General features: G+C 60.1%; 48 protein-coding genes and 1 tRNA gene (1 of these 49 running past the window's edge). 24 read left to right on the plus strand and 25 right to left on the minus strand.

Translation table 11 applies throughout. The features are described from left to right. On the plus strand, positions 1–3,066 hold a 3,066-nt coding region (locus tag JQ609_RS24115; protein ID WP_212275180.1), incomplete at its 5' end, for a VCBS domain-containing protein. An 87-nt stretch (positions 3,067–3,153) separates the two neighbouring features. Here JQ609_RS24115 and JQ609_RS24120 read toward each other — a convergent pair. From JQ609_RS24120 to JQ609_RS24135, 4 genes are all read right to left on the minus strand, one after another. Then, positions 3,154–4,170: a transglutaminase-like cysteine peptidase gene (locus JQ609_RS24120; RefSeq protein ID WP_249128353.1), complete on the minus strand. Its 1,017-nt coding sequence runs from the start codon at positions 4,168–4,170 to the stop codon at positions 3,154–3,156. 226 nt (positions 4,171–4,396) lie between these two features. Next, positions 4,397–5,647 (minus strand): HlyD family type I secretion periplasmic adaptor subunit, encoded by a 1,251-nt coding sequence (locus tag JQ609_RS24125; RefSeq protein ID WP_212215106.1) that lies wholly within the window; start codon positions 5,645–5,647, stop codon positions 4,397–4,399. Beyond that, positions 5,634–7,790: a type I secretion system permease/ATPase gene (locus JQ609_RS24130; RefSeq protein WP_249128360.1), complete on the minus strand. Its 2,157-nt coding sequence runs from the start codon at positions 7,788–7,790 to the stop codon at positions 5,634–5,636. Before JQ609_RS24130 ends, JQ609_RS24125 begins: the two co-directional genes overlap by 14 nt. A gap of 307 nt (positions 7,791–8,097) precedes the next feature. Continuing rightward, complete coding sequence (locus tag JQ609_RS24135; protein ID WP_212275182.1) at positions 8,098–9,783, minus strand: TolC family outer membrane protein; 1,686 nt, start codon at positions 9,781–9,783, stop codon at positions 8,098–8,100. Positions 9,784–10,068: 285 nt separating this feature from the next. Here JQ609_RS24135 and JQ609_RS35660 point away from each other — a divergent pair, with 285 nt between their 5' ends. Both JQ609_RS35660 and JQ609_RS24140 read left to right on the plus strand, forming a co-directional pair. Continuing rightward, entirely contained in the window at positions 10,069–10,191 is a 123-nt protein-coding gene (locus JQ609_RS35660) for a hypothetical protein (protein WP_283813886.1), read from the plus strand. 333 nt (positions 10,192–10,524) lie between these two features. Continuing rightward, positions 10,525–11,580, plus strand: coding sequence for a hypothetical protein (locus JQ609_RS24140; RefSeq protein WP_212275183.1), 1,056 nt, complete (start codon positions 10,525–10,527; stop codon positions 11,578–11,580). Between the two features lie 114 nt (positions 11,581–11,694). On the opposite strand, the gene JQ609_RS24145 is transcribed toward JQ609_RS24140, so the two are convergent. After that, positions 11,695–12,927, minus strand: coding sequence for a hypothetical protein (locus tag JQ609_RS24145; protein WP_212275184.1), 1,233 nt, complete (start codon positions 12,925–12,927; stop codon positions 11,695–11,697). A gap of 692 nt (positions 12,928–13,619) precedes the next feature. Here JQ609_RS24145 and JQ609_RS24150 point away from each other — a divergent pair. Then, complete coding sequence (locus JQ609_RS24150) at positions 13,620–13,967, plus strand: hypothetical protein (RefSeq protein WP_212215112.1); 348 nt, start codon at positions 13,620–13,622, stop codon at positions 13,965–13,967. Between the two features lie 943 nt (positions 13,968–14,910). Here the strand turns inward: JQ609_RS24150 and JQ609_RS24155 are convergent. The 6 genes from JQ609_RS24155 to JQ609_RS24175 all read right to left on the minus strand — a co-directional run bounded on the left by JQ609_RS24155 (position 14,911) and on the right by JQ609_RS24175 (position 19,018). Then, entirely contained in the window at positions 14,911–16,113 is a 1,203-nt protein-coding gene (locus JQ609_RS24155) for a tyrosine-type recombinase/integrase (protein ID WP_212275185.1), read from the minus strand. Continuing rightward, on the minus strand, positions 16,113–16,358 hold the full coding sequence (locus tag JQ609_RS24160; RefSeq protein ID WP_212275186.1) for a hypothetical protein: 246 nt from the start codon (positions 16,356–16,358) through the stop codon (positions 16,113–16,115). Before JQ609_RS24160 ends, JQ609_RS24155 begins: the two co-directional genes overlap by 1 nt. Before the next feature lie 66 nt (positions 16,359–16,424). Then, positions 16,425–16,994, minus strand: a complete 570-nt coding sequence (locus JQ609_RS24165) for a hypothetical protein (RefSeq protein ID WP_212275187.1) — start codon at positions 16,992–16,994, stop codon at positions 16,425–16,427. Beyond that, the gene (locus tag JQ609_RS35665) at positions 16,991–17,245 is read right to left on the minus strand and encodes an HGGxSTG domain-containing protein (RefSeq protein ID WP_283813887.1); all 255 of its coding nucleotides are present in this window, start codon (positions 17,243–17,245) and stop codon (positions 16,991–16,993) included. Before JQ609_RS35665 ends, JQ609_RS24165 begins: the two co-directional genes overlap by 4 nt. Before the next feature lie 256 nt (positions 17,246–17,501). Next, positions 17,502–18,797, minus strand: coding sequence for an AAA family ATPase (locus JQ609_RS24170; protein WP_212275188.1), 1,296 nt, complete (start codon positions 18,795–18,797; stop codon positions 17,502–17,504). An 8-nt stretch (positions 18,798–18,805) separates the two neighbouring features. Beyond that, positions 18,806–19,018 carry an AlpA family transcriptional regulator gene (locus JQ609_RS24175; protein ID WP_212275189.1) on the minus strand — a complete coding sequence of 71 codons (213 nt, stop codon included), beginning with the start codon at positions 19,016–19,018 and terminating at the stop codon, positions 18,806–18,808. A 102-nt stretch (positions 19,019–19,120) separates the two neighbouring features. Here JQ609_RS24175 and JQ609_RS24180 point away from each other — a divergent pair, with 102 nt between their 5' ends. Further along, the gene (locus JQ609_RS24180) at positions 19,121–19,879 is read left to right on the plus strand and encodes a hypothetical protein (RefSeq protein WP_212275191.1); all 759 of its coding nucleotides are present in this window, start codon (positions 19,121–19,123) and stop codon (positions 19,877–19,879) included. Positions 19,880–20,360: 481 nt separating this feature from the next. Here JQ609_RS24180 and JQ609_RS24190 read toward each other — a convergent pair whose 3' ends face one another. Next, the gene (locus JQ609_RS24190) at positions 20,361–20,852 is read right to left on the minus strand and encodes a hypothetical protein (protein WP_212275193.1); all 492 of its coding nucleotides are present in this window, start codon (positions 20,850–20,852) and stop codon (positions 20,361–20,363) included. Between the two features lie 631 nt (positions 20,853–21,483). Here JQ609_RS24190 and JQ609_RS24195 point away from each other — a divergent pair. Next, positions 21,484–21,756, plus strand: a complete 273-nt coding sequence (locus JQ609_RS24195; protein WP_212275195.1) for a hypothetical protein — start codon at positions 21,484–21,486, stop codon at positions 21,754–21,756. 236 nt (positions 21,757–21,992) lie between these two features. On the opposite strand, the gene JQ609_RS24200 is transcribed toward JQ609_RS24195, so the two are convergent. Further along, on the minus strand, positions 21,993–22,283 hold the full coding sequence (locus JQ609_RS24200) for a hypothetical protein (RefSeq protein ID WP_212275197.1): 291 nt from the start codon (positions 22,281–22,283) through the stop codon (positions 21,993–21,995). A 335-nt stretch (positions 22,284–22,618) separates the two neighbouring features. Between JQ609_RS24200 and JQ609_RS24205 the strand changes: the two genes are divergently transcribed. Further along, entirely contained in the window at positions 22,619–22,792 is a 174-nt protein-coding gene (locus tag JQ609_RS24205; RefSeq protein ID WP_212275199.1) for a hypothetical protein, read from the plus strand. Between the two features lie 327 nt (positions 22,793–23,119). On the opposite strand, the gene JQ609_RS24210 is transcribed toward JQ609_RS24205, so the two are convergent. Further along, a complete protein-coding gene (locus JQ609_RS24210) occupies positions 23,120–24,097 on the minus strand; it encodes an ABC transporter substrate-binding protein (protein ID WP_212275201.1) in 978 nt (325 codons plus the stop codon). A 452-nt stretch (positions 24,098–24,549) separates the two neighbouring features. Between JQ609_RS24210 and JQ609_RS24215 the strand changes: the two genes are divergently transcribed. Further along, a complete protein-coding gene (locus tag JQ609_RS24215) occupies positions 24,550–25,020 on the plus strand; it encodes a phasin family protein (protein WP_212275203.1) in 471 nt (156 codons plus the stop codon). A gap of 382 nt (positions 25,021–25,402) precedes the next feature. Here the strand turns inward: JQ609_RS24215 and JQ609_RS24220 are convergent, their stop codons facing one another. Beyond that, entirely contained in the window at positions 25,403–25,597 is a 195-nt protein-coding gene (locus tag JQ609_RS24220; RefSeq protein WP_212275205.1) for a hypothetical protein, read from the minus strand. A gap of 401 nt (positions 25,598–25,998) precedes the next feature. Between JQ609_RS24220 and JQ609_RS24225 the strand changes: the two genes are divergently transcribed. Next, positions 25,999–26,619, plus strand: a complete 621-nt coding sequence (locus JQ609_RS24225; protein WP_212275207.1) for a recombinase family protein — start codon at positions 25,999–26,001, stop codon at positions 26,617–26,619. A 120-nt stretch (positions 26,620–26,739) separates the two neighbouring features. Here JQ609_RS24225 and JQ609_RS24230 read toward each other — a convergent pair whose 3' ends face one another. Then, positions 26,740–32,076, minus strand: coding sequence for a hypothetical protein (locus JQ609_RS24230; protein WP_212275209.1), 5,337 nt, complete (start codon positions 32,074–32,076; stop codon positions 26,740–26,742). A 273-nt stretch (positions 32,077–32,349) separates the two neighbouring features. Here JQ609_RS24230 and ligD point away from each other — a divergent pair, with 273 nt between their 5' ends. After that, positions 32,350–33,276: a non-homologous end-joining DNA ligase gene (gene ligD / locus JQ609_RS24235; RefSeq protein ID WP_212275211.1), complete on the plus strand. Its 927-nt coding sequence runs from the start codon at positions 32,350–32,352 to the stop codon at positions 33,274–33,276. Positions 33,277–33,553: 277 nt separating this feature from the next. On the opposite strand, the gene JQ609_RS24240 is transcribed toward ligD, so the two are convergent. The 6 genes from JQ609_RS24240 to JQ609_RS24265 all read right to left on the minus strand — a co-directional run bounded on the left by JQ609_RS24240 (position 33,554) and on the right by JQ609_RS24265 (position 36,720). Then, positions 33,554–34,624 carry a hypothetical protein gene (locus JQ609_RS24240; RefSeq protein ID WP_212275213.1) on the minus strand — a complete coding sequence of 357 codons (1,071 nt, stop codon included), beginning with the start codon at positions 34,622–34,624 and terminating at the stop codon, positions 33,554–33,556. Positions 34,625–34,674: 50 nt separating this feature from the next. Continuing rightward, the gene (locus tag JQ609_RS24245; RefSeq protein ID WP_212275215.1) at positions 34,675–34,938 is read right to left on the minus strand and encodes a hypothetical protein; all 264 of its coding nucleotides are present in this window, start codon (positions 34,936–34,938) and stop codon (positions 34,675–34,677) included. Positions 34,939–34,972: 34 nt separating this feature from the next. Then, positions 34,973–35,635, minus strand: a complete 663-nt coding sequence (locus JQ609_RS24250; protein ID WP_212275217.1) for an SOS response-associated peptidase — start codon at positions 35,633–35,635, stop codon at positions 34,973–34,975. After that, on the minus strand, positions 35,628–35,846 hold the full coding sequence (locus JQ609_RS24255) for a hypothetical protein (RefSeq protein ID WP_212275219.1): 219 nt from the start codon (positions 35,844–35,846) through the stop codon (positions 35,628–35,630). Before JQ609_RS24255 ends, JQ609_RS24250 begins: the two co-directional genes overlap by 8 nt. After that, positions 35,843–36,334 carry a hypothetical protein gene (locus JQ609_RS24260; protein ID WP_212275221.1) on the minus strand — a complete coding sequence of 164 codons (492 nt, stop codon included), beginning with the start codon at positions 36,332–36,334 and terminating at the stop codon, positions 35,843–35,845. Before JQ609_RS24260 ends, JQ609_RS24255 begins: the two co-directional genes overlap by 4 nt. A 311-nt stretch (positions 36,335–36,645) precedes the next feature. Beyond that, a tRNA-Asn gene (locus JQ609_RS24265) sits at positions 36,646–36,720 on the minus strand. Positions 36,721–36,990: 270 nt separating this feature from the next. Here JQ609_RS24265 and JQ609_RS24270 point away from each other — a divergent pair. From JQ609_RS24270 to JQ609_RS24295, 6 genes are all read left to right on the plus strand, one after another. Beyond that, the gene (locus tag JQ609_RS24270; RefSeq protein ID WP_212215114.1) at positions 36,991–37,170 is read left to right on the plus strand and encodes a hypothetical protein; all 180 of its coding nucleotides are present in this window, start codon (positions 36,991–36,993) and stop codon (positions 37,168–37,170) included. Positions 37,171–37,301: 131 nt separating this feature from the next. Continuing rightward, on the plus strand, positions 37,302–37,886 hold the full coding sequence (locus JQ609_RS24275; protein WP_212215116.1) for a protein-L-isoaspartate O-methyltransferase: 585 nt from the start codon (positions 37,302–37,304) through the stop codon (positions 37,884–37,886). Between the two features lie 280 nt (positions 37,887–38,166). After that, positions 38,167–39,573, plus strand: a complete 1,407-nt coding sequence (locus JQ609_RS24280) for a TolC family outer membrane protein (RefSeq protein WP_212215118.1) — start codon at positions 38,167–38,169, stop codon at positions 39,571–39,573. A gap of 409 nt (positions 39,574–39,982) precedes the next feature. Next, on the plus strand, positions 39,983–40,744 hold the full coding sequence (locus tag JQ609_RS24285; RefSeq protein WP_212275224.1) for a PopZ family protein: 762 nt from the start codon (positions 39,983–39,985) through the stop codon (positions 40,742–40,744). A gap of 236 nt (positions 40,745–40,980) precedes the next feature. After that, complete coding sequence (locus JQ609_RS24290) at positions 40,981–43,848, plus strand: valine--tRNA ligase (protein ID WP_212275226.1); 2,868 nt, start codon at positions 40,981–40,983, stop codon at positions 43,846–43,848. A 207-nt stretch (positions 43,849–44,055) separates the two neighbouring features. After that, positions 44,056–44,442: a VOC family protein gene (locus JQ609_RS24295; RefSeq protein ID WP_212215124.1), complete on the plus strand. Its 387-nt coding sequence runs from the start codon at positions 44,056–44,058 to the stop codon at positions 44,440–44,442. A gap of 635 nt (positions 44,443–45,077) precedes the next feature. On the opposite strand, the gene JQ609_RS24300 is transcribed toward JQ609_RS24295, so the two are convergent. Continuing rightward, a complete protein-coding gene (locus JQ609_RS24300) occupies positions 45,078–45,683 on the minus strand; it encodes a DNA-3-methyladenine glycosylase (RefSeq protein WP_212275228.1) in 606 nt (201 codons plus the stop codon). A gap of 166 nt (positions 45,684–45,849) precedes the next feature. Between JQ609_RS24300 and lipA the strand changes: the two genes are divergently transcribed. From lipA to JQ609_RS24320, 4 genes are read left to right on the plus strand one after another with little or no spacing between them, the layout of a single operon-like run. Continuing rightward, the gene (gene lipA, locus JQ609_RS24305) at positions 45,850–46,809 is read left to right on the plus strand and encodes a lipoyl synthase (RefSeq protein ID WP_212275230.1); all 960 of its coding nucleotides are present in this window, start codon (positions 45,850–45,852) and stop codon (positions 46,807–46,809) included. A gap of 8 nt (positions 46,810–46,817) precedes the next feature. Next, the gene (locus tag JQ609_RS24310; protein WP_212208742.1) at positions 46,818–47,276 is read left to right on the plus strand and encodes a type II toxin-antitoxin system RatA family toxin; all 459 of its coding nucleotides are present in this window, start codon (positions 46,818–46,820) and stop codon (positions 47,274–47,276) included. 1 nt (position 47,277) lies between these two features. Further along, positions 47,278–48,195, plus strand: coding sequence for an NAD(P)-dependent oxidoreductase (locus JQ609_RS24315; protein ID WP_212275232.1), 918 nt, complete (start codon positions 47,278–47,280; stop codon positions 48,193–48,195). Positions 48,196–48,230: 35 nt separating this feature from the next. Beyond that, positions 48,231–49,910 (plus strand): thiamine pyrophosphate-binding protein, encoded by a 1,680-nt coding sequence (locus tag JQ609_RS24320; RefSeq protein ID WP_212275233.1) that lies wholly within the window; start codon positions 48,231–48,233, stop codon positions 49,908–49,910. 12 nt (positions 49,911–49,922) lie between these two features. Here the strand turns inward: JQ609_RS24320 and JQ609_RS24325 are convergent, their stop codons facing one another. Both JQ609_RS24325 and JQ609_RS24330 read right to left on the minus strand, forming a co-directional pair. Continuing rightward, entirely contained in the window at positions 49,923–50,525 is a 603-nt protein-coding gene (locus JQ609_RS24325; RefSeq protein ID WP_212275235.1) for a CinA family protein, read from the minus strand. 1 nt (position 50,526) lies between these two features. Beyond that, positions 50,527–51,723, minus strand: coding sequence for a bifunctional 2-C-methyl-D-erythritol 4-phosphate cytidylyltransferase/2-C-methyl-D-erythritol 2,4-cyclodiphosphate synthase (locus JQ609_RS24330; RefSeq protein WP_212275237.1), 1,197 nt, complete (start codon positions 51,721–51,723; stop codon positions 50,527–50,529). 287 nt (positions 51,724–52,010) lie between these two features. Between JQ609_RS24330 and dusB the strand changes: the two genes are divergently transcribed. From dusB to JQ609_RS24350, 4 genes are all read left to right on the plus strand, one after another. Next, positions 52,011–53,012 carry a tRNA dihydrouridine synthase DusB gene (gene dusB, locus JQ609_RS24335; protein WP_212275300.1) on the plus strand — a complete coding sequence of 334 codons (1,002 nt, stop codon included), beginning with the start codon at positions 52,011–52,013 and terminating at the stop codon, positions 53,010–53,012. Further along, positions 53,009–54,184, plus strand: a complete 1,176-nt coding sequence (locus JQ609_RS24340) for a nitrogen regulation protein NR(II) (protein ID WP_212275240.1) — start codon at positions 53,009–53,011, stop codon at positions 54,182–54,184. The genes dusB and JQ609_RS24340 overlap by 4 nt, the downstream gene beginning before the upstream one ends. Before the next feature lie 9 nt (positions 54,185–54,193). Then, a complete protein-coding gene (ntrC, locus tag JQ609_RS24345) occupies positions 54,194–55,636 on the plus strand; it encodes a nitrogen regulation protein NR(I) (protein ID WP_212275242.1) in 1,443 nt (480 codons plus the stop codon). Between the two features lie 145 nt (positions 55,637–55,781). Next, a protein-coding gene (locus JQ609_RS24350) for a PAS domain-containing sensor histidine kinase (RefSeq protein ID WP_212275244.1) crosses the window boundary here: on the plus strand, positions 55,782–57,671 show its 5' portion. The gene runs 459 nt beyond the window's last position; only the first 1,890 of its 2,349 coding nucleotides appear in the window; it begins with the start codon at positions 55,782–55,784; its stop codon lies beyond the right edge, outside the window.

A 57,671-nucleotide genomic window follows, 5' to 3' on the forward strand; every position in this document is an offset into this window, starting at 1 on the left:
ACGATGCAGGATGCGGACGGCGACACCTCGCCGGCGACGCTGACGATCACGATCGCTGGCGCGGACGACAGCGCCTCGGTGGTGACGGCAGAGGCGACGGGAGCGGACGCGACGGTGTTCGAGGCCGGGCTGGACCCGGACGGTTCGAGTGCGGCAACCGCGGCCGAGACGACGGGCGGCAGCTTCACGATCTCGGCGACGGACGGGGTCCAGGACATCGTGATCGGCGGCGTGACGTTCACGCTGGCGCAGATCCAGGCGTTCGGCACCACCAACGGGGTGGTGAACACCGGCGAGGGCGTCCTGACGCTGACGGGCTACGCCGGCGACAGCTTCGGCGGCACGGTGACCTACAGCTACACGCTGTCGGCGACGATCGACAATGACAGCAAGGTTCCGGGCATCAACGAGGCCGTCAACGGCGCCGGCTTCGACGACAGCGTCGCGCTGACGGTGCACGGCATCGGCGGCACCACGGCGGGTGACAATCTGGTGATCCATGTCGTCGACGACGTTCCCTTGGCGGCCAATGACGGGCCATCCGGAGTGACCGAGGACGGCGTGGGCCTGGTGTCCGGGAACGTGCTGGCGAACGACGCCTCGGGCGCGGACGCGCCGAAGAGCTTCGTGTCGTGGGCGGCGCTCGCCGACGCGACGGCGATTGCGGGCCTCAACACCTATGGCGTGCTGACGCAGAACAACGACGGCACCTGGAGCTATGCGCTGGACAACAGCCGTGCGGCGACGCAGGCACTGACCTCGGTGAGCAGCCTGAGCTACACGCTGCACTACACGATGCAGGATGCGGACGGCGACACCTCGCCGGCGACGCTGACGATCACGATCGCTGGCGCGGACGACAGCGCCTCGGTGGTGACGGCAGAGGCGACGGGAGCGGACGCGACGGTGTTCGAGGCCGGGCTGGACCCGGACGGTTCGAGTGCGGCAACCGCGGCCGAGACGACGGGCGGCAGCTTCACGATCTCGGCGACGGACGGGGTCCAGGACATCGTGATCGGCGGCGTGACGTTCACGCTGGCGCAGATCCAGGCGTTCGGCACCACCAACGGGGTGGTGAACACCGGCGAGGGCGTCCTGACGCTGACGGGCTACGCCGGCGACAGCTTCGGCGGCACGGTGACCTACAGCTACACGCTGTCGGCGACGATCGACAATGACAGCAAGGTTCCGGGCATCAACGAGGCCGTCAACGGCGCCGGCTTCGACGACAGCGTCGCGCTGACGGTGCACGGCATCGGCGGCACCACGGCGGGCGACAATCTGGTGATCCGTGTCGTCGACGACGTTCCGACGGCAGTTGCGGACACGGACAGCGTTACGGAAGACGGCCCGACCGTGGCGACTGGCAATGTGATTGCTGGCGGAACCGACGCCGGCGACAGCAACACGACGGACGGCAACGCGGACACAAAGGGGGCTGACGGTGCAACGGTGTTTGCCGTGAGCAGCGTCAATTTGGCGACTTCAGGGACAGTTGGTTCCTTGTTCGCGGGCCAATACGGTACGCTGACACTGAACGCAAACGGTACCTATACCTACACATTGAACAATGGTCTGGCAGCGGTTCAGAATCTCAACAACGGCCAGACACTCGAGGACAAGTTCAGCTATACAATCCGGGACGGTGACACCGATCAATCGACCGCCCAACTGACCATTACGATCAATGGTGTGAACGACAATGCCGCGCCCATAGTTGTCGACACCCACAACTGGATGCCGAGTGATCCTGCGCAACAGTCCCCGAACTATACCGATGGCTATCCGCTGCTGGTGAATGTGCCAACAGATCCGAACGGCGATCCTTTAGTCGTTACGGCCAGTGGCACTGTTCCAACGGGTCTGTTCTACTATGATGGATCATACCACGCCGTTACTGCTGGGATGACGCTGTTCGACACTGTCTCGGGCGTCAATCTGCTTGATAACCTGGTGTATCGTCCGACGGCGACGGTAACGGATACTGTGAACGTCGCACTGACATTGGACGTATATGACGGCACCGTACATGCAACGGAGACGGTCAACATCCATGAGGTTGCGCCTACAAGCACTCCCGGTCCAACGGGCAATATCGCCGGCGACGCAAATAATCCGCTGACGTCCGGAAACGACGCTGATGCTACATTCACTTTGTCAGCAGCCTTCGCGGCGGCTGTCGACAACGATCCTTCCGCTGGGTCAATTACTCTACGGACGGATTTCCAGCATCGACCTGGTTATTCGGTTCCCATTCAGGCCGGTGACCAGAACGGCAATGATCTGGAGGCTCAGGTCGACGTCTATATTTATGTAGATGGGATCAAGTTCCAGGCCATCTCTCATTTGGACGGAAACGCAAATACATGGTTGTTCGACGGGCAGCTCATGAAGGCCGTTGTTGATTTTGACAGCATCATCAACACGACCAACCCAGGCCAAACACTCGCCCAGTATATTGCGTTGAATCCAGTTACGGCGGGCGAGACCTGGACGATTCAGTATGATGACAACACGCCCGGCAATGAACAGGCGCGGCAGTTGACCTTCGCCCTGGAGGTGTTCGATCCCGGCAATCCGGCAATAACCGTCAGTGGAAACACCACCTTGTCTGACCTGATCTATGGAGGATCAGGAAGCGACACGCTTTCCGGTAACGGAGGAGATGACACGATCATTGGGCGCGGTGGCAACGATATCATCAACGGAGGAGCAGGCTCTGACACGCTCACCGGCGGTACAGGGGCTGATCACTTCCGCTATGGCGCACCGTCCGAAGGGCTGGATCACATTCTCGACTTCAGCACCGCGGAGGGCGATACGGTCGACATATTGCTGTCGGGCTTCACGGGAGCGGGGTTGGCGCTAGGCTCACCCACGGCGGCCCAGTTCGGCAGTGATGCGTCCAACAACTTCGGCGCGGCGGAACGCTTCCACTTCAATACGGCGACGCATACGCTGCTGTATGACGCGGATGGCAGTGGTGCAGGTTCGGCGGCGATCGCTCTCGCCGTGCTTGAGAACGGTCTTTCCGTCGATGCGGCTCACATCAAGATAGTCGCCTAGTAAATTTAGGGTTGCCCAACAAGAAGCCCGCCGGAGCAATCCGGCGGGCTTTTTCGTGGCGTTGACGAACAGATCATTATCACGCTTTCACATCAGCAGCGGTAGCGTGCCCAGTTGGAATGCACCGTAACTGACATTGTCGGTGCCGGTCCATTCTCCGAGGCTGCGATTGTCGGCCGCCGCAGGTGACGCTTCAGTCTCGCTCGTAAGCAGCGGACGCCTGGCATAGGGGGCGGCGAACAGATGCACGCCATGCTGATTAATGGCGAACAGAGGCGTAAAGCTCGAGGCGTCGGAATCTTCAATCAATCTGGAATGCCGGTTGTCCAGGATCAGCCAACGGCCGTCGAGACGAGCGGCCAGTACAGCATGATCCTGACGGACGGCGCGGTCGCGAACCAGCACGAGCTGGAGGTCGTTCTGCGAAAATCCCGCCGCGGTCAGTGCGACGTACTTGGCAATCGCATAATCCTCGCAATCGCCTCTCGCGGTCGCAAACGTCGCAAGTGGAGTGCTCCAGCGATCAGCTTCGCCATGCTGGGAGTAATCGCTGACATAGCGGACCGCCGCGTTGACGCCACGATTGGCCTCTTCAAGTTTGTCACGTCCGGACTTTGAACTGACCACGCCGATCAACCGCAGGAATTGAGCGGCATTGGCAGGGCAGTTTCCGGCTTCGCTACGGCATTGATCCAGGACAGCCTGTTCCTTTGCCATGGCGGCTTCGACGCCCCGCCACTTGCGCCAGAGCAGGCCGTCAGGCGCGCGGAACGTGAACAGCCCGAATGGCTCCAGGCCGACGGTCGGCACTTCCTTGACCGCGGGCGGAGCATCGGTCGCGGTATTCGAAGGAGGGAGCGAGGCGAGGCGAATGGCATCGGGTCCGCGGCCGCGCTGACGATCGAGCTTCGCCAGAACGGCGTTGATGCTGAAGAAGGTTGCGGGCGGCCGCGCCGACGACCGGTCGGAGCCGGCGATGAAATCGGTGCTCGTGTCGACAACTAACGGTTCATCCGATGAGAGTGAAGGGGAGGCTGCGCAAACGATGGCCGCAACAGTAAGCGCAGCGATCAATGCAGACGAGCGAAGCTTCCGCAAATTCAAGCGCGGTATCATGACGTCCCCTGTCCGGAACGTCAGTCAACGTCTTTGCGTCGATCTTCCGCCCCAATCTGTTATCGGGACGGAGCCTGCGCCCTCGCTTCTTATGCGAAGTTAAATACGGGCGGCGCTTGGAGGTAATGTCGAAAAGCCGGTCAATCACCGGTTTGCGCGATCGTTCAAAATTAAATAATCGAAGGCAACGATTCGTTAAGCAAAACGCCGTCGCTCAACGCTCGCGCAGGGCGTCGTCGCGTAACGTGCGTGCCGGCTTGAGCAGATAATCCAGAACCGATTTCTCGCCGGTGAGAACTTCGACCGTCGCTATCATGCCGGGAATGATCGGCAGGGAATTCTTGGCAGTTCCGAGATGGTTCTTTTCGGTGCGGACCATCACGCGGTAAAATGTTTCCTGACGCTCCGATTTCTCGGCCTTGTCATCGACGATGGTGTCAGCGCTTATGCGCTCAACCTTGCCTTTGAGCGAGCCATAAACGGAGGAATCATAGGCAGAAATCTTGACCACCGCGTCCTGGTTGGGACGAATGAAGGCAATATCCTGCGGCCGAATCCGGCCTTCAACCAGCAAGGAATCGTCCAGCGGAATGATATCCATCACGTTGGCGCCGGGTTGCACCACCGCGCCAAGCGTGGTGACGTTCAATTTGTTAACGATGCCGTGCACCGGAGCCTTGAGGTCGGTACGCCGCACGCGGTCCTGTGCCGATTTGATGTTCTCATCAAGGACGGCCAAATCGCCCTTTGACTTGGCGAGATCCTCGTCGGCTTGTGATCGAAATGAGGTAACTGCAAAGGCGATCTTCGATTGTGACTCGGCAAGCTGACCCCGCATTTCAGTTGCCTGACGGTCAAGCCGCAGCATTTCGATCTCGGGCACAACCTTCTGTTCGTATAACCGGCGGGTGAGGGTGAGTTCCCGATCGAGCAATTTGAGGGAGCCGCTCAGACGAGTCACCTGCTGATTCAACACATCAACATCTTGCGCCAGCTTTTGCGCGCGCATTCTGAAGACGCTTGCCTCCGTCGCGACGGCAGCTGGCACTACTTGATCAAGCTGATCAGGGAACGTGACTTCGCTTCGTCCTCGTGCTTCCGCTTCGAGGCGCGCCACGCGAGCAGCCATGGCCGCGCGCCGCTCTCTGATTTCGCCGAACTCCGACGCGAATTTGGTGTCGTCGATACGCATCAGGGATTGTCCCTGTTGTACGATCGCCCCTTCCTGCACCAGGATATCGCCTACGATACCACCTTCGAGAGTCTGGACCACCTGAGTCTGGCGCGAGGGCACGACCCGGCCATTGCCGCGCTTGACCTCATCCAGAACGGCAAAATGGGCCCAGACCAGAAAGGTCGTCAGCAAGGCGAGAAAGGTGAACAGGAGCATGCGTGACGTCCGCGGCGTGCGCAGAGCAGCCGCGGCGCGGACGTCGTTGGCAAAGGCAAAGTCAGATGGAGGCATTGGGCTTTTGCACCAGGGTTGCCCTTTGAGTGGGCTGCGGGTTGCCGTCGCCTGCAGGCGCCGTCGGCTGACCTTTGAGGATGGCCAAAACCTTGTCGCGTGGCCCATCCGCCACCAGGCGGCCGTTATCGAACAACAACAAACGATCAACCATTCCGAGAAGTGAGAGGCGGTGAGTGGAGATGATGATGGTCATCTGCTCTCCGCGCATTGCTTTCAATCGCTCCAGGAATTCGGCCTCGCTCCTGATATCGAAATGCGCCGTTGGCTCGTCCAGGAACAGAACGCGCGGTTTTCGGATCAGTACGCGCGCTAGTCCGATAGCCTGCTTTTGTCCACCAGACAGACTACGACCACCTTCCGAAATGGGCATATCGTAACCCATCGGATGGCCGGCGATGAAACTTTCCACCCCCGACAGTCGCGCTGCCGCGAGGACTTCTTCATCGGTCGCCTCGGGCCTGCCCAATGCAATATTATCGCGCAGTTTTCCAAAGAACAGGTCGGTATCCTGCATCGCAAATCCGATGCCGGCGCGAAGATCCGACGGGTCATATTGACGGGAATCGACGCCGTCGACGAGAATTCGTCCCTCCTGAGCTTCATAGAAACCGAGCAAAAGGCGCCCGACTGTCGTTTTTCCCGATCCGACACGTCCAATAATGCCGATCCGTTCGCCGGCCTCGATCTTGAACGAGACTTTATCCAGCGCTTTGCCAGGGGCGTTTGGATAGGCGAAGGAGACGTTCTCGAAATTGATGCGACCTTCGCTGACTTTCCTGGCAACGTAGGCTCGCTGTGGAGACCGTTCGCGCTCCAGCGACATGATGCGGTCGATCGCCTTGAGCGCCGCGAAGGTTTGGGTCCCGCGCGTTATTACCGAGGCAATGCCGGCGATTGGGGCCAGGACGCGGCCGGCCAGCATATTAGCCGCGACGAGGGCGCCAACGGTCAGCTTGCCGTCGAGGATAAGAAAAACACCGACAACCACCAACAGAAGGCTGGTTATCTGCTGTGCAGCGTTTGCGCTCGTTAAGGTGAGCGATGCCCAGAAATGAACATCCTCGCCCGACCGTGCCGTGGCGGCGACCGACCGCTCCCAGGCTGTCTGCATCCGGGCTTCGGCACCGGTCGCGCGGACCGTTTCCAGGCCGGAAAGCGATTCGACGAGAACGCCGTGGCGCGCAGAGGATTCCGCCTGCAGTCGTTTCATTGCGCGGTCAAGCGGACGCTGCATCGTCAGGCCCAATGCGATCATGATCGGTAACATGATGAGCGGGATCCAGGCTAACGGTCCCGCGACGATGAACAGAACACCGATAAAGAGGAGTGCGAAAATCAAATCGGTTACAGATACCACGCTGCCCGAAGTGAAGAATTCGCGCACTGAGTCGAAGTCGCGGAGCTGATTGGCAACGATACCGACTGAGCCGGGACGTTGTGCCAGCTTGACGGCCATCACGTGTTCAAAAATATTCGCAGCGAGCACGACATCTACGGTCTTGCCCGTCACGTCGATCATGCGGCTTCGCACGGCACGTAGTACAAAGTCGAAAACGATCGCGAGGCTAAGCCCTATCGATAGCGCAATGAGCGAAGGGATCGCGCCGTTAGGGATGACCCGATCGTAGACGCTCATCGTGAACAATGGCGTGGCAAGCGCGAGCATGTTGACTAGAAAGGCGGCCAGCGCGATGTGGCCGTAACTGCGCCAGTACAGCTTGACGACTGACCAGAACCAATGGGTCCGCGGGAGGTCTCCCGCAGCGACTGCGCGTGCGTCAGCCTCAGCTGCCGCCCTGACAAGAAACGCATAGCCGGTGTAGTCTGCGATCAGCGAACTAACGCCCGCAATCCGAGGATTGCTCCGATCCAACGTCGGATCGAGAACCTTAACGCTTTGGTTTTTAGCATCGATCCCGAGGAGGATCAGCGCAGTCCCGTCTTTCATGATCAGGACGGCGGGAAGAACCATTGCAGGAATGTCGAGAATGGCCCGCTTGACCGCCTCGGTTTCCAGGCCGGCACGCCTGGCTGCCCGGTCATACAAGGCGACGGAAAGTCGGCCATCAAGTATTGGAAGCCCTCCGAGCAGCGCCTCACGGCTTACTGCGCGACCATGGTGGGCAGCCAGATAGGTCAGGGAGGCGGCGAGGGGATCGCTTCGGAGCGTGTCTGCGTTGGTCGAAGCAACAACCGTCGCTTCCGGCTCATCATTGGATGGCCAGCCTTTGGCCGACTTGGGCGTCCGAAACAACAAAATCTAAAGCCTCTGATCAAAAACGAACTAGACCAGCGAAATATCGAGCGCGGCCAGTGACTGTCACATTACAGCAGTCTGCGAACCGAATCATTCGCGAGGCGCGAATATCCTGACAAACAGTTAATCGGGCCCCATTAACTATGATGCATTGCCGTTATTGCGGCCCGCACTTGCAAGTCCGCAACGCTCACTTTTCGGGAGCGAAGGCTGTCAGCAACCAATGAGGCTTGCCCTTTTCGGCGCCGGCGTACGCCATGGCGTTGGGGCCATTCGGGTTCACGAAAGCAACCGACCCCTCCGGCTTTTGGCCTCGTTTTTCGGCGAACCATTCCATTGCGCCGATCATTCTAGCTGCAAGCGTCCCACGGGGCCAGCGATCCTTGAAGCCATCTTGGGGGTCGGCTGCTGCATAGGAGGTCACGCCAACCTGAGCACCGACAGGAGCATTAGATACGCGGAGGGGCTCCGATCCCGTCTGCGGCAGCGTTACTCGCAGCGTAGGAAATTTGTAGGGAACCAGTCCGCCCGGTCCGATGTCGAGCGGCGCGGCATCCACGGGAGGCGGCGCCTTGAGATACTCGAGAAGTGTTCCCATTGCCGCGAGCAGCTGGTAGTCGGCGAAAACGATAACGCCACGCGAGGAGGTGAGCGATACAGCCGCATTGAAATACTGGTTCTGTGCGTTCAAAAGATCAATCAGCGAGCGCTGTCCAAGCTCGTATTCCTTGTCAAACGCGGCAATCGTCTTCCGGTCAGCCTGCAGCTGCCGGACCAGGGCGGCGACCCTGGTTGCAGTAATCGTCCGTGCCGCCCATGCCTTGTCGATCGACTCGAGCGCGTCGCGCTGCAATCGCGCATGGCGCATCGTGGTCTCGGTGTGGCGCTCGGCCATTTCCGAGCGGCGCCAAACATCCTGGCCGCCTCGGAAGATGTCCCAGGACATCACTACTTTGCCGCTATAATTATCGTGGGTAACGCCCAAATAGGGATACGTATTGTCGTTGTGAGTTGCACGGCCTTCGAGGGAGAAATTTGGAACGAAAGCGCCATCCGTCACTCGGTACGCATGCTTTGCGGCGGTAACGTCCGCTTGCGCGGCCAGAATGGTCGGATTGAAACGGGTAGTCACCGCCAAGGCTTCATCCTTGGTGCTCGGCAATCCGGCGAGGGGGCCGGGGAATCTCAAATTGAAGGGCTCAAGCCCAACAACCTTGCGGTATTTTGCTCGCGCTTCGTCCAGACTCCTGCGAAGCTCAGCGAGAGTGGCACGCGCATTTTCGACACGCTCCCGGGCCTGCTCGAGGTCGCCTTCGCCGGCCCGCCCGCCCGAGAAGCGCGTATTCACGTTCGAGAATATCTTCTCGTGGCTGGCAACGTTCTGCTCGCCGAGGCCCACCAACCGCAGATACCGCACGACATCGACATATGCCTCGGCAGCGTCCAGAGCGATCAATTCTGTCCGCTCGCGTACGCGAAACGCTGCAGCGTTGACACGGGCAGATTGGCGCCAGATGTCGTGGATGGAAGCAAAGCCATCGAAAAGGACTTGCCGGACGACCACTGATTCCTGCGAGCCATTCCGCCATGCTCCATTTCCGGCGATCGGAACGGGCAATGCGCTTGAACTTACAACCGGATTGCTCTGGTCGAATTTCTCTGGGCCGTAGCGAGCTTCGATCCGCACTTGCGGAAGCAGGGTGCTTTGGGTCTGCCGAAGCTCTGATTCAGTTGCGCGCCGGTTTGCCGACGCTTCGCCCACGCCGGGATTGGTTTGGACGGCTTGTTTCAGCGCATCATTTATTGAATAGGGCTCGGCTGCCAGGGGGCCGCCGGCCAAAATGAGGCCCGCGATCGCCAAATATGCGGATTTCATTTGCCCCATCCCCGTTAGCCAAAACAATAAACTTACGTCTAAAATACAGTCGAAAAGCTTAAATTCTGATCTCAGCCTACCAAAGGGAGTGGTGGTCCCCTATGATATTTTTGCAACACTGGGCGAGAAGAATCGGAACCGGGGCGAGATGTGAGGCTCAATCCGGTGGCAATTGAACTTTGAGCAGCAGACCGTTGCACGGTCCGTTGCGATGGATGCCATCTTTCTTGCAAGTCCACGGAAGAGCGAACCACTTTCCCGCTTGTGTGCTCTGATATGTTCCCCATGGAAACCCCGTTTCCGGAAGGCCATGCCGCTGCCAAGGAAATCTTTGACCTTGTCAGTAGTTCTCCTGATGAAGATTCGGGAAAAACCGGCAATATTGCCCCGCGTTTTTCGAAACGCTAACCCCACTTGCCCCGCCGGGAATGGCGGGGCTTTTTCGTGAGTAACAGTTGATACGACGGCCACGACACTGGGTGGGGGAATCTCGGTCAGCCGAGCCGCGGTGCGGGCGTCACTGAGAATCCTCTATGACTTTCAAAGGCTCGAAAAGGCCCGCACTTTTCCATAATGTGTTGATTTTGTTCAGTTTTCCCCGTAGATTGCGAGGCTGTTACCGTCCGCATCGTAATTGATGCATTGCCGAAATTTGACAACAGGCGCCGCAAACGGGACGGTCTGCCTTGTCGCCTCGAGACTATCCGCCGCGTGGTCGAGTTGTGGCTGAGGGTCAAAAAAATGAGTACCGATAAACTTCAGGTGCTACACAATACTGTAGCGGAGATACTGCGCGAGCCTCCCTCGCCACCTACTTTCTTTGATGAGGAGCCCAACGACGCAGCGCGGGCCAGCGAACAGGTTGCGAAGGCTTCTGACAATCTTCGGCGGGGCATCGAAACGCCAATAGAGCATTTCGGAAAGGCATCGTCTCGCGAACCTGGGATTTCGATAAAGAAAATACACGACGCGCACGTCGCCCGTGACGCCAGGAATGAAATCCCCGGCATAGCTCGTGAAGCACTCGCTGAACAAATCCCCGGTGCCCCTCCATCGGATGCAGGAAATCAACTGGCTTCCAGGCTGTCGCACGAAGTCCCAAGCCCCCGGTCGGATCCGCAGACCAAGAGCTTCAACACGTTTCGCCCGGCTGTCTCGGACAACCGGATTTCGCTTGGCGGTTGGGCGTTACGTGGCATCGCCGGTGTCCTGCTGGCGGCGGGTATCGGTGCAGGCCTTGCCACCTGGTTGGGGTCGTCCGGCGATGCCGCGAAGATCGCTCCTTCACAACCCGCGCCGCTGGCCCAGGCCGCGCCGACCGCCGCTGCCCTGCCGCTCGAGTTGACGCCGCTGCTCCAGTCGATGGCGCGCGATCTTGCAAGCATGGGGAAGGAGATCGAGCAGCTCAAGGCCGGTCACGACCTAATGGTCCGCGACAACTCGAAGCTCAACGAGGAATTCAGGGCGAGCCATGAACAATTGACCCGCGCCGTTGCCCAGCTTTCCGAACTCAAGGCAAGCCAGGAGCAAGCGGTGCGCGACAATGCAAGCGTGGCCGGGCAAATCAAGGGAATCCAGGAACAATTGACCAGCGTCATTTCCCGGGCTTCCGAGCAGAATGCGCCGCCCAGAATAGCCGCGACCCCGCCACGGCCGACGCCTCCTTCGCCACGGCCAGCAGCTCCCGCGGTGCGCCAGCCGGTGCCGACACTCTCGTCGCCACAGGCCACAGCCCAGCCGAGGGCCGAAAAGCCAAAACCGTCACCAACGTCACGGCCGCCGGCGCCCGCGCGCTAGAGCTGTTCTTTCACGGGTCCGGTCATCCCACTACAATAACCAGCAGCCGATTGCCTTGCCTTTATCAAGGCGGTCCGGCGCTTCCGGCCGTGCACCTGTGAGTTCGCAGCTTGGCTAGTTAGGTGGCAAGACAAGGTCGGCCTGCCGGCTATCACGTCGCAAAATGATGATCGATCCATTTCGGGTCGTAAACCTGGCTCCGAGCAATTTCGGAATCTTCTCCATGAGCGGGGACGGTAGCGGGATCGTTGCGATGCCGACCGTGTCGCCGACTTTGATCGCGGGCGCAGGCGTGCCCGCGGCCGGCGCGGGCTTGATAAAATCCCGGATCAGTCGAATTTCTTCTGGTGTCAGATTGAGCGCAGCTTGCTCGGTTCGAGGGTCGGCCCCGGCCTTCTTTTCAGCGCCGGATTTGGTTTGAGATTCCGTTTGTTGGTCAGCCTTCTGTTTTGCTTTTTCCAAAAAATCCGCCTTGGCGGCGCGTTCCCTGAGAGGCGAGAGTTCGCGCTGAAGGGTTGCGATTTCCGATTTCAGGGATCTGATCTGGGTGAGGGCAATCACTGCTCCAGCGCACATCACGAGCACGAGCAGGGTCAGGAGCGCAATGGCTACGCCTCCGACATTTTCGGTCCTTCGTGCCGCCTTTGCGGTGGATCCGTCTCGCTCCAGATGACGTTGCCAGATGGCCCGAGCTTGCTGAAATCTGGCAGCGATTAGCTTACTGAACTTGTTTCGTTCAGGCGGCGCGAGCGCTGGCGTCTTGGTCTCGGCATCAAAAAAGGCAGCGCCCGGCCGCCGCGGTGCTTCCTGAGGAACCGGGATTGGATTGCTGTTCTGTAGAGCGGCGGCACCAACTTCCGGAGCTATGGGCTGGGCAATACTTTCATGGGGCAAATGGCCGCGTGTTTCTTGAGCGGCAGCAGGAATTGTCCCTACCGAAGAAATATCCTCGGCATTTGCAGTTTCTTCCACCCTGTCGGGGTCGACATCGATTTTATCGTCCCGCCGATCGAGATCGAAAATTTTCAGACGCTCCTCAGAGCCGACGAGATGATCGATCATTTTTAGTGAAGGGGAGGGAGATGGTGCAGGAAGATCAAATGAGGGCTCGTTCGAGGCTCCCAAAGCCCTCAACGCAGATCGGCCTGCGTCGGTAATGCGTAGCCCGTCGCCTTCCGGTGCCACCAGCCCCGACTGAAAAATGTCGATGTCATCGAGCGCAGCGGCAATCTCTTCCGATTGATCTTCGGCAGTGAGTGCCTCGACATCGTCCCTGAGGTCGTCAAGAGACGCGCGGCCGTCAGGGCGCCTGGCTAGCGCAGTCAGTATCGCCAACTTGAATTTCACACGGGCCCCCTAACTCCCGACGTCGAGTAAGGCGTTCTGATTGTCAGTGCCCCGGTTTCTCCCTCTGCTCCGTTTCGCTGACACCACTCTCAAGGGCGTTCAACTCAAGATCGAAGATCCCTGGTCGTTCCTGGTTGGCGACCGGATCATCGATCATTCCTGGCGCTGGCGCGAGCCCCTTCTTCAGCGCCCTATGGTCGCTGCCGGCGCGACGGGTGATTAGTTCGGATCATGTACGTTGCCGCTCAGGACGCATGATTCTCAATACTGGAAAGCGAGGGAGAGCAACGAATGACGACGCTAGCCGTGGTCAACGGCGCACTCGCCGAGCGCAGTGTCACGGAACGTCTGTTGGCGGCCCTTGAGCGGTGGATAGGCGGCCCCAGGGCCGGGGGGACCGGGCTGTCCTGAGGCCGCCCATTCCAACCGACCGGCAATGGCGGATTGCCAACGGCCTCCGCAAGTTACCGCAGCTCGGTCGATCTTTCCGAACTCGTTCGGAGTACCTCAGCGCTTTCATTGGCTTACTCCAGCGCCGCGCCGGAAGCGCACCAAGGCTGAACCGCGTCGTTCCGCACCGAGCAGCGCTTGTGGCAGTACCCTGTGAATAGGTGGGACAAGCCCTCAATCTTCCGTTTTTGCACCCTGCATTATGTCATCGTGAGTGATCCCCAACTTCGCAGGAACCTTATATGGGCGAGCCAGTACGAGAAGTTTGCGCCGATCTTCTGATCCGCGCCAACAGCGCGGCTGAGGACGGCCCCCGTGGATTCGAGAACGCCACCGTTTCAATCATCAATGCACTGTCCAGGGAAGCAAGCACCGCTGATCTGGTCGCTATCAGCTACCGACTTCAAGCGTTATCCGGCCTTACGATCAATCTGCACGGCCGCGAATACAAGCTGATCAATGAAGCAGCCTTCAAGGCAGCCGCGACCTGTCCGCTGGTCTTGCGCGGTGCATTCGGTGAAGTTGAATTTGACCGCGAAGAATTTTTGCGGCTCGCGCTGTCGTTTGCCGAGCCGGCAGGTAACGGCTGAGCAAATCGGCTCCCTGATTGAACAGCCGCGTCGGTGGGGGAAAAAATCCGCGGCGTCGACCGTTTGAAGGTGGCCCCGATGCAGAAAGCGCCCGTCGGGCGCCACGTCGAAAGCTGAGAGCCAATTGAATTTGCTGGCTCCCCGGGCTGGCCTGCCAGCAAATAGCGATTTCAATAACTTAGCCAAAAGTGGGTCACAATAGTGCCCCGCATCGCAACGGTGCTTACCGCAGCTGCGGCTGGCTTGTGGCCCACCTTCTGAAAACCTCTCCAACAGAGCGCAACCCGGTGAGTTCTCGCTATATTGAGATAGGAGCAATTCAGCTCGCAGGAGTACCTCCTATGACTTTAATTCCAAGCGCCGCCGATGGATCTTCATTTGACCCCGTTACTTGCCGCCGAGCGGGCGGGTACTGGGTCGGTCCTAAAGGGCGCGAATACAAGTTCAGCAAATTCGAGGATGCCGTGGCAGCCCTTAACCTGATGGCGTCTCCCTGTTGGCGTCGCCCGAATGCTGCCCGCAACTGGGGCATTGTTTCGGCCGTGAGTTGGGCCTGACCAGGATTGGGGCCGACGCAACTGTCGGCCCCAATTTTGTCTGTGCTTGGACGGGTCTTGATTCTGCTACTTTTCGCGCCCACTTCAACCGAAGCGCGAAAGGAAGGAGGATGAGAGAGCGCCAGAAAGGAACAGGTGAGCCGATGACCAAACTTTTGGTGACGCAGGAAAACCCCGTAGGGGGATAACCACGCCCATCCAGCTTGTGAGGAAGCACTTGGGTTGACGACGTGGTGCTGGTGTCCAGGAACGACAAAACCGAACGACCGGCAAATTGAATGAATGTTGTGTGCGGCCTCTACCCGTAAACGACGCGACAAGAGCCCGAACTGGCGCCAGAGGCAGCCGACGCGGGCTCTTTGTTTTTTGGCCTGCCGTGGAGGCTATCAGGAAGTCAGCCCATTCTTGGCAGCGAGCACCAGCGGCGCTCCAGCTCCGAATTGGCCGGGTACAAGCAGCCGAGTTGCCACCCCGGCCAAGCGCTTCTGGTCGGCCTTCTTTGTGTAGATCTCGGCCTGCTTGATCGTGGTCCAACCGAAAATGGCCATCAATTGGTGTGCAGTCGCGCCGTTGTCGGCCGCGATCGTGGCGCCGGCCTTCCGAAGGCCGTGAGCACTGCAGTGGGGCAGCCCGGCTTCGTTACACCGGCGCCGGAACCAATTACCAAACCCGTTGGCTGTGAATGGCTTCCCGAATTGAGTCTCGAGGAACGTGAGGGCACCCGTCGGCCCGTCCGTCAACAGGTGCTCAAGCTCTGGAAGCACCGGGATCGTCAGGAGAACCGGCGACTTGTTTCGGTTCTTGTGCTGGGTGAAGGAAATCCACCTACCTGCATGAAAAACTTGCAGGTTCTCTGGCATGAAGCGAGCTTCACGGAGGTGCTGCTTTCCGAAAACGACAATATCGGAGCGTCGTTGACCGGATAGCAAGATGATGCCGAGCGCGAGGCGCGCCTTCGTTCCCTGCCCATGGCGATCCAAATAGATGGCGACTTCCTCTGTCGTCCAAGTGTGAAAGCCTCCCTTTTTCTTGCTCTTGAGGTAGGCGACCTCCTTTGCTGGATTCCGTTTAATTGGGATTGATTTGTCGGACACCGCGTAGGTGAACAGGCCCCGCAGGGCCTTGAGACGGCCGTTGGCCGCGTCCGCGCGTTCGGCCTTGCGATCCCGCAGTACTTCGATTTTGTCCGCGGGGATGTTGTAGGGCAGGGCGCCCAAGGTACCGGGCTGTCCTTCAAGTCTGGGCTCTTGGCAGAGATTGTCGAGCAGACGGCGGCGGACGTCGCGCGTGCTGGTCTCGAGCTCCTTAAAGGCAGCAGATGCGTAGTATTTTTCGACCAACCATCGCAGCGAGTTTGGAATGGTTTTTTCGACGGCGGTTGCGCGGGTCAGTTGGGCTTTGGCCCCTTTCAATGCGGCGGCGAACTGGTTGTGAAACCCCTCGCTTCCGAGCTCGGCTCGAATCCTGACCTTGAGGTATTTCTTCGACCCTGCGATGCGCTTGCGGAAGTACCGCCGCACGTTGCCGTGGCGGTCGGTATCTTCGTAATAATATCGAAGGTCGATTGGGCTCAAGGCTGCACCGGTCATTAAGCGACGGCTCCCCAGCCGGAGCTGGAATTGCCGTTCTCATCCGGCAACGCATCGAACGCTTCGTCAAGGGCGTAACGATCCCAGACCCGGCAGCCGTCAACAAGCTTCCCGGCTGGCATCCGGCCATCCGCAACCATTTCCCGGAACTTCGTAATGCCGAAACCGACCCAGTCGGCTGCGGCCTCCATGCGCATGCCCCGGGGCGCGTAGCTGCGGTTACCTTGGCGTGCGGCCCGGCCCATCAGATCCATCCTCTGGCAGTAGGAGCCATGCCGGGCCATAAATGATTGGAAAGATGGCCCATTTCTTCACCGGGGCTCGTAGGCTCGCGAGTTGACCGAGCCTACGATCGCCTGACCACCCTCATGGACGTGAACGTGCTCGACGCGGATGTTTTGATCGCCACCGCCGCGCTGGCGCCGATAGGTCTCGACCTGGGTGCAATAGGCCCGCAACAACTTAGTTGTGGCCGAAGCCAAGGCGGGCAATCGCTGAGCGCCACCCCCGGCGCCACCGATCCTCGACATCACGGCCAGCGCGGCCATGTGGGTGCAGGCCGCTTGCAGCGCCAAGGCGGCTTCCACCTCGTTTTTGGGGGCGAAGGCAGCAATCATCGCAATAGCGGCGTTGATCGCCACGTCCGAGGCGCCATCGCCGGGCATCCGGGCGGCACGCTCCAGATGATGGAGCGCCATATCGACAAAATCGTCGGAAACGGTACCAAAAGCCGTCTTGAGTTGCTTGCGCCACGCCAGGTTGGCGGGACCCGGCGAGCCAAACGACACGATGTTGCCCTGGATGCCTTTGATCCTGATCCTCGCGGGCGGCAGCTGGCGGGGCCGACGCGATGTTGCCGGGACGTTCTCAGAGTTGCTCATAGTTTGTTTCCCAATGTGCCCTTGACCAGCAGTCGAATGAATTTGCGTTCCTCGATCGCCTCAATGGTCCAATACCCATCGACGTAGCGCCCATTTGCAGCCCCACACGGCGGGCCAGGGCTCAGGCCGCCGTGGAGACGACATTTCCCATTGGACATCGCAGGGGCCCGGCAGGGTGCGCCTGCGCGTGTACGAGCCTCGCAGTGCGTTGTCCCATTAATCTGTGCCACGCTGGTAAGGTCTCGTTTCATAGGGTTGCCCTCGAAAAATTATTAGCCCCTGGGGAAAGCTCTGAGCCGAAGCGCCTCATAGGCGCGTAGGCGCGCGAGAGGGTGGGGCGCAACCACTGCCCGCTCCCTAAGGAGGCAGTTGCGTAGTTGCGGCCGCGGCTTTGCAATGGTTGCGGCTTAATTGCGGGCAGTTGCAACGGGGTTTCACATTGGTTGCGGAAGTTGCGGACTGCACCGTTGCGGCTTGGTTGCGGGGCGACTTCCGCAACCATACTTTTCAGCCGATGATCCACGAAAAATCCCCCTGGCAAGCGATGAGGTTTGCCGCGACCAGCTCCCGTCTGAATTTGGCGAATATGGTCCGGGCGCTGTGCTCTTTTGCTTTCGTGTCGATCAGACCGAGCAGCTCACATTCCGCCTCCCAGTCGTCTCGCTTGGCGGCACGACGCCCGCCAGACAAGGAGACGGCTTTGTCGCCAGCGATAACGTGGGTCAGCGCCTCCAGCCCTTTGCGCGTCTGAGGACTGATCTTTTGCGTCCGGCGATCTTCCGAAAGTTTGTTTTCCCAACGGTTGTTGACCAAGGCAATTCGCACGTCCTGAAAGTCAAACCGAGTGGCCGGGGTACGCTCTCGCGCTTTCTTAAAAGTCATTTTGAAGGAAACGTCCGTGTCACCGCGCTCGACCGCGTCGAGGTGTATCACCGTGTCCATCTGCCATTCGCGAGTCTTGTCGCCGTAGGATCTGGTCCCATCGTGGCCTGCGTGATGTATCCAAATCTGGCCGACGAGAGCACGGGTAAGCCCGAGAGCCCACGGGGTGGTTTGTTGCCACGGCGCGGGGTCTTTCATGTCGCCGACCGTCAAGCTCATGATATTGTCGAAAATCACCAGGTCGACACCCCCGAGCTTCTCGATCAGCACGTTAACTTGCGCCTGTCCTTCAGGCGTATTGAGTGGTTTCAAATTGGGTATGTCCTCATGGCTGAGTGCGTAGAAGGTGGAAGGGCTAATCCCCAATCGTTCGGCTTCGTTAAGCACCCGCTGCTTGAGAAGGCGCCGGGACATTTCGCCATCAATGTACAAGACGCGAGCTGGCCGGCGACCTTTCCAGTGAAGAAAGCCTCCGCCAGCGGCCACCCGCATACCGAGGGCAATTCCAAGATTACTCTTGCCTAAGCCGGTGGCGGCGGTCAGCAGAACTCTGCTCGTGGTCGTAAGCCAGTCGCCCATCAGAAAGTCAGGCTCGGGCAGATCGCGTTCGCTCCATTCACTAATCGTGAGGGGTGGCAGGGTAATCAAACCGTTCGCCATTCCCGGCGTACCGAGATCAATATTAGCTTGCTCGGATTCTTCGGCCGAAGCGCGCCGCTCAAGAGTCGGCAATTCAAACAAGGCTTCAAATTTTCGTTTTCGTTGTTCGCCGAGCCAACTTGCCTTTCGGGATGGTGGCGTAATGCCCTCCAGCTTTTTGTCGAGCATCCAGGGTGCGTTGCGATCGTCCACCGCCCAATTAGCGACCGATGCTTCAATATCGGCGCCAACATGTTGCTGATTCAGGTGGTTACGCAACATTTTGGCCCTCACCGGCCACGCTGGGATTTGCGTGCGTCGATCCAGTCGAGCACCTCATTCAGGTCCCAACCAATGCGGTGAGTGCCCAATTTAATGCGGCGCGGAAACCCACCGCTGCGTTCCAAGCGCCAAAAATGTGCGTCAGAAAATGGGACCAGTTTGCGCAATTCGGCCGAGCCGATGATCCGCTGATCACCTCGACATTTTACGTTGCCGTCCATATCCTGACGCCTCCCTGAACGTTGCTGCATGCTCACGTAAGGTTCGTTCATTGAAGGGCCGTGCGCGAACGAAATCCTGTGCACGCAGGCCGGAGTGCGGAAATGAAGGCGAGCAAATCTCGACAGAAACGACCAAACCAAATTGGCGAAATGGCGAGCTGGGGCGTTTATCCTATTGGTTCGTTTTCCGAGCGAGCGGACACACGCGTACGCATGTATGCTGAACTGAGGCGCCGCTCCGTTCCACTGGATATTCTCGAAGCCCTTTTGGATGAAAGATATTACGCGCCTATTTCTTGGGAAACCGGTTCAGGAGAGTTTTCTCGAACACCCCTGGTAGCTGCCGCGCCGCAACCCTACGTGGATGAGGAAACGACTTTCAAATCGAGCATCGCGGCCGAGGAGCCAGGTGCGGATAATCCGCCGAAAACAGCAGGGGAAGCCCTCGCACTTTGGCTTGCGGACGAACTCGACTTGACCAGGAGCGCGGACAAGGGCGCAGTTCGCAGGGGCAAAAACTTGCCCCTGACAACGATAGCGTGGGTTGCGAATGACTTGCTGGATGGGTGTCGACGTTTTCCGCCTGGGCCCTACCTAAGGCAGTTAATTCGGAAGTTGTTGAATGTTGATCGTCTAAAAATAAATCAAAGCAAGCAATTTGAGGCGCGTCAGGGGGCGATATGGATCGTCGCTCACTTCCCGCTCATAACCTCGGAGGAGATAGCCAACGAGTTAGGAGTCAATCGATCGTCCGTGTCTCGCTGGCGGAAGGAGGCTTCTTTCAAAGAACAGGCGAGGGAGCTGGGCTTCAACGTTGCGCCGCAGCGATGGCGAGAGCTGATCGCAAAGAACGAGGAATAAAGCGACGGCGACGACTAAACCGTGGAGACAGTTATACTGATGACCCTGACCGTAATTCTACGGGTCGCAACCTTCAGCGTTAAACCAAAGCCTGCTGAGTTTGACCAAAACATTCGCACGCATGCTCGTATCAAAAGGAAGGAAGTTAAAGCGAGAAGATTCGGTGCCTGCGGCTGCTCAGGGCATTTGCGAAATTTGCTGACGCGAACAAGCGACGCGAGATTATCGAGTTGGCGGAAGGTGGCGTCGAAAACTAACGAGTCTCCTCCCGTTGATCAATTGGTTCGCAAGGGCCTCAACTTGTGGCGAAGTGGCGGCCGGAGCCGGGTGGGGTCGAAGGGCCTCAGATCGGTGCTACGCGCGGCGCCATCAGCGATTAGCTCCGCCAGGGCTTCCCCGGTTGCTGGCGCGTTGAGGATGCCCCAGACGCTATGTCCTGTTGCCACGTAGACGCCCTCGACCTCCGGAAGCACACTTAATATCAGTGAGGCAGGTCATATTCCCACATCTTCATCGCGATCACTTGCTTGGCGTTGTTGACGGTTTGGCGCTTTTGGACTGAGTCGGGTAACTGCTCCACTTCGGCCAGGAATTGCCGCCATTCCGATAAATTGTCGCCAAACAGTCCGGGCTCGTCGACCATAGCCACCATGGACGGCAAGTTGCTCGGCATCGGGATGAGCTCTCCCTTTTTGAGCGCGATCATGTGCTCGGCGTACAGGATTGTTTGCGGCTTCTGAGCTGTTTCCGGCATCGCCATCACCTCGGCCAGAAAACGCTCCCATACTTCGATAGCTTCGACTGGTGCAGGAGGATCGTTCATCATTATCCGCGGTTCGTTTGCCGCAAAAGGTTCTTCCTTCGCTGCCTTGTGCGCGAGTCTCCGAAACACCTCCGCCATCGAAGCCTGCTTCTTTGCGCTCTCAGGATCAGTGATTTCTGAGTTTCGTTCGAGCAGAAGCGCCATCTTCATGTGCTGCTCTGAAGTATATCGCATAGGAGGTGCTCGATCGAGATGAAACAGGTTCTTAGTGCTTTCAGAACCTACCTGAGGCGCCCCCGTGGAAACAGAGGCGGGCCGCCTCAAATACATCATGCAGGGAGCCCGCGCACCAGTCGAGCGCCAAAAAAGCCCCAGCCTTGCCTGATGCCGCAGCGGCCACCTCAGTCTGCTCCACCACGATGACGTCGATGCCCTGGCGAGCGAGGAAATAAGCGTGCAGGCGCCGATTACCCGCCGCCGCAGATGACGACACGTATGGTTTCTCCAGGCAAGAGCCTTCGAGTTGAACCAATGTATCAGTCAATTGTTACCGGGGGCGACTTCACAGGAGGGAAATCCATGCGTGCGCTTGTCCTCGCTACTCTTTTATTGGCCTCGTCGAGCTTTGCCTCTTTCGCCCAGGACGAAGGGAAGCCTCCGATTTCGCAACCGCAAAGCGCACCTGCTCAACCCGCCCCATCGAACCTGAATGCCCCGCGACCACCAGATCAACGAAGCGACCGGGGTCAATCCAGAGGCGATGACCGTGAGATGGGTCCTGACTGGCGGATGCGCCGGGGTGACGGGGACCGCACGGGTCGGGACGACCGGGAAGTTGGTCATGACATGCGGGGCGGGAACCGTGACGAATATCGCGATCGCGACAAGGATCGCGGTCGATATGGCGATCGGGATCGCCGGGGTGACGGGGACCGCATGGGCCGGGACGATCGAGATGTTGGTCAAGACATGCGGCGCGGGGACCGCGACGAATATCGCGATCGCGACAAGGATCACGGTCGATACGGCGATCGGGACAATCGGGACTGGGATCGTGCGGACCGAGACCGAAATTATCGAACCCAAGATGACGATCGGCCTCGGCGTCGAGTGAAGGTTTGCGTCGAATACGACAATGGCGACGAATACTGCCGCTATCGACAAGGCCGCTGATCTCAAAACGTCGGGGGCAGGAGATGCGGTTTTGCGCGAGGGCGGTTTCACCCCTGGGAGTTGCGTCGCCGACGCCAACTCATCCTGGGCTAAGGAGCCAGGTGAGAGATGTCCGGCCGGTTTCGTGATCCGTTCCCATAGCTGAGGGGGTACTGTCCGTATTTGACCCTCAGTGTCCTAAGTGGAATCCGAGGGTGTCCTAATTCGTCTTCCGGCCAGAAAAACACCGGCCCCAGCGGCGATCATTGAAACCCAAGGAATGATGGCACTCTTAGCCACATCAGGCCCGGTTATGGGCAGCCACTCCATTGCCAAAATAAGGTAGCCCGCCTCAAGAGCGGCGACTTGCCCAAAAATAACGGCGCTTATGAAGACGATAATTTTGGCCCACACGCTACTAACGCGGGTCGCAATGCCATACGCCATCCATCCAGCGACGACAGCCTTGGACACTTCCAGCCAGAGCATTTTTCCCCTCGTAAGGCCGCCTCAGTTGGCGGCCTCTTTCATTTGACGATGTGATCCCATGTCGCTTGTTGGCACCTTTGAGACATGCCGGCCTATCCTGAGAATGTCCGTTCACCGGGGTAGACCGGAAGTCGCCGTGGTCCGGTCAAACCAACGCGAATGACCCCAAGCCGACGTAAGCGGGAAGATTTCGCTGCCACGCACAGCTTACAGGCGAGCGCCCCAGTTAATCAGCGTTCTGTGACCGCAGTCACATCGCGACGAGAGGGATGACGCAAAATGTGGCCGTACCAGCGTTGGATGATCGCGCTGGGCTAAATCAAAGGAGAACTGTGATGACTGCAAATGCAATCAATGCAAAGAACGAAGCTCTGAAGCTGCACGAGTTGTCCTCCGAGGAGCTCGATGCGGTGTCTGGCGGCTCCAAGATGAAGCAACAGGAAAACCACGAGCAGATGCAGGCGCTGAAGACATTTAGGGCGGTACTCGACGCAGCGAAAGGTCTCTAAAATCAAAGGAGAAACCCCTCCACAAGGACGGGTGGTACCTGCGTCGAAGCGGCGGCGGCTCGGGAGGGCGCTGCCGCTCATGCCTCAAGACCGCCAAGACGCTCGGCCTCGACGTGCCCACGTACGGATCTGGGCGGGGGGCGCGAGGTAACTCGCGTCCCTACCGCGAATGGTGTTTGGTTGCTGCGATTGTTCACAGCGGCTAATGGCACCTTTGAGACATGCCGGCCTATCCTTCAGAATGTCCGTTCACCGGGGTAGACCGGAAGTCGCCGTGGTCCGGTCAAACCGACGCGAATGACCCGGAACGGACATAGTGGGTATCGCTCATTCGATCACTTCGTCGGCGCGCACGAGCAGTAAGGGGGGCACCGTGAGGCCGAGTGCCTTAGCCGATTTCAGATTGATCACCATTTCGAGCTTGGTGGCAAACTCGACCGGCAGATCGCCCGGTTTGACGCCCTTGAGAATTTTGTCAACGTAGGCCGCCGCACGATGAAAGTTGTCGGCCAAGTTGACCCCGTAGCTGATTAGGCCGCCCGCATCGACATGGTCGCGAAAGCCGTAGATGGCTGGCAGCCGCGCCGCCGCCGCAAGTGCGGCGACCCTATTTCGTTCGTTGAACAGCATACCATCGACAAGCACGAGGACAGCTTGAACGCCGACATTTGCCAATGCCTGAAACGCCGCGTCGAGATCATCGGGCGTCCGAACCTCGGCGGGAATCAACTTGATTCCTAACCTCTGACTCGCACTCTCTGCTTCTTGGCGATCGATAACGACCCCGCTGGCAACATTCACCAGCAATCCGATTCTGGCCACATTTGGGATCAATTCGAGCGCAAGCTCGAGTTGCTTATCCGCGAGACCCTCAATGCGGAATAGGAGACCGGTGACGTTGCCTCCCGGTCGTGACACGCTCGCAATCAAACCAAGGCGGATCGGGTCGGCAAGCAATGGGCAAACGATCGGGATCGTTTGCGTCAACTTTCTTGCCGCGACGGCGGCCGGAGTGACCGCGACCATGATCACGTCTGGCATAAGTCGGACCAACTCGTCTGCCAGCTCAGGAAATCGATCCATCCGGCCTTCGGCGAAACGCCATACAATATCGACATTCTGGCCTTCGACGTAGCCGACGTCTCGCAACCCCCGAACAAAAGCGTTGAGCACCGGATTGCCTTTTCGCGTGACCGCAACCAGAACAGCGATAAGGGGCCGCTTGGTCGAAACCTGAGCGCGGGCGACGAGCGGCCATGTCCCAGCCGTGCCGCCAACGAGCGCGATGAAATCCCGTCGCCTCATGTCAACTCTCCTCCCACGGCGAGCTGAGGCCCATTAATTTCAATTGGAATGATAGCACGCCGAGGGCCCGTCGTGACGGCCAAATTGTCGACGCGCCAACGGCGCACCGCCCGGCGCAATGTCGCTTGTTGGCACGAACCGGACTACCCGGACCGGTCTGATGATGTCCGTTGTTCGGAGTAAACTGGAAGCGTGCCACAGGTAGGTGCGGTGATAGCGGTAGCATGCGCGCTGGCTGCCTAACCGACTGGTCAACACTGCTCACACTGGCCGCAATGTTCTGCGGAACCTTTCGAGCATGCCGTGCGGCGAGCGCGGCGCCGATCACGTCCTTTGGCAAGCAGAACGCGGCACTTATTCTACCTTAGTGGGTGAAACTTTGGGAACGTTGCACTCCACAGCCTATTGTCTCTGCACCTTGGTCGAGACCTACTCATTCCCTGGAGTTTCAAATGACCAAACACAAGCGGGTCACTGCGTCAAAGCACGCCCGTCGTCCGAAAATAGCCGCGAAGGCCCAAAAGGCCGCTCAAGCCATTGTTAGAAGCCCGATGCGCTCGGCTGGAGCAGGCCCGACTGAATCGCCGCCAAAGCGTCATAACGAATCACCACAAGAGCCTCTCCTTGTTGAAAATCTGGCGACACCCTTAGAAGAAGATCACGGCAAACAGACAATGACGGATAAGACTTTGAGCAAAGGAACTTATTTTTCCGCTGCGACGGCAACCGTCTCCGCTTATCAAGCAAAGCTATTGGAAATGGCACAGGCCAACACGCAACTTGCTTTTGAATGCGCTCAAAGGCTTGCAACGATTAGGTCGCCGCTTGAATTTCCCATTGTGATCGCAGAATTTACGAGTAAGCGGGTCACCATGTTTCAGAAGCATTCGACGGAATTGGCTGAATTAAGTATCAAGCGGTGAAGAAACTGCGAAAGCACGAATTTGCTGCATCAAGGCGCTTTGCACACCTTTCGGGCCTCTTCGCCGCTGGTAACATCAACCTCATCTTGGTCGCCCACCGGCAACCAAATGCGCATGGGCCATCATCTCGAGGGAGCAATCGCCCCATGGTTGTTGCGTAGGCTCTCCATGGATGCACTGGGCAGACGCGCGAAAGTGCCTCTGGTCGCGGTGTCATTGTGTACTGGGATGAACCTCCGCTGCCATGTCGTAGAATATTGGGGCCGCAAGACATATATTGCCCTAAACCGCTGTCGAGTAGAGCACGACGGCTCGATGTCCGCGAGTGGGGAAGTGCTCCGCTACCCGGCGACTGATCGGCCCGGGCGGGCTCTGCCAGCCATTAGCTGCGCATGGCGGCGCGGAAGCCGACGAAGCTCAACCCGCCCGCCACGGTGACGGCAATCCAGCTTGCCCAGAACGGCACATCGAAGCCATTCAAGGTGACGGACCACCCCATCACAATCCGACTCAACTGCAGAAGCGCGATCAGGGCAAAGATGGCGGCGGCAAGCGTGCAAAAGGTTCTTATGGTCATTGCCCGTCTCCGATGGCACACGAGGACGTGCTCGTCCCCCGCAGCCAAAATGGGAGGGGCCGACGCGGCGGCCACCTTAAGCAGGGAAGTAGATTAACAGAGCCATTCTCGATGTGTCGCACAATCGCCGTTTCGCGACGCCGCGAGTCGGGATCACTTCCGCCTTTTGAGACGTCGTGATCGCGCAGGCCAATGTCCGCTTCCGAGGGCCGAACGGAAGTGCGAACGCGCCTTCATGGCGCCCGCGAAAAGCTGGCGTCTTTGCTATACCGAAAACCATTGAACGACTGATCCAAAAATGCGCGCGTTATCAGTGTCGATTATTGGCGCCGCCTCTATACGAAAAACAGTTGATTTTCGTATAGTGAAAGAGCAGGATGGTCTCAGAAGGGAAGCCCTCCATGAAAAAGCGCGTCGGTATCTATCTGCGAGTCAGCACCTCCAAGCAGGACACTGAGAATCAATTGCGCGAGCTGAGCGCAGTGGGCGTGAGGTCCGAGTGGGAAATCTGGAAGGTCTATGAGGACGCGGGCGTCAGCGGCGCCAAGGGCAGGGACAAGCGTCCAGGGCTCGACGCGCTGTTGAGGGCGGTCAATTCCAAGGAAATCGATATGGTCGCCACTTGGTCCGTAGACCGGCTTGGGCGGTCCCTAACGGACCTGCTGGGAATCCTTCAAGGGCTTCATGACAAGGGTGTCGGTCTCTATCTCCATCAGCAGGGGCTCGACACCTCGACCACCGCCGGCAAGGCGATGTTTCAGATGCTGGGTGTTTTTGCCGAGTTCGAGCGGGGAATTATTCGGGAGAGGGTCAACGCTGGTCTGGCGCGCGCGCGGGCGAACGGGACGAAGCTCGGCCGCCGCCGGGTCGATCCCGCCGTAGAAGCACGTATTCTCGAGCTTAAGGCAAGCGGTCAAGGCATCCTCAAGATTGGTCGAACGCTCGGTATCGGAACGAGCGTCGTGCAGCGGGTTTTTAAGGAAGAAAAAATCGGAGACGAAACGGGCCACCGCCGCGCCTGAGCGCGCCACTCAAGCGCCGGCTGCCCGGCTCGGGCTGTCAGCTGGTTGTGTGCCACTCAGACCGGCTGCCGCATCAACGACGATAGCGAGCTGGCAATGTCGATGATGGGCCATAATCGGTTAGGATGTGGGCAGGGCTTGGACGCCTCTAAATGCCTCGGTCTGCTCAAGCGCCACACTGCGCCGGTCACCGAGGTCGATCAACGCATCAAGGACCTTTAGTAGTCCCAACGCCTGATCGGCCCTAAGCGGAAAGTTCGCATCGGCAAGACATTGGACCGTCCCAGCTACGTCGGCCGGTAAGGTGGTTCCGGCCCAACCGCCCTTGGCGTTTGCGATAGAGCTGAGAACTGCGTTCGTCTGGACGATAAACTCATCGAGCGGATAGCAACTGCCTGCCCGCTCGCACAACGTCAGGAACTGTTGCATCACGAAGGGAGACCAACCTACCGCCATGACCAAGCGGGTAACGATCGGCATCACCAAGCTGACCTGCGACCAATCTCCGTTCGCGAAACGAGAGGCCCCCGGCGCTTCGCGTTCGATCGAAACAAAGAGTAAGGCTTTGATTAGCGTCGGCAGGTCACTGCCTCTCACTTGCCCACCACGGTAACTATTAGGATCGAAGGCCCGATTTGCGACTACGCGCTCGACACAATCGCCTAACAGCACAAAGGTTTGGTCAGGAATGATCTGCGCGTCAAAGACGTGCCGCGAAACGGTCATGGTAGTGAACGAGGCTAAGACGTCCAGTCCTTCTTCGTCTTCAGTCAAGAACGGTGCCAGAAGCTTGTCGCGGATAAATGTGGTTTCGAGGAATGGCACGGCGCGCGCCAGCAAATCACCAAGGACACCGTTCCATTCAATTAGGGAGGGTCCCCCGATGTCCGATCGACGCCTCCGATCATTCGGAAGCCACGAGGGCATTAGTCGTTCGGCAGTCCAGGCCGCTAACTCTTTGAGGAAAGTTGCCACCATCGGCTTATAAATATCTGTTTGGCACCATGCTTCGATGGGAAAAAGGGGAAACAGCTTGGCTGCGAATTGCGCGTCGAACGATGGATCAGCATCATCCCAATTAGCCTCTGCTCCCGACCTTCCAAAACGCCGGCCTCGTGTGGTCTTCACCCACGCAGGCGGAACGGCTGTCAGGGGCGTTTCCACCCGTTGATCCAACCGCTCTAAAGCTCGCATGAAGCTCTGCTTTCGGGCGTTCCGGTCCGCCGAGTCGTCACGATCACCTTCCTCATTCATCTCGAAACGATGGTAAAGTGAAAGGTCCATTGCAAGTTGGGCCGCGACCCAGCCAATGTGCTGGTCTCGATCCATAAGAAGTCCGCTAAATGCAAGAATAGCAATGTCATCTAATGGATGCTCAGTCAGATCGAACAACCTGCGCGCAGAGTCGGGACGCGGCGAGGGCGACCGGCGGTCGTGAACCAGCACGTAGATCAGGTGTGTGGTGGGGTGCCAAGGTATCTTCGAGCCTTGAAATACCCCTTTTGGTTCGGCCATGGCGCCAACGCGCGCCATGACGTTCCATGCCCAAGCACAGTCCTCGCTTGAGGGTGATCCAAAGCGAATGACCAACGCAGCGACGGCCGAAATGGTTGTTTGCGCTGAGTGTTCTCCGGCGTCCTTTCGCTCCACGAAAATAGTTGCGTTGTCCCGTTCACGCGCAAATGCGATGGCGCTCTCAAGGCCAATGCTCTCCAAGAGTGCGTTACTCTGGATTGACTTAGTCGCCCAGCCGATAACGCTATACTCTTGAAGAGAAGTTGTGCTCAGTGCCAGCTGTCTCTCTTGTTCCGGGGTCAAGGGTTTGGGCGGCTCGTAGGAAATAAGGATTTGGTCTGCGGCCACAGTTTGCTTGCGATAGTTTTCGATGTCGCCGAGCCCTGCCCAGCGCTCCGCTTTCTCCTTAAGCGAAGCGATTGCGTCTGCATCAGAACGTTCCTCCTCGATCTCGTAAGGCAACAGATCAGGAAAGCTTGCCAATGCTTCTTTGAAGCGGTTTCTCAAATCGTCGTCTGGGGCCAGCGCGAAACGCATTGCGAGTTCTCTGATGTCTCTCTTTCGGCTCTGCCGTGAGTCCAAAAACTCCTTGGCACCCGCCTTCTGGCCAGTAAGACGAGTCAAGTACCCGTAGCCGAGCAGGTCAAGGTCGCGGGTCGGCTCCTGAACAAGTCGAGCAGCGTCATGATCCCAAAGCCGTTGGCAACTCACGATCGGTAACGTCGTCGGAGATACATGATAAGTCTCAAGCGCAAGCGCCAGCGCTAACCCAAGCACGGCGTAGCATTCACTCCCTTCGACCACCGATCGGATGACATCATCAGTTGGTGTACCCCTTTCTATTTCCTTGAAAGCCCAATGGCCAAGAGCAAGAAAGGCACACTCCAATGGTTGCGGCGCCAGATGGCCCATGAACCAGCGATAGACATGCCAGTCGCCCCAAAATTCCTGCTTTCCCCACGGAAACTCCAAGACAATGGAGATAGGCGTGCCCATCTTCTTGCGGTTTAAGAGTTGGACCTGATGCCAGCCCTTAGTCGCATGGTTGGCAAGGTCGCGCACGAGACCAAGTGCGGCAACTGGCTTTGTCGTGAAGAGGCTTGCGAACGGTTCGTGCAGCGCCGAGGGCGGATGATAGTAGTTTTGGTGCTGCTCGACCCCGATGTCCTCGAGACCGATGCGATCCCGCCCGGTTGGAAAATATACCTCCTCTAACGCGCGTTTCTGATTTTGTGAGCGCTCCTCTTCTGGGATTGAGCGAAGGCGCTGGAGGTGCTCGAACCGCGCCTGACGTAGGCGGGCCTCGCGGTCAATTTTTTCTTGAGGTAATTCCTTGAGCAATTCAGCTTTCGCGACAGCTACGACAGCCTCGGAGGACACGTTTGCCAATGTCAGCGTAAATACCATTAAATCGCTGTATACTTTGCTACGCATCCGCTTATTGGCTGCGGCCCGTTCAAAGACCGAGATGGCGGGTTTTGGATAGGAGCGCGCTGAACGCAGGATGATGACACGAAGTGCAGTCGCCAGGCTCGACCTCGCTTCGTCGCTAAGTTCGTTCCACCGACCACGATCGAAACTGAGGTCATCGGAATACTCGACCTGTTCCAGGTCAGTTAGCCAGTTGCTGCATAAGTCGATGATCGCCGCCGAGCGAAGGTTCCTAAGGTCGGCGAGCGCGTTTTGCCAAACGCCGAAGATTTCGACCATGTTTGGTACGAGACGGGTCGGCAAGCTCGGCGCCAACCGGAGCAAGAAATCTAATAACCGGCCCCAGCTCTCGAAATCCGAGGGCCAACCAAGAATGTCCGCCATGCCGACCCGATCGACGCCCGCAGTACCGGCTGCAGGGTTCTGGAGAACAATGGGACTTGGGGTCGTGTGCTGGGCCTGGAACCAAACGAGTAGCTTCTGAAAGAGTGCGAAGTCGTTTTCAAACAGAAGGGCCTGAAATTCCAGTTGCCCTTGCTCGAATGCGGTTGTGAAAGGAGGGGCAGTTAGCCACTCGCGCCGCCATTGCTGTCGCATTGCCTCGCCCTCCAAATCACGGAAGCCCGCCGACCACTTGCCCGGCAAGCGAAGCGAACTTTGTGCGAGCAGCCCAACCACCCGGCCGAGCAGCGGCGGTTCGCCCGCCTCGATTAGCGCGCTCTTCCAATTTTCTCCGAGTTCGATCAATTGACGAAAAAAGACCCATTCAAAAAAAATGTCGTGGGTGAAGGAATAGGATACTCCGCCGTCTTGACCGCGAATGACGAGATCAGCTTTCAGGCCCGCAACGTGGGCGAAAGTCGTGTCCTTAAGATACTTAGCTGGAATATTCTTGCCGAGATTGCGCACGCCCTTTTCGGAAAGATCCAGCAGCGCCCGCTGCCGCTGCGGCACCATTTCCTCTGGGGCGTCGTGCCCGGCGCGATCCCACCAAGCCTTGATGAGATCGACTTCCGTCTGCGGAGCGGCCTGGTCGTCGGGAAAAGTACGCGCAAGTACGGCTGCAAAAAACGGGCGGCGTGCGATTTCACTTACGCTCTGAGGACCAAATAGTAACCTCTTCAGGTTCGGTCTGTCCTTCACAAGTTCATCGGCCTCGTCGTCTGAAAAGCCCCTTATGGAAACATCGCCGATACCTGCGCCGTGATAAAAGCTCGCAGGAAACCACGCCCTGTAGGGTTCCAATCCTTGGTCCCGTGAACTCGCCAGAACTTTCCAGTTTGAAAGTTCCAAACTCGCTTCGATGGCGCGCAGAATATCTACAATAATGCCCTTCTGATCTGGCTTTACGCGGTCAATTCCGTCGATGAATAAGATTGACGTGCCGGTGCTGCCAATTTCAGCTAAGAGGTCGGCGATTGTTCGGTGACTGAGGCCCAGTGCGGTCGCGAATGTGAGCCAACTGTTCCCCTCAAGACGATCTGATTTCAGAAAGAGGATAGGTCCTTTAGCAGCATCAACGGTGGCGATGCGCTTGAGCATTGCGGATTTTCCGCAACGGGGCAGGCCGCTGAGGTTCACGAGCCGAGATTGCCCAAGGCGCTCCTTTATCGATTGTTCTATGACGGGGCGCTCAACCCGAAAACCCATTATCTCATCAGAAACATCTGCCAGTCCAGCTACGGAAAATTCCTGGAGAAGATTAACATCGCGGTGGTAATTCGGAGCAACCCTCAGCCTCACTGTCCCGCGTAGTTGGGCTAACAGCGTGAGGCGGGTCCACTTTCTTGCGGTGCCGGCAGCGTCACGGGCAATTCGGCAGAGGCGATCGAAAAGAAGAATATCTTGTCCGTCTTCGTTTACTGCGATCATCTCTTGAAGCCGATTTACGACCTCCGTCCGTAAAATGCCGCCTTCCGTTAGTCCTTCGAGCTTAAGTGCAATAAATTGTGAGTAGAAGCTTCGTTCTTCGTCCGATGCCGCCCCAATCAATCCGGCGAGGTCAATCCGTAAGGAGCGCTCGGCTGCCGCAGCTGCACCCCCAGGCGCGAAGCGCCTCGTGAAGTCTTCAGCCGACGGGCTACTCTTAGCCCAATCGATTAGTCGGTTGAGCGAGCGGAGCCGCCCAACGGAGACGTTCTCGACGACAAATCCATAGGCATCGAGATCAGCCTGAAAGTCTGCCATTTTGCGGGTATTCACGGCTCTCGCCATTACATCTCGGAAGTCTTTGTTCGAGATGGCTGCGCTGATCTGGATTTTTCGCTTGGCCTGAAGACTCAGGCGCCGAAGAGAGCCGACATCTTCCAGCTCGATGATTATGTCGTCCATCGGATGGCCGTGTCCATCCTGTTGGACCGCCACACTCTTAACGATCCCACTTAGAGGTGCGGCGCGCTCTTCTCGCAAAAGCGCGGCAAGATAGTATGCAACGACGGTGTCTTCGTAGGTAAAACCCGCCCCGCCGGTTAATTCAGTTGACGTGGCCTGTTCGACTGTTTCGTCGGTCAAAGCAATTTCCTGGGTTTTGCGCGATCGACGGTTTCCGCTACCGCAAGGTTGAATACAGCCCGTTATACGACCGCAAGGTAGGAGAGGCGAGCCCTTAAGACTAACGGATGACACGCGCGGAACGGCGTCGACACGCCGCTATTGCAGGCCGCCATGCTACCGCCGGGGACACCGGCGAGGTGAGGGCGCGTCGCGCTTTCCAGAAAAATAATCCGAGGTTCATCGAAGTAGTAATATACTGTAGTTCCGCATGTTCGTTTTTTGAGTGACGTAATGGTTAGGCGTACCAAGTCCTTAGTGATCGACGGTGCGACGGCTCCGACGATGCCGCGCTTCATCAAGCCACAGCTCGCCACGCTGAAGGCGAAGGTGCCCAAGGGTGCGCAATGGCTTCATGAAATCAAGTACGATGGCTACCGGGTACAAGTTCACCTGAACAAGGGAAAGACAACGGCCTTTACTCGCAACGGTTTGGATTGGACCAAACGGTTCTCGGTCATTGCCGGCGCCCTCGATCTTCCCGGTCAGGCGATCATCGATGGTGAGGTGGTGGTCATCAAGGACGGCCGTACCAATTTCTCGGAACTCCAAGCCGAGCTCGCCGCCGGTCGTCAGGACAGGCTGGTCTTCTACGCTTTCGATCTACTCTGGAGAGATGGTGATCTTAGGAAGCTCACGCAGCTTGAGCGCAAGCAAGCCCTATTAGACCTTCTCGGTGAGAACGGGGTCGAACCGCCCGTGTTGTACTCTGAGCACTTGACCAGCGACGGGCAGGAGATGTTCGAGCACGCCGCCAAACTGGGCTGGGAAGGTATCGTTTCCAAAAAAGCGAACGCATCATACCGATCGGAGCGGACCGAAGCCTGGGTGAAAATCAAGACCGTTCAGAAGGGGAAATTCCCGGTCATCGGATTCGTGAAGGATCCGACCGGCGTTGCCGCTCTCTACTTGGGGAAGAGGGTGGGCAAAGACCTCGTCTACATGGGTAAGGTCGGGACGGGTTGGTCGCGGACGATCTCTGGCCAACTCAGAAAGCAGCTTGATACAGTGGTCAGCCCGAAATCGAGGCTGACCAGACCGATCAAGAAGCCCAAGGCCGTTTGGGTCGAACCGTCGTTCACTGCCGAAGTTGAATATCGGGACATCACCTCGGAAGGGCTACTGCGGCAGAGTTCGTTCAAGGGTCTTAAGCGGGCTTAGGTTCGTCGGCCTCCCAGGCCGGAGTCGAATAATCAAGAGCGACCATCCGGCCCTCAAGCCATCCCCAATCAGACGCTTTCGGCTCGAAGGGACAACCGTTCCGTCTGGTGCCTCTATTGGATCGTCAAATTCGCGCGACCAGGACACGCTCAGCAAACGCCTTTGTTAAAATTGATGACCTCGCCCCAATTCGGTCGCGGGGCGCAGTGAAACGTTAGCGCGCGCGCGCCACGCATCCTTCCCCTGCGTGCCAGCAGATGGTATCGCGCTCGCCGAGCTAACCTACAAAAGCAATGTCTCCACCTTTGCCTGACGAGGCTCGCTTCAGTGCGCCAAGCCCGTTTCCGGATACTGTGAAGCGCAGCATGGCCGGACCTGCAGGGTCATCTCGGGTCAACCAATAATATTTTAGATCGTCGCATGCTTTAACGTTGAATACCGTACTTAGTCCCGTAACGACATCATGAAACACGACATGGTGCACCTTCAGTTCGGTGGAAATCGAGGGCAAACTCCCATTGTTTATCCTGGTCACTAATCTTTGGACCACTTCCTCCCGAGAAAGTCCCGCGTTCATGCCAAACTTGTTAGCAAATGCGTTGAGGCCACCTTCTAAATTATTGCAAACAAAAAACGTGTCAAAGCGTGCGTATGTTAGGACCACATTGAGGACATCGTTTGATAGCTGATCGATTAGTTCACCTCGTAGGATCACATGAAGCGTGTCTGGCGCCCACTGAAGTCCATCCTTACCTATCAAGCAGCCGGCGACACAACCGCCAATTCCGTGTGACGCCATCAGATTAAGAAAAATGGCAACGCGTTGCGTCATGCACATTGTCAGAACAAGACGGTCTGTCACTTGTGCTTTGGATGGCATCTTAAGCCATGCAAGAAGCTGTTCTTTGTCTTCCGGAAGGATACTGCCAATGCAAGCTGATGTTATCGCCTCGCCCATTAGGTTCAGCGCATCGTATTTGACAAGGTGCGGCCCAGCTGAATCATAGTAACCGAAGAGGGCCTCCAAACTTTGTACGTTCGGATCGTGTGAGCTTATCCAAGCGGCGTCAAAGGCGTTGCGTGGAGGCAGATAACGAGAGCTCTCAACGAAATTGGCAAAAATTTCGTTGATTGGGGATGCGTTTCCAGAAAAGGTTGCTGCCGAGTCTTGGTGCCTGAAAATTTTTAGAGCGGATTCTTCGACGGTCCCTTCAGCGCTCTGGTACTGCTTTTCCCCAAATGAACTGTAGTCACCGCCAGAAATCCGTGACTTGCCTGGCGCGGTTACAGCTGAATCGGCGGTGAGATACACAGCCTCAGCATCTACCCAGCCAACACACAGCGTCATGTCCGCCTCCGGTTAATGGCCGCTGTTCAAAAGGACTGGCTCCAATACCTTCACGCGAACAACCCGGCACCGGCCGGGGTGAACTTCACATACGTTCGGGACTCGTGCCGCCATAGCCAGCCACGCGCAATCGCGAGTTCTAACCCGGCCGTGTATTCCGCCGGGCTGCCGCCTTCCTTGAACAGGAACGGGCCGTTGAGCTTCTCGATATGGATGCGACCGTCCTGGACGGCCTCGGTTGCGTTCGCGATCTCCAGCAGCTTGCGCGCGGCGGCTTCAGGGTCGGCGAAGGGGCGACTGGTGGCGTATTTCATTCTTCTCGCACTTTCTTTGGATCCTGCTTGTCGTTCATGCCGCAGCTTTGTCCTCTTTGTCAGCGCCCCGCATTACGATCTTGAGGGTGTTGTCTGGTAGTGGCCGCTGCAGCGCCTTGGCTTCATCCCAAGGCGCCCGCATCCACACATCGCACTCTTCGTCGCTTGTGAGGATCACCGGCATAGCTTTGGGATGGATCGGCTCAACGACGGCGTTCGGTGACGTCGTCAGGAAGCCATAGACCAAGTGAGGGCCGGGGATCGGCTTGGACTTCGTGCCGCGGTCGCCCTTGAAGTCAGTCCAGATGCCAGCAAAGGCTGCCAGCGGCCGGGCGTCACTGAGCGCGAACCAGACCACGTCCTTTTTCTTCGTTTCCGGGTTCGGCTCTGGCGCATATTCGGAGAAGCTGTTGAAAGGCACCAGACATCGGCTTTCCGGCTTCAGCCAGCCTCGCCAGTGCGGGGAGGACGTGTTCCTGATGTTGGTCACCGGCGGCCCACCGAATTTAGGCGGCGGCGGCATACCCCAGCGCATAGTCACAAGTTCGGTGCCGTGGTCGGTATTGCGCACGACTGGCGCGGGGTAATCGGGAAAGACGCCCGGCATCGGCGGCAAGTTGCCCACATAGCGATTGACGACGCGGAACAGCGCGGCAATGGCCGCCTGGTTCGTTGTGATCGAATAGAGGTTACACATCGCGCTCTTGTTTCAGTTTCTGCGGCAACACCATCACAAACGTGTCTTCGATTTCCGCCGCTCGATACTCGTCCACGGCGTAAACATACATAACTGTGCCATCAAATTCATCGAACTGGACGCCTCGGAAAAGACGGTCGAAGTTATCTGCCCCAACAATTAGTGCCATTCGAGCGGCTATCGCCTGATCTTGAACAAGTGAGATTTTCATCGCTTACGCCTCGCCTTTTGTGGCTCCGGATCCGGCCGCGCATAGGTCAGCCCCAAGATGTGTGCTCGCTGGCGCCGACTGTAGTGCCGTCCGGTGCTGCACGGCTCGCAGTACAATGCCGCCTCCAGCTTCCAGACCGGTGTCTCCGGCGGCTGCTTCAGGCGGCGTAGCGGGACGAGGGACACCCGATCACAGCGGTTGCACTTGGCCTCAAGGAGATCGAAGCCGCCGTTGATAGCCTTGCCGATCGTAGGCTCGGCCTGGGGATCGCCGGGCGAGGGCATCGCCGGGCCGCCGGCCCACATGATCGCATTCCAAGCTTCGCATTCCAGCCGGTCGGCTTCGCGGATTTTTGCCTCGGCTGCGCTCCGGATCAGCACCGATTCCCGATAGGCGCTTTCGTGGATCCCGTGGGCATACCGGATGCCCTTAGCCTGCGCCTTGCGGTCGCCGCCTGAGAGCGGAATGTGGATGATGCGCGGGGACATCAGCCGGGCTGGTCTCTGGTCGGACCCAGCGCGCACCATTCTCGAGCTAAGATCCCCGTTTCCTCGACCACGCGAGTAAAGTCGGCGACCGTCTTCTCATTGATAATGGACGGCTGCGGCTCCGCGGGCCCTCGAATGATCTTCGGGACATTGCGGTCGATCAGCAGTGTAAAGAGACGAGGTGCCATGCCGTACACTAAACGCGGCAAGGTCATTCCGGGAACGGATGTGACCCACTATTTCGACCTGTCGCCGAAAGTGGGTCAACCAGGACCGAAATATCGTGAAATTTCAATGCGGGATTTAGGTAATGGCTCCCCGGGCTGGATTCGAACCAGCGACCATTCGATTAACAGTCGAATGCTCTACCGCTGAGCTACCGAGGAATAGGCGAAACAAATGTTCGCGAGCCGGGAGCGTATAACAAAGCCTTTCGGGCTTGCAAAGGACCAAATGTCCATCCCCGGTGCGATCGTGTACGGGGCCTGAAATCCCCGGCGGTTCAAGGATTTGCCGCCAAATCCGGTGCGGCGCGGGACATAACCGGCAACGCGCCTGTGCAAAGGCGGCATCCGCGCGGAGCATGGCGCTAGCCGCCAATTCGACTCAATCCGATCCGAGTTTTGGAATTGCCGGGTTTCACGGGAGCCGAATCGATGCCAGCCAATGCCGCCGACCTGATGAGAGCCGTGCCGTCGATCGTGCCGAGCGACATTCCTGATCTCAGCGACGACGAATGCCTGTTCCGGCTGGCGCAAGCGCTTGTGGAACATGATTCCGAGCATCTGGACGAGGTGGCGCAGCTGATCGGCCGGCTTGCGGTCACGATCGAGTAGGGCGCCTTTCCTTCCGAATCCTGCACCTGGCAGGCCCGCCTGTCCGGCGTGTTGCGTTTTGCCGGAGCTTGTACCAAAGATGACCCTGGTTTCACCGGCGGCAACGCCGCTTGCTTTCAGGGTCTTCGCCAATGTCCGGTTTTTCGACCGCGCGCCAGAAAATGGTCGATGGTCAGGTGCGTCCCAGCGACGTCACCGATATCCGCATCATCGACGCCATGCTGGCGGTGCCGCGCGAGACCTTTGTCCCCGAAAACAAGCGCGCTCTGGCCTATCTGGACCTCGATCTCGAGGTCGGCGAGGGCGCTTCGGAAAAGCAGTTCCTGATCCAGCCGGCGGTGCTGGCGAAGATGCTGCAGGCCGCCGAAATCAAGGAAACCGACAATGTTCTGGTGGTCGGCTGCGCCAGCGGATACGCCGCCGCCGTGATCGGCAAGTTTGCCAGGCAGGTCCATAGCGCGACAGGCGCCGACGGGGATCCCGCCAGGGCGCCCTTCGACGTCATCGTCCTGAACGGCGCGACCGAGGTCGTGCCGCAAAAGCTCTATGGGCAACTCCGGGACGGCGGCCGGCTGGTCGGCGTTTTCGCGATGTCGCAGCCGCAGCGGGCTACCATCGTGACGCGTTCCCATGGCGATTTCGGGAACCGGGCGCTGTTCGACGCCGCCGTGCCGGTGCTGCCGGGCATGGAGCGGCTTCCAGCGTTCGTTTTTTAGGCTTTCAAGCGAAAGCCTGCCCCGGACTTGATTCGGGGTGGAACCCGGATCGCGCCCGGAAAACGCGTCAAAACAAAAAGCCGCCCGCTGAGGCGGTTAAAATCCCGTTCTGAATCAGAAGTGTGGCCCGTTTGCCCCACGTGAAGAGTTTCGACCGGTTTCGCTTGCTGGGTGGTTCCGTCGGGGCCCGGTGCGGAATAAGGTGAGCCGGGACTCACTTCGACTGAAGCGGCGTCCGGTTGTGTTTTGGCCGGCGAACTAGATGATTGGATCACCATTGATGCGTGGGGTGAAGGTTTTTGCCGGAGCTGCGGCTTCGGTCCTTCTGTTAACTTTGATGGGCCCGACGCCCGCCCTTGCCGATACGATCGAGGCCGCGCTGGTGCGCGCCTATCAGAACAACCCACAGTTAAACGCGCAGCGGGCCCAGGTGCGCTTCACCGACGAAGCCGTGCCACAGGCATTGTCGGGCTATCGCCCGAGGGTCGCCGTCACCGCCAGCGCCGGTTATCAATATACCGATACCCGCCTGACGTCCGGCGGCACCCCGGACGTGATCGTGCGGACCGGAGTTCATGGCACCAATGCGCCGCGCAGCGTCGGCGCCACCATCACGCAGAATGTGTTCAATGGTCAGCAGACCGCCAACAGGACCCGCGCTGCCGAAAGTCAGGTTTCCGGTGCGCGCGAAGCCTTGCGGGCGCTGGAGCAGACCGTGCTGCTGTCGGCGGCCACGATCTACATGGACTATCTGCGCGACTCCGCGATCGTCGAGGTTCAGAAGAGCAACGTTCGCGTGCTCGAACAGACGCTGAAGCAGACCAAGGACCGTTTCAATGTCGGCGAAGTGACCCGCACCGACGTCGCGCAATCGGAAGCACAGTTGGCCGCCGGCAGGACCCAGCAGCTCACCGCCGAGTCCAACCTGAACACGACGCGTTCGAACTTCCGCCGCATCATCGGCAATGAGCCGGTAGCGCTGGCCCCGGGTTCGCCGGTCGATCGCTTTTTGCCGGGCACGCTGCCCGGCGCCGTCGAACTTGGCCTGACGCAAAATCCGAACGTCACCGCGGCGATGTACGGCATCGACGTCAGTTACATGCAGGTCAAGGTCAACGAGGGCGCGTTGTTGCCGACCGTGAACCTGGTGGCATCGGTGCAGCAGGCCTACGAACAGCAGATGACGGTCTTCAGTACGTTCGGGGCGTCGGCCGTCGCGCAGCTCAATGTCCCGATTTACAATGGCGGCGCCGAATATTCGTTGATCCGCCAATCCAAGGAAACCCTGGCGCAGCAGCGCCTCACTCTCGAACAGCAGCGGGATCAGGCCCGCGCCAACGTCGTCACCGCCTGGGGACAGTTAGTGGCCGGCAAGGCGCAGGTGCAGTCGGCACAGGCGCAGGTGACGGCGTCCGAGATCGCGCTCAACGGCGTGCGCGAGGAAGCCAAAGCCGGACAGCGCACCACGCTCGACGTCTTGAACGCGCAGCAGGCGCTGGTCAACGCGCGTGTCGCGCTGGTCACCGCCCAGCACGACCGCGTCGTCGCGTCCTACTCGGTGCTCAACACGATCGGGCGCTTGTCTCCGATCGTGCTCAAGCTGCCGACCACGACCTATGATCCGAGCGTGCATTATCATCAGGTGCGCGACAGCTGGGCCGGTGTTCGCACGCCCGATGGCCGCTGATATCCCGCCACCCGCATGCGTGCGGGATGACAAGCGTCTCCTTGGGAATCACAAGCGTGATCCCTGTGGATCACGAGCGTGACCTCCGGATGACAAGCGTCATCGTGGGATGACAATGTCATTCGGCCGGAATGATTCACCACCCGACGGGGAGTACGCCGGGTGTGTTGTTGCAATCACTTGTTGCCGTGACATAACTTTCTTGGAGGCAGCAGGGCGATTCGCACAGCTTTTACGTCTACAGGCCGCGAGCCGGGTTGCTTTTGGGGAGCGGAACCCCGCGCGACGTATCGTGTGGGGTTGATCTGGGGACAAGTCTGGCTTGCGCGATGAAAATCCCGGCCTGCATATCCGGAACCGGCAAATCCCGAGTGGCTTGGTGTAAAATGGTTTCGATGTGGAGTCGGCGATGACGCAGCCTGCAAAGGTCCAAGAGCCCTCGATGGAGGAGATTCTGGCGTCGATCCGTCGTATCATCGCTGACGACGAAGCCAAACCTGCTGACGCAAAGCCGGCTGCAGCCGAGAAGCCCGCCAGCCCGCCGCCATCAGCGAAGCCCGAGCCTCCGGCCGCCAGGCCGACGGCGATGAAGGATATTCCGCCGTCGGCGATCGCTCCCAAACCTTCTGAAGCAAAGCCAGCCGCCGCTGCGCCCAAGCCCGCGCCTGCGCCGGAGCCCGCCGCCAGTAACAACCAGGACGACATCGACGCGATGCTGGCAAGCCTCGACGCGGCGACGCCAGAGGCCGACATTCGGCCGGCGCAGCCCGAGGCCGACGTGTTCGAGCTCACCGATGAGATGGCGGTGCCGGATCCGCAGCCCGCGGCATCTTCATTCCACAAGATCGAGCCGCAGGACGACATCGAGTTCACCGAGACCGCCGCCGCCAAGACGCTGCACCGGCAGCCGGCCTACGAGCCGCCGCCGTTTGAAAGCGCCGCGGCAGCTTCGCCGGCGCAGCAGATATTGTCGCGCTCGACCGTCTCCGCGGTCGAATCCGCCTTCAATTCGCTGGCCAACACCGTGCTCAGCAACAACGCCCGGACGCTGGAAGATCTGGTCAAGGAAATGCTGCGGCCGATGCTGAAATCCTGGCTCGACGACAATCTCCCGGGCTTGGTGGAGAAGCTCGTCAAAGCCGAAATCGAGCGGGTTTCGCGCGGGCGTTAACCAGCCTGCAGCCGTTTGGCCCTTATTCAGCCACCACCATTGGGCTTTATCGTGCTTTCGGCGTACAGGTCCGGTTGACTTGATGCCGTGCGGCGGCTTTCTAGGGGCGCGTAAGGTTCCTGATTGCTTCAGAGTCGGGCGCTAGTCTGTTGTTTTAAACGCGTTTTCCTGGCGCGAACCGATCCAAAATTCGCCCGAAAACGCTATCGCTTCCTCAAGACCCCAATTGCATTGTCATGATCGAGAAAAACTACCAGCCCGCCGATATCGAAAGCCGCATGTCGGCCATCTGGGAGGAGAGCGGCGCGTTCAAGGCCGGCCGCCCCGAGCGGCGCGACGCCGAGCCCTTCACCATTGTGATCCCGCCGCCGAACGTCACCGGCTCGCTGCACATGGGCCACGCGCTCAACAACACCTTGCAGGACATCCTCTGCCGCTTCGAGCGGATGCGTGGCCGCGACGTGCTGTGGCAACCGGGCACCGATCATGCCGGCATCGCCACCCAGATGGTGGTCGAGCGGCAATTGATGGAACGGCAGGAGCCGGGCCGCCGCGAATTGGGGCGCGCGAAATTCCTCGAGCGGGTCTGGCAGTGGAAGGCGGAAAGCGGCGGTGTCATCGTCAACCAGCTAAAGCGGCTCGGCGCCTCCTGCGACTGGTCGCGCGAACGCTTCACCATGGACGAGGGCCTGTCGCGCGCGGTCGTAAAAGTGTTCGTCGAACTGCACCGTGAAGGCCTGATCTACAAAGACAAGCGCCTGGTGAACTGGGACACGAAATTGCTGACCGCAATCTCGGATCTCGAAGTGCAGCAGGTCGAGGTCAAGGGCAGCCTGTGGTACCTGCGCTATCCGATCGAGGGCAAGACCTTCAGCCCGGACGATCCCACCACCTTCATCGTGGTCGCGACCACGCGGCCCGAGACGATGCTGGGCGACACGGCGGTTGCCGTGCATCCGGACAACGAACGGCTCGGGCACCTGATCGGCCAGCACGTCATCCTGCCGCTGGTCGGCCGCCGCATTCCGATCATCGGCGACGACTACGCCGATCCCGAGAAGGGATCGGGCGCGGTCAAGATCACGCCGGCGCACGATTTCAATGACTTCGAGGTCGGCAAGCGGCACGGCCTGGCACGGGTCAGCGTGCTCGATCAGGAGGGATGCCTCGCGCTTGTCGATAACGAAGATTATCTGCGAGACCTGCCGGAAGGCGCGTCGCAGTTCGCCGAGGAATTCCACAACGTCGAGCGCTTCGCCGCCCGCAAGCGGATCGTCACGCGCCTGGAGGAATTTGGTTTCCTCGAGAAGATCGAGCCCAACACCCACATGGTGCCGCATGGCGATCGTTCCGGCACCGTGCTCGAGCCGTATCTGACCGACCAATGGTATGTCGACGCCAAGACGATGGCGCAGCCCGCGATGGCGGCGGTGCACAGCGGCGCGACGACGTTCGTGCCGAAGAACTGGGAAAAGACCTATTTCGAATGGATGGAGAACATCCAGCCCTGGTGCATTTCCCGCCAGCTCTGGTGGGGCCACCAGATCCCGGCCTGGTACGGGCCTGACGGCAAGGTGTTCGTCGCCGAGACCGAAGAGGAAGCCGTCGGCAACGCGCTCGGCTATTACGTCGAGCAGGAAGTCATCACGCCGGAGCAGGGGCAGGCGATGGCGGAGGATCCCGCCCAGCGTGAAGGCTTCATCACGCGCGATGAAGACGTGCTCGACACCTGGTTCTCCTCAGGTCTGTGGCCGTTCTCGACGCTCGGCTGGCCCGACGAGACGCCGGAGCTCGCGCGTTACTATCCGACCAACGTGCTGGTGACCGGCTGGGACATCATCTTCTTCTGGGTCGCCCGGATGATGATGATGGGCCTCCACTTCAAGAAGGAAGCCCCGTTCTCGACCGTCTACATCCACCGCCTGGTTCGCGATGAGAAGGGCGCGAAGATGTCGAAGTCGAAAGGCAACGTCATCGATCCCCTCGGCGTCATCGACGACTTTGGCGCCGACGCATTGCGCTTTGCGCTGGCGCGCGGCGCCGCGCATAACCATGATATCAAGCTGTCGCCGCAACTCGTTGAAACCAATCGCAATTTCGCGACCAAGCTGTGGAATTCCTGCCGCTTTGCCGAGATGAATGGCTGCGTCATGCCGGCGGGTTTCGATCACACGAGCGCCAACGAAACCCTCAACCGCTGGATCGCGCATGAAACCTCGCGCGCTACCCGTGAAGTCACCGAGGCGATCGAGGCCTATCGCTTCAACGACGCGGCGAATGCGATCTATCGCTTCGTCTGGAACGTCTATTGCGACTGGTACATCGAACTCGCAAAGCCGATGTTGCTGGGCGAGGAGGGCGCGGCGAAGACCGAGACCCGCGCGATGGTCGCTTGGGCGCGCGACGAAATCCTGAAGCTGCTGCATCCGTTCATGCCCTTCATCACCGAGGAATTGTGGGCGGTGACGGCCAAGCGCGACGGCCTGCTGGTGCTGGGGGAATGGCCGCGCAAGGCAGGGGCGGCGACGGCGGACCAACTCGCATCGATGGCCTTGGCGGGCCCGAACGATGCGCTGATCCCGCCGATCATGGCCGCCCTCGACGCCGGTGATTTCAGCGATCCTGCAGCGGAAGCCGAAATCGGCTGGGTGGTCGACCTCGTCACCGCGATCCGCTCGGTGCGCGCGGAAATGAATATCGCGCCTGCGACGCTAACGCCGCTGGTGCTGGCCGGTGCTTCCGACGAGACCAAGGATCGTGCGCAACGCTGGAGCGATACCGTCAAGCGCATGGCGCGGCTTGGCGAGATATCCTTTGCCGATCGTCCGCCGGAAGGCGCCGTGCAGCTATTGGTGCGCGGCGAAGTCGTGGCGCTGCCGCTCAAGGGCGTGATCGATCTGGCGGCCGAGAAAGCCAGGCTCGACAAGGAAATCGCCAAGGCCGACGCCGACATCAAACGCGTCGACGCCAAGCTCGGCAACGAAAAATTCGTGGCCAATGCGCCCGAAGAGATCGTCGAGGAAGAGAAAGAAAAGCGCGAGGCGGCCGTGGCGCGCAAAGAAAAGATTCTCGAAGCGCTGGAGCGGCTGAAGAACGCGTCGTAGAGAACGCTGTTCGATCCGTCATCCCCGCGCAACGGCTTCGCCGTTGTCGCTGGAGGTGCGAGCCTCTTCGGCGAGCCTCGAAGGACGACGGCCCGTCTGTGGCCGATTCATCCTTCGAGGCTCGCCGAAGACGGCGAGCGCCTCCCGAGCGAACGCAAGTGCGTTCGTCCGGGGATGACGGATCACATCAGTTCGGAGCCAACTAGCATGCTGGACCACGTCTCCATCACCGTCTCCGACATCGCCGCCGCCGAGCGGTTCTACGACGCCATCATGAAAGCGCTCGGGGTAGTCAAGGTCGGCCGTCGCGACGACTGGCTTGGCTATGGCGAACGGGCGCGCCCGGCGTATCCGGACCGGGTCTATCTCACCATCCGCAAGGGTCCGAAGCCCGAGGACGCCTTTGGCCGCCACTGGTGCTTCAAGGCGCGATGGCAAACCCAGGTCGATGCCTTCTGGGACGCCGGCATTGCCGCCGGCGGCACCGACGACGGGGCGCCGGGTCTGCGCGACTATCACGCATCGTACTACGCCGCGTTCCTGCGTGATCCCGACGGCAACCGCATCGAGGCCGTGTGCCATCACGCGGTGTGAAAAGCGAGATACCGCCGCGACAAATTGACACGACGGGCAAATCAATTCTGATTGTCAGAAACTGTGTCAAGCCCCGAAATAAAAAATATTTCGCTTTCGCCGTCGGGCAAATCATCTCTACGAGTTTGCGTTATCCCGTCCCACTCAGAGGGACGTCGGCCGTCGTCACGACGAGGGGCGGGTTGCGATGGACGTAACAGTTGCGATTGACGGTCGCGGCTGAAGCGTACGGCGAAAGCGAGTGGTCCTGGCGCCCGTAACGGCGTTAAGCCTTAAGGGAGCTAACGCTTCCGAGGGGCGACGGTGGCAGTAGAGGCCGTCTCACCGGGGAGAGCGCGTGATAAGCCGTAAAGCCATTGCGCAGGGAAGGCTGGGTGTTCTCCGCTGCCCTGTATGCTCGTGTGCAGCCTACTTAGCACAATTCGCACACGAGACCGCGGGTGCAGCGCGCACCCGGTCTTCCCTGCGCCCTCTATTCTCGAGGGCAAGGAAGTCACTTGCAAACCTCGGGCGCAATGCGTCGCGAGAATGCGAAACTGTTTCCACGTCATTGCGAGCGCAGCGAAGCAATCCATCGTGCGGCAAAGAAAGAATGGATTGCTTCGTCACAAGTGCTCCTCGCAATGACGAAACGATCAAAACGCCTTGCTCAAAAACCGCGAGCCCTTCAATCCATACCGCCACGGAAAATCCACTGCCTTGGTGATGCCGATGCGAATGCCGGTGAGGATCTCTACGTCGCCAAGGCGCGCATGCAGCGCGATCGGCGGCGCATCGAGCGGGAGTTCGCTGTGCTTGATCGTGATCCCCAGCGCCTCGCACAGTTTGCCGGGACCCGAGCACAGCGTGCGCTCGTCATGCAGGCCGCGGCGGCGGCGCATCGCCGGAATGCCGTGGGTCGGTTGCAGCGCGCGGATCAGCACCGCGCTGGCCGAGCCTTCTTTTTCGCAGACGAAATTGACGCACCAATGAATGCCGTAGGAGCGATAGACGTAGGAAAAACCGGGCGGGCCGAACATCACGAGGTTCCGCGGCGTCGGACCCCGGTACGAATGCGCGGCCGGATCGGTGTGATGATAGGCCTCGACCTCGACAATGATGCCGCCGACGCCGTCGATGAGCAGCGTGGCGCCGATCAGGTCGGGCGCCACCTCATGCACGCTGCGGGCAAAAAACGCGCGTTTCAGCGCCTTGCCGAGGCGAGGGACCTTTGCTTCGGCCGGATTGGAGATTTGAACCATTTTGAGGTGAGAATCAGCGGGAACAGGAGGGAAAGGTCGCAATATCTTGCATGTTTCTGCTAGGTTCGGCGAGCCGGTTGCGGGCCTTCCGCAACTGAGGTTGCGGCGCAGTGCGACACGGATTAGCTAAGGTTTCCAAGAGTTTTCGGACATATTCAGGCTTCAAATGGTCGTTCTCGTCGATACCGTCTCGTCCAACCAGGTTCGCCCGCGCCACCCCGAAAAGGTGAACCGGCCGGATGCGCTGTCGCCGCCGAAGCCGGACTGGATCAGGGTGCGCGCGCCGAATACCCGCGGCTACGCCGATACCCGCAAGATCGTGAAAGAGAATGGCCTCGTCACGGTGTGCGAGGAGGCCGGCTGCCCGAATATCGGCGAGTGCTGGGACAAGAAACACGCCACCTTCATGATCATGGGGGACACCTGCACGCGCGCCTGCGCGTTCTGCAACGTCAAGACCGGGATGCCCGGCGCGCTCGATGCCGCCGAGCCGGAACATGTCGCGGAAGCCACCTTCAAGCTCGGGCTCGCCCATATCGTCGTGACCTCAGTGGATCGTGACGATCTCGCCGATGGCGGCGCGGAGCATTTTGCCCAAACCATCCGCGCGATCCGCGCCCGCTGCCCGTCCACGACCATCGAGATCCTGACGCCGGATTTCCTGCGCAAGGAAGGCGCGCTGGAGATCGTCGCGGCTGCAAAACCCGACGTGTTCAACCACAATCTGGAAACCGTGCCGTCGCGCTATCTCACGGTGCGGCCGGGCGCGCGTTACTTCCATTCGATCCGGCTGTTGCAGCGGGTCAAGGAAATCGATCCGACCATCTTCACCAAGTCCGGCATCATGGTGGGCCTCGGCGAGGAGCGCCACGAGGTGCTCCAGGTGATGGACGATCTGCGCTCGGCGGATGTGGACTTCCTCACCATCGGGCAATATCTGCAGCCGACCCGCAAGCACCACGCCGTGATGCGCTACGTGACCCCGGACGAGTTCGCAGGCTACGAGAAGGTTGCCTACACCAAGGGGTTTCTGATGGTGTCGGCGAGCCCGCTGACCCGCTCCTCGCATCATGCCGGCGATGATTTCGCCAGGCTGCAGGCGGCGCGTGCGGCGCGATCCCGCTGAGATAGCCGATGCCTAGGTTTTCAAGCAAGCGGCGGGCACATCACACCGCCCAGCAGATGTTCGATCTGGTCGCCGACGTCGAGCGCTATCCGGAATTCGTGCCGTTGTGCCATTCGCTGAAAATCCGTCAGCGCACGCCGCAGCCTGACGGCACCGAGATCGTGGTCGCCGACATGACGGTGTCGTTCAAGCTGGTGCGGGAATCCTTCACCAGCCGGGTGACGCTGGACCGTCCCAATCTGAAGATCATGGTGGAGTATCTGAAGGGCCCGTTCAGCAATCTGGAAAACCGCTGGACCTTCGAACCCAAATCCGAAACCGATTGCGATGTCGGCTTCTTCTTAGCTTACGAATTCAAGAGCCGGATGCTGGCGATGCTGATGGGCACGATGTTCGACGCCGCGTTCCAGCGCTTTGCAGCGGCGTTCGAAAAGCGGGCGAATGTGGTTTATGGAAAGCGGGCGTGACATGACGGCATTGGAACGCGTCGGCTTCATCGGCCTGGGCGGAATGGGGCGCGGGCTGGTCAAGAACCTCCTCGCCAAGGGTGTCGCCGTCACGGCGTACGATTTGAACCCTGAGGCGGTTGCCATTGCCAAATCCCAGGGCGCGACGGCGGCGGGCGGTCTTCGCGACATCGGCGAATGCCGCATCATCATGATTTGCGTCAATGCCGCCGAGGACGTCGAGGCGCTGCTGACGGGACCGGACGGACTGCTCGCCCGACCGGTGAATTTCGTGGTCGTCGATCACACCACCGGCAGCCCGCAAATGGTCGATAAACTCGATCGACTGGTGCGTGCAGCCGGCGGGCGTTATGCCGAGGCGCCGATGACGCGGACCCCGAAGCACGCGGACGCCGGCAAGGTCAATGTGCTCTATGGCGGTGACGGTGACTTGCTCGCAGAACTCAGGCCCTATTTCGAGCGCTATGCGGAGAACATCTTCCACATCGGCCCGCTCGGCCACGCCATCCGCCTCAAGCTGATCCACAACTACATCGCCTTTGCCAACGTCGCGGCGTGGTGCGAGGGGTTTGCGCTGGCGGCGAAGGACGGCCTCGATCTCAAGCAGCTGATCACCATCATCTCGGCCGCCGGCGGCAAGAGCGGCATGCTCGACCTCTACGGCCAGGCGACGCTCGACGGCGACTTTACCCCGCTGATGTCGCTGGCGAACGCCCGCAAGGACGTGCGCTATTACGCGCGCTGGCTGGAAGACGCCGGATTGCCCGGTTTCATGGCCGATGCCGTGCACCAGACCTACCGGCAGGCCGCCTTGCTCGGTCATGACGGCGAATCCTGCACGGCCGTGATCAAGGCTTACGAGGCCGTCACCGGCGTCGAGGCGCGCGTGCGGCCGAAAGATCGAAATCAAGGCGGTTGAATTCTACACGACTTGCAGAACAAAAGGACCAAGTGATGGACATCAAGGCACCCACGCGCACCGGCGGGCATATTCTGATCGATCAACTGGCCCTGCACGGTGCCGACACCGTGTTCGGCGTGCCCGGGGAAAGTTTTCTGGCTGCGCTCGACGGCATGTACCAGAACCAGCGGGTCCACTTCGTCAATTCCCGGCATGAGGGCGGCGCGGCCATGATGGCTGACGCCTATGGCAAGCTCACCGGAAAGCCCGGCATTGCCTTTGCGACGCGCGGCCCCGGCGCCACCAACGCCTCCGCGGGCGTTCATGTCGCGTTTCAGGATTCGACGCCGATGATCCTGCTGCTCGGCCAGGTCGGGCGGGACATGATGGAACGCGAGGCGTTCCAGGAAATCGATTACCGGCAGATGTTCGGGCCGATGACCAAATGGGTCGCGCAGATCGACGACGCGCGGCGGATTCCGGAATTCATCTCGCGGGCGTTTTATACCGCGACTTCCGGCCGGCCCGGTCCGGTGGTGCTGGCGCTGCCCGAGGACATGCTGACCGACGAGGCTGACGTTCCCGATGCGCAGCCTTACAAGCCGCAAACCGTCGCCCCGGGCGCGGAAAGCCTGCAACAGTTCGAGGAGTTGCTGGCCGCGGCCCGCAAGCCGTTGCTGATCGTCGGCGGCGGCGGATGGAGCGATAAAGCGCGCCGCGATCTCGAAACCTTCGCGACCGCGCATGAGGTGCCTGTCAGCGCTTCATTCCGGTGCCAGGATTATTTCGACAATCTGCACGCTGCGTACGCCGGCCATGTCGGCATCGGCATCTCCCCGAAATTCGCCGAACGGATTCGGGACAGCGATCTGATCATTGCGCTCGGCGCCCGGCTCGGGGAAATCACGACATCGGGGTATAGCCTGTTCGACATTCCGCAGCCGAAGCAGCCGCTGGTTCACATCTATCCGGATCCCGAGGAGATCGGCCGCGTCTACGCGCCGAAACTGGGCATCATTTCGGGGAGCGCGGCGTTCGCGGCTGCGATCAGCCGACTGAAGCCGAAGCATCAGCCGCGCGGCGACGAACTCAAGGCGGCGCATGCGGACTATCTCGCCTTTAATGAGCCGACCCGTTCGCCCGGCGATGTTCAGCTGTCGCGGATCGTGCGCGATCTCAGCGAACGGCTGCCGGAGGATGCGATCATCTGCAACGGCGCCGGCAATTACGCGGTCTGGGTTCATCGCTTCTGGCGCTATCGTCAATTCCGTACCGAACTGGCGCCGACATCGGGCTCAATGGGATACGGCTTGCCGGCGGCGGTTGCGGCCAAGCATCTGCACCCGAACCGACCGGTGATCGCATTCGCCGGCGACGGCTGCTTTCAGATGACCGGGAACGAGTTCATGACCGCGGTCGAAAACCGGCTGCCTCTCATCGTGATCGTCTGCAATAACGGCATGTACGGCACCATCCGCATGCATCAGGAGCGGCACTATCCCGGCCGGGTGTCCGGCACCAATCTGGCGAACCCTGATTTCGCCGGGCTCGCGCGTGCCTTTGGCGGCTTCGGCGCCCGGGTCGACCGTACCGAGGATTTTGCAAAGGCCTTCGACGAGGCGGTCGCTTCGCGCTTGCCGGCGATCATCGAACTCACGATCAGCCCGGAGGCGCTGACGCCGGCGGCCTCGCTCAGCGAAACCCGCGCCAAGGCTTTGGCCGCGGCGAAGTGAAGTGGCGGATCGCTAGGATCTCGGCGGCCGTCGTCGCTTGACGGCGCTGCCGCGGGTCGATCGCGCGACACGCGGGCGGAGCCGGCTGACGGCCGCGCGGCGCGGTTTGACGGATGCCTGCGGTCCGCGCGCCAGTTCCATCAGCATGCGCAGCGCCTCGACCACCGAGCGCTGGCGTACGCTGGTGCGGCCGATGGCGCCAAAGCGATGTTCGCGATGCAGGATGCGGCCGTCGCGCGAGGCGACCGCGAAATGCACGAGCCCAACCGGCTTGCCGGGTGTGGCACCACCGGGACCGGCAATGCCGGTGATGGAGACGGCCAGATCGACGCCGGCCTTCTCCAGCGCGCCGACCGCCATCGCGGTAGCGGTTTCCTTGCTGACCGCACCGAAGGTCGCCAGCGTCGTTACCTTGACGCCGAGCATCGCGCGCTTGGCATCATTGGAGTATGTGACAAAGCCGCGGTCGATGACGTCGGAGGAGCCGGGAATGTCCGTGAGCGCGCCCGCGACCAGGCCGCCGGTGCAGGATTCCGCGGTTGCAATCGTCAGCTTGCGCATCCGGCATAGATCGAGCAGCGAGCGGGAGAGGGCGCGGGCGTCGCTGCCGCTCATGCTATTGGCTCCGGCCTTGATCGTCCCAAGGAAGGCGGATGGTGGCGCTCGCGGTCGCGGCGATGCCTTCCTCGCGGCCGGTAAAGCCAAGCCGTTCGCTGGTGGTCGCCTTGACGGCGACGCGGGAGATGTCGAGCCCGGTGATCTCGGCGATGCGCGCGCGCATGACATCGCGCAGCGGTCCGATCTTGGGCCGCTCGCAGATCAAGGTGACCTCGAGATTGGCAATCCGCCCGCCACGCGCGGTGACGCGATCGACCGCATATTTGAGGAACTTGTCGGAAGCAGCGCCCTTCCACTGCGGATCGCTGGGCGGGAAGTGCGAACCGATATCGCCGTCCGCCAGCGCGCCGAGGATGGCATCGACCATGGCGTGCAGGCCGACGTCGCCGTCCGAATGGGCGAGAAAGCCGCGCGTGTGCGGCACGCGGACGCCGCAGATCATCAGATGATCGCCGTCGCCGAAGGCGTGCACGTCGTAGCCGGTGCCGGTCCTGATGTCGCCGAGCATGGCACCGAGGCGGGCTTCCTCGCGGACGAAATCTTCAGGGGTCGTGAGCTTCATGTTCGCAGGATCGCCTTCAAAGGTCGCCACCGTCAATCCCGCCCATTCGGCGAGCGCGGCATCATCGGTGAAATCGCTGCGTCCCTCGCGCGCCGCGCGGCGATGCGCCTCGAGGATCACGTCGAAACGAAACGCCTGCGGCGTCTGCGCGATGCGCAGCCGCGCGCGGTCCGGCGTGGCCTCGACATTGCCGGCCTCACCAACCTGTTTGATCGTATCGGTGACGGCAATCGCAGGAACCGCAGCGCCAGTGCGGCCGGCGGCGTCGATCGCGCGCGAAATCACCGCTGGTGTCACGAATGGGCGCGCTGCGTCGTGGATCAGAACGATGTCGGGCTTCTCGCTGGCCAGCGCCTCGAGGCCGGCGTGCACCGACGCCTGGCGCGTCGCGCCGCCATTGGTTGGTGGTTGATGGCGCAACCCCGCGACGGCCTCGTTGAAGACCGCAGCATCATCGGGATTCACAACCGGCTGCACGGCGAAGACGTCGGGGTGGCGGCAGAACGCTTGCATCGCCCGGAAGATCACGGTCTGCCCGCCGATCGTACGGTATTGTTTGGGCCCTCCCGCGCCGGCGCGAAGTCCGCGCCCCGCTGCGACGAGGATGGCTGCTGTACGCTCAGGTTTCGGCATTGGACTCTAGTTACGGACGGATCGGGTTGAGGAGAGGGGATCGGGCCCCTGCGGCGCACAGCCCTTACCATGCCGAATGCGTAAAAACAGAGCGTTTCCCAATAGCTGTGGGAAAAGCAGTTTTTGTTGCAGTGCACTTGCACAAATGATAGAACTGTCTAAAGTGTAGGCATGAAGCTTGACTGCACAAGATTTGTGCTCACAATATGCGCCGACAGTAGCAATGCCGCTGCTGCCCTACCAATGAGAACACCGTGACCGGCTTGGACGACCCACGCCCTAAGACGTTGAAGATAGGCGACATTTCGGTCGCCAACCGGGTTCTTCTGGCGCCGATGTCCGGCATTACCGATGCCCCCTTTCGACGCCTTGCCGCCGCCCTTGGGGCAGGACTCGTCGTCTCGGAGATGACCGCCAGCGACGATCTCGTGCATGGCCGGCCGATGTCGGTGTTGCGCTGCGAGGCGACCGGGATCGGCCCGCATGTGGTTCAGCTTGCAGGCTGTCAAACCCACTGGATGTCGGAAGGGGCGAGGATTGCCGAGGCTGGTGGCGCCGACATCATCGATATCAACATGGGGTGCCCGGCGCGTCACGTGACCGGCGGCCAGTCCGGCTCGGCGCTGATGCGCGATCTCGACCATGCGCTCAAACTGATCGAGGCGACGATCGCGGCCGTCAAGGTTCCGGTGACGCTGAAGATGCGCCTCGGCTGGGATCACGGCTCGCTCAACGCCCCCGAACTCGCCCGCCGCGCGGAAGCCGCCGGCGTGCAGATGATTGCGGTGCACGGCCGCACGCGCTGTCAATTCTACAAGGGCGAGGCGGACTGGAGCGCGGTGCGCGCGGTCAAGGATGCGATCTCGGTGCCGCTCGTCGTCAACGGTGACATCACGTCGTTCGAAAAGGCGGTCAGCGCGCTCGGAATGTCTGACGCCGATGCCGTGATGATCGGGCGCGGTGCGCAGGGGCAGCCCTGGTTGCCCGGCCAGATCGGACGCCAGCTGGAAACCGGAAAGCCCGAAGCCGCCCCCTCGTTGGCCGAACAACTCGCCCACATCCGCGCGCTCTATGACGAAGTCTGCCGCCTTTACGGCTTGCGCATCGGCCTCAAGCACGCGCGCAAGCATCTCGGCTGGGCGCTCGAGATCGCTGCCGAATGCAGCCGCGCGCCGGCGGAGAAACTCAAGAGCTGGCGGCAAAAGATACTGACTTCGGAGGATCCGCACCGGGTACATCGATCGCTCCAGGACGCCTACGACGATTTTGCATGGAGTGCTGCAGCATGAATTCGGCCGCAGAACAACGCCGGCGCTTGCCCTCCGAAAGCGATGCGATCCTCAATGCGCTGCCGAATCCGGTGCTGCTGATCGCGCCCGACGGGCGCATCATCGACGCCAACATCGCCGCCGAATCGTTCTTCGAGATTTCGACCCAGTTCCTGCAACGGCAGTCGCTGAAGGAGCTGGTGCCATTCGGCAGTCCGCTGCTGGCGCTGATCGATCAGGTGCGATCGAGCGGCTCGCCGGTCAACGAGTACAAGGTCGATCTCGGCACGCCCAGGATCGGCGGCGACCGCCAGGTCGATCTTCACGTCGCGCCGCTGACGGAGCGACCGGGCCACATCGTCGTGATGCTGCAGGAGCGCACCATCGCCGACAAGATGGACCGGCAATTGACGCATCGGAGCGCGGCGCGTTCGGTGATCGCGCTGGCGGCGATGCTGGCGCATGAAATCAAGAACCCGCTGTCCGGCATTCGCGGCGCGGCGCAATTGCTGGAGCAGGCGGCCTCATCCGAGGACCGCATGCTGACGCGGCTGATCTGCGACGAGGCCGACCGCATCGTCACGCTGGTCGACCGCATGGAAGTGTTCGGCGACGACCGGCCGGTGGCGCGCGGTCCCGTCAACATTCATTCCGTGCTCGACCACGTCAAACGACTGGCGCAATCGGGCTTTGCCCGCAACGTCCGCTTTGTCGAGGAATACGATCCGTCGCTGCCGCCGGTGCTGGCCAATCAGGACCAGCTCATTCAGGTCTTTCTCAATCTGGTGAAGAACGCCGCCGAGGCGGTCGCCGATCTCGGCAGCGATGCCGAAATCCAGCTTACCACCGCGTTCCGCCCGGGTGTCCGCCTGTCGGTGCCGGGCAAGAAGTCGCGGGTATCGCTGCCGCTTGAATTCTGCGTCAAGGACAATGGCTCCGGCGTACCGGAAGACCTGTTGCCGAACCTGTTCGATCCGTTCGTGACCACCAAGCAAACCGGCAGCGGGCTCGGTCTCGCGCTCGTTGCAAAAATCGTCGGCGATCACGGCGGTATCATCGAATGCGAATCCCAGCCGCGGAAGACCACGTTCCGCGTGCTGCTGCCGATGTTCAGTGCCACCAAACAATTCGACCAAAGCAATCGCGATGACGTTTCGGGTACGGCATCGCCTGCCTCACAGGCCGCAAGATGAGGAATATCAATGCCCGCAGGTAGCATACTTGTCGCTGATGACGACACCGCCATCCGCACAGTTCTAAACCAGGCTCTCTCGCGCGCCGGATATGAGGTGCGCCTGACCGGAAACGCGGCGACGCTGTGGCGATGGGTGAGCCAGGGCGAGGGCGACCTCGTCATCACCGACGTCGTGATGCCCGACGAGAACGCGTTCGACCTGCTGCCGCGGATCAAGAAGATGCGGCCGAACCTTCCCGTCATCGTCATGAGCGCACAGAACACCTTCATGACGGCGATCCGGGCCTCGGAGCGCGGCGCCTATGAATATCTGCCGAAGCCGTTCGACCTGAAGGAGCTGATCACGATCGTCGGCCGGGCGCTGGCGGAGCCGAAGGAGCGGGTGTCGAGCGCCGCCGACGAGGGCGAATTCGATTCGATCCCGCTGGTCGGCCGTTCGCCGGCGATGCAGGAAATCTACCGCGTGCTGGCGCGTCTGATGCAGACCGACCTTACCGTGATGATCTCCGGCGAGTCCGGCACCGGCAAGGAGCTGGTCGCCCGCGCGCTGCATGATTACGGCAAGCGGCGCAACGGCCCCTTCGTGGCGGTCAACATGGCGGCGATCCCGCGCGATCTGATCGAGTCTGAACTGTTCGGCCATGAACGCGGCGCGTTCACCGGCGCCAATACGCGGGCTTCCGGCCGATTCGAACAGGCCGAGGGCGGTACGCTGTTTCTCGACGAAATCGGTGACATGCCGATGGAAGCGCAGACCAGGTTGCTGCGGGTACTGCAGCAGGGCGAATACACCACGGTGGGCGGGCGCACCCCGATCAAGACCGACGTGCGGATCGTGGCGGCGAGCAACAAGGATCTGCGCATCCTGATCCAGCAAGGCCTGTTCCGGGAAGACCTGTTCTTCCGTCTCAACGTGGTGCCGCTGCGGCTGCCGCCGCTGCGCGAGCGCATCGAGGATCTGCCGGACCTGATCCGGCATTTCTTCTCGCTCGCCGAGAAAGACGGGCTGCCGCCCAAGAAGCTGGACACGCTGGCGCTGGAGCGGCTCAAGCAGCACCGTTGGCCCGGCAACGTGCGCGAACTCGAAAATCTCGCACGCCGGCTCGCTGCGCTCTATCCGCAGGACGTCATCACGGGTTCGGTGATCGACGGCGAGTTGGCGCCGCCGGCCGTGGCCTCGGGGGGCAATGCGCCGCTCGGCGTCGAGAATCTCGGCGGTGCGGTCGAGGCCTATCTGTCGTCGCACTTCTCGGGCTTCCCGAACGGCGTGCCGCCGCCGGGCCTCTACCATCGCATCCTCAAGGAGATCGAGGTGCCGCTGCTCACGGCGGCGCTCGCGGCGACACGGGGCAACCAAATCCGCGCCGCCGATTTGCTCGGCCTCAACCGCAACACGCTGCGGAAGAAGATCCGGGATCTGGATATTCAGGTCTACCGCAGCGGGGGCTAGCCGGTTAGATCTCGTCGAAATGCTGGTACAGAACGTTTCGCGGCCGGGCGCGCCGCGGAATTGTCGCAATTTGGCAACATTGTGATATGAATGCATCAGTCCGCGGCAGGCGGACACAAAGCCTTTCAGATCACCGATTGCCGGAATGACCACCGCAGAGACCTCGGCGCCTACGTTTGACCCGTCGCTTGCCCAATCCACAGGAGGAATCCTGCGGAAATGGGTGGCGCCGTTTGCGGTCGGGATCGCGCTGCTGTCGGCGTTCCTGACCTTTGTGGTGCTGAGCGGCCTGACACCGATCGAACCTTCGCGCAACGTCGTCTACTCCTTCCTGCTGATCAATGCCGCATGCATCCTGTTGCTGGTTGCCATCATCATCCGCGAAGTCTGGCTGGTGGTGCAGGCGCGGCGCCGCGGCAAGGCGGCGGCCAGGCTGCACGTCCAGATCGTGGGTCTGTTCTCGGTGATTGCCGTGCTGCCGGCAGTGCTGGTGGCGATCGTGGCCAACGTCACCATCGATCGCGGCCTCGACCGGCTATTCTCGGGCCCGACGCGGGAGGTGATCCAGAATTCGCTGATCATCGCGCGGGCCTACACCTACGAGCACGCGCAGCTCATCAATGGCGACATCCTGGGCATGGCCAATGATATCGCCAACGCGTGGCCGTTGTTCGTCCAGGACCGGCGTACGTTTCTGGAATTGCTGACGGCGAGTGCCTCCAAGCGCAACTTGCCGGGCACCATGCTGCTCGACAAGGAAGGCAACGTCGTGGTGTCCGCGCAAACCGGCATCAGGCAAGCCTTTGCGACGCCGCCAAAGGAATTGCTCGACAATGTCGGCGAGGACAAACCCGAGATTTCGGTTTTCCCGGAAGAGAATTACGTCGCCGCGGTGGTCCGCCTGCGGGCCTTCGACGATACCTTCCTCTACGTCGCGCGCCTGCTCGATCCACGGGTGGTTGGGCAGTTGCGGCAGACCCAGGCCAGCGTCGCCGAATATGCCCAGATCGAAGCACGCCGGCTCGGCATTCAGGTCGCCTTCGCGCTGATGTTCGCGGTGATCGCGCTTACGATCCTGATGGCGTCAGTGCTGATCGGGTTGAACTTTGCCAACTGGCTGGTGGCGCCGATCCGTAATTTGATGAGCGCCGCCAACATCGTCTCCACCGGCGATCTGCACGTCCAGGTACCCGTCCATAAATCGGAAGGCGATCTGGCCCAATTGGGCGAGACTTTCAACAAGATGACCCAGGAACTGCGCACCCAGCGCGATGAACTGGTCAGCGCCAGCGATCTGATCGACAGCCGCCGCCGTTTCATCGAAGCGGTGCTGTCCTCGGCCAGCGCCGGCATCATCGGCGTCGATGCCTCCGGCAGCGTCGGCATCCTGAACCGTTCGGCGGAAAAACTCATCGGTCATGTGGAATCGGAAACGCTCGATCATCCGCTGTCGGACGTGCTGCCCGAACTCGACGACATGATGAAAACCGCCCGCGAGGGTACGCAGAAGCTGGTGCAGGGCCAGATCACCATCACCCGCGACGGCCATGAGAGCAATCTGTCGGTCCGCGTCAGCGCCGAACAGACCGGGCAATCGCGCGACAGCTACATCATCACGCTCGACGACATCACGGATTTGGTTTCTGCGCAGCGCACCTCGGCCTGGGGCGACGTGGCGCGCCGCATCGCCCACGAAATCAAGAATCCGCTGACGCCGATCCAGCTTTCGGCCGAACGTATCCGCCGCAAGTTCGGCAAGGTCATTATCGAGGACAAGGGCATCTTCGAGCAGTGCACCGACACCATCGTGCGCCAGGTCGACGACATCAGGCGGATGGTCGACGAGTTCTCCCGCTTTGCGCGGATGCCGAAGCCGGTGATGGAAGGCGAGGACGTTGCCGATACCGTACGGCAGGCGGTATTCCTGATGAAAGTCGGGCATCCCGACCTCGATATCGAGACCGAAATCAAGCAAGACCCGATTCGGGCGCAGTTCGACCGCCGGCTGATTTCGCAGGCTTTGACCAACATCATC

Source organism: Bradyrhizobium sp. AUGA SZCCT0169, assembly GCF_018130085.1.
In the GTDB taxonomy this organism is placed as follows: Bacteria; Pseudomonadota; Alphaproteobacteria; order Rhizobiales; family Xanthobacteraceae; genus Bradyrhizobium.

What these genes read in the sequence shown, in the direction of transcription:
- JQ609_RS24310 (WP_212208742.1), top strand. Translation starts at nt 46,818, where the DNA reads ATGCCTAGGTTTTCAAGCAAGCGGCGGGCACATCACACCGCCCAGCAG.
- JQ609_RS24225 (WP_212275207.1), top strand. Translation starts at nt 25,999, where the DNA reads ATGAAAAAGCGCGTCGGTATCTATCTGCGAGTCAGCACCTCCAAGCAG.
- JQ609_RS24155 (WP_212275185.1), bottom strand. Translation starts at nt 16,113, where the DNA reads ATGACCGGTGCAGCCTTGAGCCCAATCGACCTTCGATATTATTACGAA.
- JQ609_RS24150 (WP_212215112.1), top strand. Translation starts at nt 13,620, where the DNA reads ATGGGCGAGCCAGTACGAGAAGTTTGCGCCGATCTTCTGATCCGCGCC.
- JQ609_RS24215 (WP_212275203.1), top strand. Translation starts at nt 24,550, where the DNA reads ATGACCAAACACAAGCGGGTCACTGCGTCAAAGCACGCCCGTCGTCCG.
- ntrC (WP_212275242.1), top strand. Translation starts at nt 54,194, where the DNA reads ATGCCCGCAGGTAGCATACTTGTCGCTGATGACGACACCGCCATCCGC.
- JQ609_RS24125 (WP_212215106.1), bottom strand. Translation starts at nt 5,647, where the DNA reads ATGCCTCCATCTGACTTTGCCTTTGCCAACGACGTCCGCGCCGCGGCT.
- JQ609_RS24255 (WP_212275219.1), bottom strand. Translation starts at nt 35,846, where the DNA reads ATGAAAATCTCACTTGTTCAAGATCAGGCGATAGCCGCTCGAATGGCA.
- JQ609_RS24330 (WP_212275237.1), bottom strand. Translation starts at nt 51,723, where the DNA reads ATGCCGAAACCTGAGCGTACAGCAGCCATCCTCGTCGCAGCGGGGCGC.
- JQ609_RS24340 (WP_212275240.1), top strand. Translation starts at nt 53,009, where the DNA reads ATGAATTCGGCCGCAGAACAACGCCGGCGCTTGCCCTCCGAAAGCGAT.
- JQ609_RS24290 (WP_212275226.1), top strand. Translation starts at nt 40,981, where the DNA reads ATGATCGAGAAAAACTACCAGCCCGCCGATATCGAAAGCCGCATGTCG.
- JQ609_RS24180 (WP_212275191.1), top strand. Translation starts at nt 19,121, where the DNA reads ATGAAGGCGAGCAAATCTCGACAGAAACGACCAAACCAAATTGGCGAA.
- JQ609_RS24135 (WP_212275182.1), bottom strand. Translation starts at nt 9,783, where the DNA reads ATGAAATCCGCATATTTGGCGATCGCGGGCCTCATTTTGGCCGGCGGC.
- JQ609_RS24165 (WP_212275187.1), bottom strand. Translation starts at nt 16,994, where the DNA reads ATGAGCAACTCTGAGAACGTCCCGGCAACATCGCGTCGGCCCCGCCAG.
- JQ609_RS24140 (WP_212275183.1), top strand. Translation starts at nt 10,525, where the DNA reads ATGAGTACCGATAAACTTCAGGTGCTACACAATACTGTAGCGGAGATA.
- JQ609_RS24315 (WP_212275232.1), top strand. Translation starts at nt 47,278, where the DNA reads ATGACGGCATTGGAACGCGTCGGCTTCATCGGCCTGGGCGGAATGGGG.
- JQ609_RS24195 (WP_212275195.1), top strand. Translation starts at nt 21,484, where the DNA reads ATGACATGCGGGGCGGGAACCGTGACGAATATCGCGATCGCGACAAGG.
- JQ609_RS24325 (WP_212275235.1), bottom strand. Translation starts at nt 50,525, where the DNA reads ATGAGCGGCAGCGACGCCCGCGCCCTCTCCCGCTCGCTGCTCGATCTA.
- JQ609_RS24260 (WP_212275221.1), bottom strand. Translation starts at nt 36,334, where the DNA reads ATGTCCCCGCGCATCATCCACATTCCGCTCTCAGGCGGCGACCGCAAG.
- JQ609_RS24280 (WP_212215118.1), top strand. Translation starts at nt 38,167, where the DNA reads ATGCGTGGGGTGAAGGTTTTTGCCGGAGCTGCGGCTTCGGTCCTTCTG.
- JQ609_RS24160 (WP_212275186.1), bottom strand. Translation starts at nt 16,358, where the DNA reads ATGGGCCGGGCCGCACGCCAAGGTAACCGCAGCTACGCGCCCCGGGGC.
- JQ609_RS24245 (WP_212275215.1), bottom strand. Translation starts at nt 34,938, where the DNA reads ATGAAATACGCCACCAGTCGCCCCTTCGCCGACCCTGAAGCCGCCGCG.
- JQ609_RS24190 (WP_212275193.1), bottom strand. Translation starts at nt 20,852, where the DNA reads ATGAAGATGGCGCTTCTGCTCGAACGAAACTCAGAAATCACTGATCCT.
- JQ609_RS24295 (WP_212215124.1), top strand. Translation starts at nt 44,056, where the DNA reads ATGCTGGACCACGTCTCCATCACCGTCTCCGACATCGCCGCCGCCGAG.
- JQ609_RS24240 (WP_212275213.1), bottom strand. Translation starts at nt 34,624, where the DNA reads ATGACGCTGTGTGTTGGCTGGGTAGATGCTGAGGCTGTGTATCTCACC.
- JQ609_RS24300 (WP_212275228.1), bottom strand. Translation starts at nt 45,683, where the DNA reads ATGGTTCAAATCTCCAATCCGGCCGAAGCAAAGGTCCCTCGCCTCGGC.
- JQ609_RS35660 (WP_283813886.1), top strand. Translation starts at nt 10,069, where the DNA reads ATGGAAACCCCGTTTCCGGAAGGCCATGCCGCTGCCAAGGAAATCTTT.
- JQ609_RS24270 (WP_212215114.1), top strand. Translation starts at nt 36,991, where the DNA reads ATGCCAGCCAATGCCGCCGACCTGATGAGAGCCGTGCCGTCGATCGTG.
- JQ609_RS24210 (WP_212275201.1), bottom strand. Translation starts at nt 24,097, where the DNA reads ATGAGGCGACGGGATTTCATCGCGCTCGTTGGCGGCACGGCTGGGACA.
- ligD (WP_212275211.1), top strand. Translation starts at nt 32,350, where the DNA reads ATGGTTAGGCGTACCAAGTCCTTAGTGATCGACGGTGCGACGGCTCCG.
- JQ609_RS24170 (WP_212275188.1), bottom strand. Translation starts at nt 18,797, where the DNA reads ATGTTGCGTAACCACCTGAATCAGCAACATGTTGGCGCCGATATTGAA.
- JQ609_RS24250 (WP_212275217.1), bottom strand. Translation starts at nt 35,635, where the DNA reads ATGTGTAACCTCTATTCGATCACAACGAACCAGGCGGCCATTGCCGCG.
- JQ609_RS24275 (WP_212215116.1), top strand. Translation starts at nt 37,302, where the DNA reads ATGTCCGGTTTTTCGACCGCGCGCCAGAAAATGGTCGATGGTCAGGTG.
- JQ609_RS24285 (WP_212275224.1), top strand. Translation starts at nt 39,983, where the DNA reads ATGACGCAGCCTGCAAAGGTCCAAGAGCCCTCGATGGAGGAGATTCTG.
- JQ609_RS24320 (WP_212275233.1), top strand. Translation starts at nt 48,231, where the DNA reads ATGGACATCAAGGCACCCACGCGCACCGGCGGGCATATTCTGATCGAT.
- JQ609_RS24175 (WP_212275189.1), bottom strand. Translation starts at nt 19,018, where the DNA reads ATGGACGGCAACGTAAAATGTCGAGGTGATCAGCGGATCATCGGCTCG.
- lipA (WP_212275230.1), top strand. Translation starts at nt 45,850, where the DNA reads ATGGTCGTTCTCGTCGATACCGTCTCGTCCAACCAGGTTCGCCCGCGC.
- JQ609_RS24205 (WP_212275199.1), top strand. Translation starts at nt 22,619, where the DNA reads ATGACTGCAAATGCAATCAATGCAAAGAACGAAGCTCTGAAGCTGCAC.
- JQ609_RS24220 (WP_212275205.1), bottom strand. Translation starts at nt 25,597, where the DNA reads ATGACCATAAGAACCTTTTGCACGCTTGCCGCCGCCATCTTTGCCCTG.
- JQ609_RS35665 (WP_283813887.1), bottom strand. Translation starts at nt 17,245, where the DNA reads ATGAAACGAGACCTTACCAGCGTGGCACAGATTAATGGGACAACGCAC.
- JQ609_RS24200 (WP_212275197.1), bottom strand. Translation starts at nt 22,283, where the DNA reads ATGCTCTGGCTGGAAGTGTCCAAGGCTGTCGTCGCTGGATGGATGGCG.